General features: G+C 63.8%; 53 protein-coding genes (2 of these 53 cut by a window edge). 35 read left to right on the top strand and 18 right to left on the bottom strand.

The window, feature by feature from the left end; genetic code table 11:
* From purH to rpsU, 3 genes are all read right to left on the bottom strand, one after another.
* A protein-coding gene (purH, locus tag AAFU51_02750) for a bifunctional phosphoribosylaminoimidazolecarboxamide formyltransferase/IMP cyclohydrolase (protein MEO1570169.1) crosses the window boundary here: on the bottom strand, window positions 1–1,453 show its 5' portion. Its footprint begins 173 nt before the window's first position; the window shows 1,453 of its 1,626 coding nt (coding positions 1–1,453); its start codon is at window positions 1,451–1,453; the stop codon falls past the left edge of the window.
* Between the two features lie 91 nt (window positions 1,454–1,544).
* Window positions 1,545–2,186 (bottom strand): phosphoribosylglycinamide formyltransferase, encoded by a 642-nt coding sequence (gene purN, locus AAFU51_02745; GenBank protein ID MEO1570168.1) that lies wholly within the window; start codon window positions 2,184–2,186, stop codon window positions 1,545–1,547.
* 94 nt (window positions 2,187–2,280) lie between these two features.
* Window positions 2,281–2,469 carry a 30S ribosomal protein S21 gene (gene rpsU, locus AAFU51_02740; GenBank protein MEO1570167.1) on the bottom strand — a complete coding sequence of 63 codons (189 nt, stop codon included), beginning with the start codon at window positions 2,467–2,469 and terminating at the stop codon, window positions 2,281–2,283.
* Between the two features lie 278 nt (window positions 2,470–2,747).
* Here rpsU and rdgB point away from each other — a divergent pair, with 278 nt between their 5' ends.
* The 7 genes from rdgB (at window position 2,748) to AAFU51_02705 (ending at window position 10,089) form a co-directional block, all read left to right on the top strand.
* Window positions 2,748–3,338 (top strand): RdgB/HAM1 family non-canonical purine NTP pyrophosphatase, encoded by a 591-nt coding sequence (gene rdgB, locus AAFU51_02735; protein MEO1570166.1) that lies wholly within the window; start codon window positions 2,748–2,750, stop codon window positions 3,336–3,338.
* On the top strand, window positions 3,338–3,814 hold the full coding sequence (gene dtd, locus AAFU51_02730; GenBank protein ID MEO1570165.1) for a D-aminoacyl-tRNA deacylase: 477 nt from the start codon (window positions 3,338–3,340) through the stop codon (window positions 3,812–3,814). Before rdgB ends, dtd begins: the two co-directional genes overlap by 1 nt.
* A gap of 61 nt (window positions 3,815–3,875) precedes the next feature.
* On the top strand, window positions 3,876–5,618 hold the full coding sequence (locus AAFU51_02725; GenBank protein MEO1570164.1) for an amidohydrolase: 1,743 nt from the start codon (window positions 3,876–3,878) through the stop codon (window positions 5,616–5,618).
* A 49-nt stretch (window positions 5,619–5,667) separates the two neighbouring features.
* Window positions 5,668–6,156, top strand: a complete 489-nt coding sequence (moaC, locus tag AAFU51_02720) for a cyclic pyranopterin monophosphate synthase MoaC (GenBank protein ID MEO1570163.1) — start codon at window positions 5,668–5,670, stop codon at window positions 6,154–6,156.
* A 98-nt stretch (window positions 6,157–6,254) separates the two neighbouring features.
* Complete coding sequence (gene floA / locus AAFU51_02715) at window positions 6,255–7,226, top strand: flotillin-like protein FloA (protein ID MEO1570162.1); 972 nt, start codon at window positions 6,255–6,257, stop codon at window positions 7,224–7,226.
* Window positions 7,227–8,683: 1,457 nt separating this feature from the next.
* Window positions 8,684–8,920 (top strand): hypothetical protein, encoded by a 237-nt coding sequence (locus AAFU51_02710; GenBank protein ID MEO1570161.1) that lies wholly within the window; start codon window positions 8,684–8,686, stop codon window positions 8,918–8,920.
* Between the two features lie 20 nt (window positions 8,921–8,940).
* Window positions 8,941–10,089: a DUF3524 domain-containing protein gene (locus tag AAFU51_02705; GenBank protein ID MEO1570160.1), complete on the top strand. Its 1,149-nt coding sequence runs from the start codon at window positions 8,941–8,943 to the stop codon at window positions 10,087–10,089.
* A 606-nt stretch (window positions 10,090–10,695) separates the two neighbouring features.
* Here the strand turns inward: AAFU51_02705 and AAFU51_02700 are convergent.
* From AAFU51_02700 to AAFU51_02685, 4 genes are all read right to left on the bottom strand, one after another.
* Window positions 10,696–11,025, bottom strand: coding sequence for a hypothetical protein (locus tag AAFU51_02700; protein ID MEO1570159.1), 330 nt, complete (start codon window positions 11,023–11,025; stop codon window positions 10,696–10,698).
* A 58-nt stretch (window positions 11,026–11,083) separates the two neighbouring features.
* Window positions 11,084–11,413, bottom strand: a complete 330-nt coding sequence (locus AAFU51_02695) for a DUF2188 domain-containing protein (GenBank protein MEO1570158.1) — start codon at window positions 11,411–11,413, stop codon at window positions 11,084–11,086.
* A gap of 64 nt (window positions 11,414–11,477) precedes the next feature.
* The gene (locus AAFU51_02690; protein ID MEO1570157.1) at window positions 11,478–12,221 is read right to left on the bottom strand and encodes an SDR family oxidoreductase; all 744 of its coding nucleotides are present in this window, start codon (window positions 12,219–12,221) and stop codon (window positions 11,478–11,480) included.
* Between the two features lie 116 nt (window positions 12,222–12,337).
* Complete coding sequence (locus AAFU51_02685; protein MEO1570156.1) at window positions 12,338–12,913, bottom strand: fasciclin domain-containing protein; 576 nt, start codon at window positions 12,911–12,913, stop codon at window positions 12,338–12,340.
* 194 nt (window positions 12,914–13,107) lie between these two features.
* On the opposite strand from AAFU51_02685, the gene AAFU51_02680 reads away from it, so the two are divergent.
* The gene (locus AAFU51_02680; GenBank protein MEO1570155.1) at window positions 13,108–14,025 is read left to right on the top strand and encodes a helix-turn-helix domain-containing protein; all 918 of its coding nucleotides are present in this window, start codon (window positions 13,108–13,110) and stop codon (window positions 14,023–14,025) included.
* On the opposite strand, the gene AAFU51_02675 is transcribed toward AAFU51_02680, so the two are convergent.
* From AAFU51_02675 to hisH, 4 genes are read right to left on the bottom strand one after another with little or no spacing between them, the layout of a single operon-like run.
* A complete protein-coding gene (locus AAFU51_02675) occupies window positions 14,022–14,393 on the bottom strand; it encodes a hypothetical protein (protein ID MEO1570154.1) in 372 nt (123 codons plus the stop codon). The two genes, AAFU51_02680 and AAFU51_02675, sit on opposite strands and share 4 nt — an antisense overlap.
* Window positions 14,390–15,175, bottom strand: coding sequence for an imidazole glycerol phosphate synthase subunit HisF (hisF, locus tag AAFU51_02670; GenBank protein MEO1570153.1), 786 nt, complete (start codon window positions 15,173–15,175; stop codon window positions 14,390–14,392). The genes AAFU51_02675 and hisF overlap by 4 nt, the downstream gene beginning before the upstream one ends.
* Window positions 15,169–15,978: a 1-(5-phosphoribosyl)-5-[(5-phosphoribosylamino)methylideneamino]imidazole-4-carboxamide isomerase gene (gene hisA, locus AAFU51_02665; GenBank protein MEO1570152.1), complete on the bottom strand. Its 810-nt coding sequence runs from the start codon at window positions 15,976–15,978 to the stop codon at window positions 15,169–15,171. Before hisA ends, hisF begins: the two co-directional genes overlap by 7 nt.
* 11 nt (window positions 15,979–15,989) lie before the next feature.
* Complete coding sequence (gene hisH, locus AAFU51_02660) at window positions 15,990–16,649, bottom strand: imidazole glycerol phosphate synthase subunit HisH (protein MEO1570151.1); 660 nt, start codon at window positions 16,647–16,649, stop codon at window positions 15,990–15,992.
* A gap of 122 nt (window positions 16,650–16,771) precedes the next feature.
* Here hisH and AAFU51_02655 point away from each other — a divergent pair, with 122 nt between their 5' ends.
* Together AAFU51_02655 and pyrE are read left to right on the top strand one after the other, a co-directional pair.
* Entirely contained in the window at window positions 16,772–17,398 is a 627-nt protein-coding gene (locus tag AAFU51_02655) for a CDP-alcohol phosphatidyltransferase family protein (protein MEO1570150.1), read from the top strand.
* Window positions 17,399–17,457: 59 nt separating this feature from the next.
* Window positions 17,458–18,120: an orotate phosphoribosyltransferase gene (gene pyrE, locus AAFU51_02650; GenBank protein MEO1570149.1), complete on the top strand. Its 663-nt coding sequence runs from the start codon at window positions 17,458–17,460 to the stop codon at window positions 18,118–18,120.
* Here the strand turns inward: pyrE and AAFU51_02645 are convergent.
* Entirely contained in the window at window positions 18,117–19,532 is a 1,416-nt protein-coding gene (locus AAFU51_02645; protein ID MEO1570148.1) for an amidohydrolase family protein, read from the bottom strand. The two genes, pyrE and AAFU51_02645, sit on opposite strands and share 4 nt — an antisense overlap.
* 62 nt (window positions 19,533–19,594) lie before the next feature.
* Window positions 19,595–21,286, bottom strand: a complete 1,692-nt coding sequence (locus AAFU51_02640; GenBank protein ID MEO1570147.1) for an amidohydrolase family protein — start codon at window positions 21,284–21,286, stop codon at window positions 19,595–19,597.
* A gap of 126 nt (window positions 21,287–21,412) precedes the next feature.
* Here AAFU51_02640 and AAFU51_02635 point away from each other — a divergent pair, with 126 nt between their 5' ends.
* A complete protein-coding gene (locus AAFU51_02635; protein ID MEO1570146.1) occupies window positions 21,413–22,420 on the top strand; it encodes an NAD-dependent epimerase/dehydratase family protein in 1,008 nt (335 codons plus the stop codon).
* A gap of 15 nt (window positions 22,421–22,435) precedes the next feature.
* On the opposite strand, the gene AAFU51_02630 is transcribed toward AAFU51_02635, so the two are convergent.
* Both AAFU51_02630 and AAFU51_02625 read right to left on the bottom strand, forming a co-directional pair.
* A complete protein-coding gene (locus tag AAFU51_02630; protein MEO1570145.1) occupies window positions 22,436–22,924 on the bottom strand; it encodes a histidine phosphatase family protein in 489 nt (162 codons plus the stop codon).
* A gap of 123 nt (window positions 22,925–23,047) precedes the next feature.
* Complete coding sequence (locus AAFU51_02625) at window positions 23,048–23,917, bottom strand: DNRLRE domain-containing protein (GenBank protein MEO1570144.1); 870 nt, start codon at window positions 23,915–23,917, stop codon at window positions 23,048–23,050.
* Window positions 23,918–24,216: 299 nt separating this feature from the next.
* On the opposite strand from AAFU51_02625, the gene AAFU51_02620 reads away from it, so the two are divergent.
* The 12 genes from AAFU51_02620 (at window position 24,217) to AAFU51_02565 (ending at window position 40,725) form a co-directional block, all read left to right on the top strand.
* Window positions 24,217–24,786, top strand: a complete 570-nt coding sequence (locus AAFU51_02620; GenBank protein MEO1570143.1) for a sigma-70 family RNA polymerase sigma factor — start codon at window positions 24,217–24,219, stop codon at window positions 24,784–24,786.
* A 1,952-nt stretch (window positions 24,787–26,738) separates the two neighbouring features.
* Window positions 26,739–28,538 carry a T9SS type A sorting domain-containing protein gene (locus AAFU51_02615; protein ID MEO1570142.1) on the top strand — a complete coding sequence of 600 codons (1,800 nt, stop codon included), beginning with the start codon at window positions 26,739–26,741 and terminating at the stop codon, window positions 28,536–28,538.
* 39 nt (window positions 28,539–28,577) lie between these two features.
* Window positions 28,578–29,924, top strand: a complete 1,347-nt coding sequence (locus AAFU51_02610; GenBank protein MEO1570141.1) for a T9SS type A sorting domain-containing protein — start codon at window positions 28,578–28,580, stop codon at window positions 29,922–29,924.
* Between the two features lie 91 nt (window positions 29,925–30,015).
* Window positions 30,016–32,667 carry a serine/threonine-protein kinase gene (locus tag AAFU51_02605; protein ID MEO1570140.1) on the top strand — a complete coding sequence of 884 codons (2,652 nt, stop codon included), beginning with the start codon at window positions 30,016–30,018 and terminating at the stop codon, window positions 32,665–32,667.
* Complete coding sequence (locus tag AAFU51_02600; GenBank protein ID MEO1570139.1) at window positions 32,664–33,104, top strand: hypothetical protein; 441 nt, start codon at window positions 32,664–32,666, stop codon at window positions 33,102–33,104. Before AAFU51_02605 ends, AAFU51_02600 begins: the two co-directional genes overlap by 4 nt.
* Before the next feature lie 182 nt (window positions 33,105–33,286).
* Window positions 33,287–34,576, top strand: a complete 1,290-nt coding sequence (locus AAFU51_02595; protein MEO1570138.1) for a hemolysin family protein — start codon at window positions 33,287–33,289, stop codon at window positions 34,574–34,576.
* A 79-nt stretch (window positions 34,577–34,655) separates the two neighbouring features.
* Window positions 34,656–36,020: a sodium-dependent transporter gene (locus tag AAFU51_02590; protein ID MEO1570137.1), complete on the top strand. Its 1,365-nt coding sequence runs from the start codon at window positions 34,656–34,658 to the stop codon at window positions 36,018–36,020.
* A complete protein-coding gene (locus AAFU51_02585; GenBank protein ID MEO1570136.1) occupies window positions 36,020–36,433 on the top strand; it encodes a hypothetical protein in 414 nt (137 codons plus the stop codon). The genes AAFU51_02590 and AAFU51_02585 overlap by 1 nt, the downstream gene beginning before the upstream one ends.
* Before the next feature lie 67 nt (window positions 36,434–36,500).
* On the top strand, window positions 36,501–37,355 hold the full coding sequence (gene mazG / locus AAFU51_02580; protein MEO1570135.1) for a nucleoside triphosphate pyrophosphohydrolase: 855 nt from the start codon (window positions 36,501–36,503) through the stop codon (window positions 37,353–37,355).
* Between the two features lie 114 nt (window positions 37,356–37,469).
* The gene (gene lepB / locus AAFU51_02575; protein ID MEO1570134.1) at window positions 37,470–38,642 is read left to right on the top strand and encodes a signal peptidase I; all 1,173 of its coding nucleotides are present in this window, start codon (window positions 37,470–37,472) and stop codon (window positions 38,640–38,642) included.
* Window positions 38,643–38,692: 50 nt separating this feature from the next.
* A complete protein-coding gene (gene lepB / locus AAFU51_02570) occupies window positions 38,693–39,736 on the top strand; it encodes a signal peptidase I (GenBank protein ID MEO1570133.1) in 1,044 nt (347 codons plus the stop codon).
* Window positions 39,737–40,257: 521 nt separating this feature from the next.
* On the top strand, window positions 40,258–40,725 hold the full coding sequence (locus AAFU51_02565) for a hypothetical protein (protein ID MEO1570132.1): 468 nt from the start codon (window positions 40,258–40,260) through the stop codon (window positions 40,723–40,725).
* A gap of 118 nt (window positions 40,726–40,843) precedes the next feature.
* On the opposite strand, the gene AAFU51_02560 is transcribed toward AAFU51_02565, so the two are convergent.
* Window positions 40,844–41,683 carry an RNA polymerase sigma factor RpoD/SigA gene (locus tag AAFU51_02560; GenBank protein ID MEO1570131.1) on the bottom strand — a complete coding sequence of 280 codons (840 nt, stop codon included), beginning with the start codon at window positions 41,681–41,683 and terminating at the stop codon, window positions 40,844–40,846.
* A gap of 642 nt (window positions 41,684–42,325) precedes the next feature.
* Between AAFU51_02560 and AAFU51_02555 the strand changes: the two genes are divergently transcribed.
* From AAFU51_02555 to AAFU51_02545, 3 genes are all read left to right on the top strand, one after another.
* Window positions 42,326–44,371, top strand: coding sequence for a response regulator (locus AAFU51_02555; protein MEO1570130.1), 2,046 nt, complete (start codon window positions 42,326–42,328; stop codon window positions 44,369–44,371).
* Between the two features lie 109 nt (window positions 44,372–44,480).
* On the top strand, window positions 44,481–45,941 hold the full coding sequence (locus tag AAFU51_02550) for an HAD-IG family 5'-nucleotidase (protein MEO1570129.1): 1,461 nt from the start codon (window positions 44,481–44,483) through the stop codon (window positions 45,939–45,941).
* An 86-nt stretch (window positions 45,942–46,027) separates the two neighbouring features.
* Window positions 46,028–47,536: a potassium transporter TrkG gene (locus AAFU51_02545; protein MEO1570128.1), complete on the top strand. Its 1,509-nt coding sequence runs from the start codon at window positions 46,028–46,030 to the stop codon at window positions 47,534–47,536.
* 80 nt (window positions 47,537–47,616) lie between these two features.
* Here the strand turns inward: AAFU51_02545 and AAFU51_02540 are convergent, their stop codons facing one another.
* On the bottom strand, window positions 47,617–48,339 hold the full coding sequence (locus AAFU51_02540) for a DapH/DapD/GlmU-related protein (GenBank protein ID MEO1570127.1): 723 nt from the start codon (window positions 48,337–48,339) through the stop codon (window positions 47,617–47,619).
* A 119-nt stretch (window positions 48,340–48,458) separates the two neighbouring features.
* Here AAFU51_02540 and AAFU51_02535 point away from each other — a divergent pair, with 119 nt between their 5' ends.
* On the top strand, window positions 48,459–49,358 hold the full coding sequence (locus tag AAFU51_02535; GenBank protein ID MEO1570126.1) for a T9SS type A sorting domain-containing protein: 900 nt from the start codon (window positions 48,459–48,461) through the stop codon (window positions 49,356–49,358).
* A 15-nt stretch (window positions 49,359–49,373) separates the two neighbouring features.
* Here AAFU51_02535 and AAFU51_02530 read toward each other — a convergent pair whose 3' ends face one another.
* A complete protein-coding gene (locus AAFU51_02530) occupies window positions 49,374–49,775 on the bottom strand; it encodes a T9SS type A sorting domain-containing protein (protein ID MEO1570125.1) in 402 nt (133 codons plus the stop codon).
* 274 nt (window positions 49,776–50,049) lie between these two features.
* On the opposite strand from AAFU51_02530, the gene AAFU51_02525 reads away from it, so the two are divergent.
* From AAFU51_02525 to AAFU51_02490, 8 genes are all read left to right on the top strand, one after another.
* A complete protein-coding gene (locus AAFU51_02525) occupies window positions 50,050–51,003 on the top strand; it encodes an NAD-dependent epimerase/dehydratase family protein (protein MEO1570124.1) in 954 nt (317 codons plus the stop codon).
* A 155-nt stretch (window positions 51,004–51,158) separates the two neighbouring features.
* Window positions 51,159–52,382 carry a glycine C-acetyltransferase gene (gene kbl / locus AAFU51_02520; GenBank protein ID MEO1570123.1) on the top strand — a complete coding sequence of 408 codons (1,224 nt, stop codon included), beginning with the start codon at window positions 51,159–51,161 and terminating at the stop codon, window positions 52,380–52,382.
* A 114-nt stretch (window positions 52,383–52,496) separates the two neighbouring features.
* A complete protein-coding gene (locus AAFU51_02515; protein MEO1570122.1) occupies window positions 52,497–53,069 on the top strand; it encodes a hypothetical protein in 573 nt (190 codons plus the stop codon).
* A gap of 5 nt (window positions 53,070–53,074) precedes the next feature.
* On the top strand, window positions 53,075–54,178 hold the full coding sequence (locus AAFU51_02510; GenBank protein MEO1570121.1) for a M14 family zinc carboxypeptidase: 1,104 nt from the start codon (window positions 53,075–53,077) through the stop codon (window positions 54,176–54,178).
* A gap of 195 nt (window positions 54,179–54,373) precedes the next feature.
* A complete protein-coding gene (locus AAFU51_02505) occupies window positions 54,374–54,763 on the top strand; it encodes an RNA-binding protein (GenBank protein ID MEO1570120.1) in 390 nt (129 codons plus the stop codon).
* Between the two features lie 327 nt (window positions 54,764–55,090).
* Window positions 55,091–55,810 (top strand): HAD family hydrolase, encoded by a 720-nt coding sequence (locus AAFU51_02500; protein MEO1570119.1) that lies wholly within the window; start codon window positions 55,091–55,093, stop codon window positions 55,808–55,810.
* A 5-nt stretch (window positions 55,811–55,815) separates the two neighbouring features.
* Window positions 55,816–56,403, top strand: a complete 588-nt coding sequence (locus AAFU51_02495; GenBank protein MEO1570118.1) for an arsinothricin resistance N-acetyltransferase ArsN1 family B — start codon at window positions 55,816–55,818, stop codon at window positions 56,401–56,403.
* Window positions 56,404–56,504: 101 nt separating this feature from the next.
* Window positions 56,505–57,023, top strand: partial view of a DegT/DnrJ/EryC1/StrS family aminotransferase gene (locus AAFU51_02490; protein MEO1570117.1) — the 5' end (the start) only. Its footprint extends 660 nt past the window's final position; only the first 519 of its 1,179 coding nucleotides appear in the window; the start codon lies at window positions 56,505–56,507; its stop codon lies off the right edge, out of view.

Here is a 57,023-nt window from a genome sequence, read left to right as displayed (position 1 = left end):
CCACGCAGCCTGCGAAGTTCAGGCTGGACTTCGCACCCTTCGCCACGGCGATTTCACTCGCGTCGATGCGGCTCATCTGCCCCGCGCCGATGCCCAACGTGGCTCCGTTGCGGGCATAGACGATGGCGTTCGACTTGACGTGCTTGCACACCTTCCAGGCGAAGGCGAGGTCGGCCCATTCGCGGTCGCTGGGCACGCGCTCGGTGGCCACGCTCCAATCGCTGCGAGCGCCAACGGCGGCATCGCGGCCCTGGACGAGCAGGCCCCCCACCACGGCGCGAATGTCGGCGACCTCGTCCTCACTGGCACGGGCCCGACGCTCGATGAGGCGGCGATTCTTTTTCTTCTGAAGGAAGCCGAACACGCCCTCCTCGAAGCCCGGTGCGATGATCAGTTCCGTAAACACCGCGTTGATGGCCTCGGCCGTCGCGAGGTCGAGGGGGCGGTTGACCACCACGATGCCCCCGAACGGGCTCTGGCGGTCGGTGGCAAACGCTTTGCGGTACGCCGCGTCCAGGGTATCGGCTTGCCCAACCCCGCACGGGTTGGTGTGCTTCAGAATCGCGACCGTCGGCACGTCGCCCTCGAACTCGTCGATGAGGCGCAGCGCGGCGTCGAGATCGAGCAGGTTGTTGAAAGAGAGGTCCTTGCCGTGGAGCTTCTCGTAAAACGGTGAGGCGTCGCCTACGAGCGCCGCGACTTGGTGCGGGTTCTCGCCGTAGCGGAGCGGCGCAATCGGGGCTTCGAGCAGGAGCGGCACCTCGTCGAGCAGGTCGATCAGCGCGTCGTCGGGTGCGTCCTCCACGTCTCGCTGCGCCGCGCCGAGGCTCGAGTGTTCGAAGTAGGTAGTAATGGCGGCGTCGTAGCCTGCCGTGTGAGCGAACGCGCAGTGGGCAAGGCGGCGGCGCGTCGCCATCGAGAGCGCGCCATCGTGCTCTTCGAGCTCGTCGGCGATGTAGTCGTAGTCGTCAGGGTCGGTGACCACGCCCACGAAAAAGAAGTTCTTGGCCGCAGCGCGCACCATCGTGGGCCCGCCGATGTCGATGTTTTCGACGGCGAAGGCATCCGTGATGTTGGGCTGAGCCACGGCCTCGCCGAAGGGGTAGAGGTTCACCACCACCAGGTCGATAGGAGGAATGCCGTGCTTCTCTAGCTGGGCGAGGTCGTCGGGGTCGGTACGGCGGTGGAGAATGCCGCCGTGCACCACAGGGTGGAGGGTCTTGACCCGCCCGTCGAGCATCTCCGGAGAGCCCGTCAGTTCGGTCACGTCCGTCACGGGCAGCCCTGCCTCCCGTAACACGCGAGCCGTGCCGCCTGTGGACACGAGTTCGACGCCGAGGGCCACGAGGCGTCGTCCGAATTCGGCGAGGCCAGCCTTGTCGCTCACAGAAAGGAGTGCCCGCCGAACGGGATAGTGGTCGGCGGGGGCGGGGAGGTCTTTGGTCTGGATCACGATGGTCGAGGTCAGGCGGCGAGGAGCGATTGGTGGAAGATCCGAAACCCTGGCTATCGCTTCCATCGCGGTGTGCCTCGTAGTTCAAGACTCAGCCCGCTTTCATTTCGACGCGGCGGCCGTCTACGACGAGGCGCCCTGAGGCAAGTAGCCGAAGCGCTTCAGGAAACAGACGATGCTCTGCTCGGAGCACCCGGGCGGCAAGCGACCGGGCCGTGTCACCAGGCTCTACCGGCACAGGCTCTTGCAGGATGATGGGCCCCGTGTCGTAGTCCTCATCGACGAAGTGGACGGTGGCGCCGGTCCACTTTGCTCCGTGGCCGAGTACAGCTTGGTGCACCCGCTGTCCGTACATACCGGGGCCGCCAAACGCGGGCAGCAACGAGGGATGGACGTTGAGCATCCGATGCCGGTACGTGCGGACGACGACGGAGGGGATCTGCTTCAGATAGCCCGCGAGCGCGATGGTATCGACGCGGTAGCCTCGAAGCACCTCCATCAGCGCCGCGCCAAACGTCCCGTTGGGCGCAGAACCGTCGTGAGCAGCGGAGAAGTCACGGGGACGGACGATGGCTGTTGGCAATCCATACCGCTCTGCACGTTCGAGCGCGCCGATTCCAGCCCTGTCCGCGATGACGACGGCAGGGGTAGCATGGAGCGATCCGTTCGCGATGGCGTCGAGGATGGCCTGCATGTTGGAGCCGCCGCCAGAGACGAAGAACGCGAGGCGCATGGTGAGTGGGCAGGCGAAGAGCAACAGCAAAAGGGTGGCACCGATGGTACCACCCTCTCACGGGAATCGCAGCAGGCGTAGCTGGACGGGCAGCCTAGTAGCGGCGGCGGCGCGCGTTTTTCGCTGCGGCCTTGCGTGCAAGGCGGCGCTCCTCGGATGGCTTCGTGAACGCCATCTTGCCGCGGTAGATGCGGAGGACGCGAGCACGGTTGACGGCGCGCTTGAAGCGGCGCAGCGCGCGGTCGATGCTCTCTTTATCTCGAACTTTGATGCCGACGGACAAGGATACCTCGTGTGTTGAAGCGGGGGGACATGGACAGCCACTCAAGCTAAAAAGAAGGCTGAGGGCTACCAAAGGACTGGTTTTAGAGATTGATGAATACCGAACGCGTCGATAAGGGTTCCTCAACGAGCGCATCGCTTCGAGTCTGGCAAGACGCCTTGCTCTTGACCGTTTCGATGGTTTGGTTAGGAGGAGCTCAGCCCGCATGCGCTGATTCGTAGGCCGGTGTACCTTGTGTACTCAATGGCCTTTCTGCTGACAGCTCGCCCACGCCGCCCATGTCGTTCCGCCTCGTGCTCGCCACTCGCAACTCAGGCAAAGTGCAAGAACTCCGTGCCAAGCTCGACGGCCTCGATGTCGAGATCGTGACCGTGGATGAGTTCGAGCACGTGCCAGAGGTCGACGAAGACCAAGACACCTTGGCTGGCAATGCCAAAAAGAAGGCGATGGCCGTGCACCAGGCAACCGGGCATCCCGCCCTTGCGGACGATACTGGCCTGGAAGTCTACATGCTCGACATGAAGCCCGGTGTCCATTCGGCACGGTACGCGGGTGACGCCAGCGATGATGCCGCCAACCGCGCGAAGCTGATCAGTGACCTCGACGGACAGGACGACCGGGCCGCACGCTTTCGCACCGTGCTTGCCTACGCAGACGAAGGGGTCGTTCGGCTCTTCGAGGGGAGCATCGAAGGGGCCATCGCCGAGGCCGAGCGCGGAAACGGGGGCTTCGGCTACGACGCGCTCTTCTTGCCCGAAGGGCACGACCATACGTTCGCGGAGATGGACGCAGCGACCAAAAACTCGATTTCGCATCGGGCGCAGGCCGTCGACAAGTTCGCGGGCTTCCTCCGCGTGCAGCGCAGTTAATGGTCGCCCTCGTCCAGCGTGTGAGTAGCGCGGCTGTCACAGTCGCGCAGGAGCAGGCCGGGGCGATCGATACGGGGCTGCTTGTCCTTCTCGGTGTACATCGCGCGGATACCCTCGCCGAAGCCACATGGCTCGCCAGAAAAGTGGCGTCGTTGCGGGTTTTTCCAGACGAGGGCGGCCAGATGAACCACTCCCTTCTGGATCGCATCGCCGCTGGCGAGTCGGCGGGTGCCCTGGTCGTCAGCCAGTTCACGCTCTACGGCTCCCTTAGGAAGGGGACGCGCCCCTCCTACAGCGAAGCCGCGAGGCCACACGTGGCAGAGCCGCTCTACGAGCAGTTCGTGGCGTTGCTGGAAGAGCAGCTTGGACAACGCGTGCCCACGGGCGTCTTCGGCGCGAAGATGGACGTCTCGTTGGTGAATGACGGGCCCGTCACCCTATGGCTCGAACGCCGTGCGCAGCCCGCGGCGTCCTAGACGCTACGGGCAACGCCGGCCTGTGAGATATTACAACCTCTCCCAACCGACGCTGCGACTCATGTCCCGCTTGCTCGCCTGCCTCCTTCTGCTCCTCAGCACTTCCGCGTGTAGCACGTCTGAGGCCCCGCCTAGCGGAAAGGCACCGCCCACGGACTATGTGCTCCACAATGCATCGATCTACACCGTCGATGCCGCGAAGCCGAACGCCGAGGCCCTCGCGGTCTCGAACGGTGCCATCGTGGGAGTCGGTGCAGCCGACAGCCTGCTTGCCGTCCATCCGGAATGGGCCCGTCTCGATGCGGGCGGGGCAACCGTCGTGCCCGGCCTCATCGATGCGCATGCGCACCTCATGGGTATGCTGTCGGGGGAAGGCCTGGGGCAACTGCTGCTCAACGTAAACTTGGCCGGTACGGCTTCAGTCGAGGAGATTGTTGATCGCCTAGTTAGTCATGCGACGACGTTGTCAGGGGAGGCCTGGCTCGTGGGGCGAGGCTGGGACCAAAACGACTGGGCGCCTGCGGACGATGGCTCGTACCCGTTCCCGACACGCGCAGACTTAGACGCGGCGTTCCCGAATCGCCCGGTGCTCCTCGAACGCATCGACGGGCATGCATACTGGGCGAACACGGCTGCGCTGCGAGAGGCGGGGATCGACCCCAACGCTCCGGCCCCCGCAAATCCGGAAGGGGGCGCCTATATCCGAGACCGAGACGGCTTGCCCACCGGGGTGACCATCGACAAGGCCGGGGAGGCGCTCCAGGCCGCGGTACCGCCGATCAGTGCTGAGATGAAGCGAGAAGCATTACGCCGCGCACTGGCCGAGACAGCGAAATATGGCCTCACGGGCATACACGAAGCGGGTACGTCGCTCGAAGCCTATCGCCTGTACGAGCAGGCTGTCAGAGACGGACAATTCGGTCTGCGGCTTTATGCCATGGCGAGCGGTGCGGGCGACGCGATGGCGTTTGCGTGCGACAACGAAGGGCGCGTGACCCATCCCAGTGGGCGTCTCCAGATGCGCAGCGTCAAACTCTACCTCGATGGCGCACTTGGGAGCCGCGGCGCCGCGCTCATCAAAGACTATTCAGACGACCCTGGCAACCGGGGCCTGCTGTTCCTCCAGCCTGAGGCGTTCGAGCCGATCGTCCGAGAGGCCATGGATTGTGGTCTACAGGTCAATACGCATGCCATCGGCGACCGCGCCAACCGCGTCGTGCTTGACGCCTACGAACAAGCCATGGCGTCTCAGTCCAGACAAGGCCCTGGCAACCAGGGGCGACACCGCATCGAGCACGCGCAGGTCGCGACGCCCGATGACCTCGACCGGCTTGTTGACCTCAGTGTGATCGCCTCGATGCAGCCCACCCATGCCACGAGCGACATGCCGTGGGCCGAAGACCGCGTCGGGCCGGTACGCATCCGTGGGGCTTACGCCTGGCGCACGATCGTGGATGCCGGTGGTCGCCTCGCGCTTGGAAGCGACTTCCCGGTCGAGCGGGTAGACCCGATTCTTGGGTTTTACGCGGCCGTCGCCCGACAGGACGCGGATGGGATGCCCGAAGGCGGATGGTACCCTGACCAGCGGCTCACTCGTGAGGAGGCTCTGCGAGGATTTACCCTCGATGCGGCGTACGCCGCGTTCATGGAGGACGAGGTCGGTAGTCTGGAGGTGGGCAAGCGTGCCGACTTCGTGCTGCTGAGCCAGGACCTCATGACCGTGCCAGTCGAAGACCTGCTGAGCACGCGGGTTCTCGCCACCTACCTCGATGGGGCTCGGATCTACAAAGCGGACGCGCCGTAGATTGAGCGGCGACCTCCCCAGCTGTAGCTCCCACCCGAATTCCCACCCGATGCCTGACTCCGACGCACCTACCCTAGGCCATGTGGATGGTCGTGCCCACATGGCTGATCTCAGCCTCCGTAGCGCCTCGGCGCGCACGGCCGTCGCCTCAGGACGCGTCCTGCTGGGCGAAGCCTCGTTCTCACAGATGCAAGCGGGCACCGTCAAGAAGGGCGATGTGCTCTCCGTAGCGCAGATTGCAGGCATCCTTGGGGCAAAGCGAACCAGTCAACTTATCCCCCTCTGCCACGACGTACTGCTCCAAAACGTCGACCTCGACCTGGACCTTGACGAGGAGCGGCGCAGCGTCGAGATCCGAGCGCTCACGAAGGCGCAGGGGCCAACCGGCGTCGAAATGGAGGCGCTCACCGCGGTCTCGGTGGCAGCCCTGACGGTCTACGACATGTGCAAGTCCATCGACCGCGAGATTCGCATCACCGACATCGGGCTCCTCGCCAAAACCGGCGGCCAAAGCGGCGCCTACCGACGTAGCTACTGACGCGTGATTCAGTCGTCCGGCGGTTCCGTTTTCCAGCGTACGCTGGCCGGTGAACCTAAGGATGCACCGATATACAGCAATACCGAACCACCCATCTCATGGACAACCTCCTCGGCGGCGCCAGCGCGATCCTCATTGTTGGGATCGTCCTCTTTATCCTGCTGCTGTTCTACTTCGTGCCCATCCGGCTTTGGATTGCGGCCATCACCTCAGGCGTGCGCGTCAAACTCTCCGACCTCATCGGGATGCGGCTGCGCAACGTGACACCCTCGGCGATCATCCTGCCGCTGATCTCGGCGCGAAAGGCCGGCATCGATGTGACGACGAGCCAGCTTGAAACGCACTACCTCGCAGGCGGCAACGTCCAACAGGTCGTCAACGCGCTCATCTCGGCGGATAAAGCCAACATCGACCTCTCGTTCCAGCAGGCCACTGCCATCGACCTGGCCGGGCGCGACGTGTTCGACGCCGTGCAGGTGTCGGTGAACCCGAAAGTGATTCAGACGCCGCCGGTATCCGCTATTGCAAAAGATGGCATCCAGCTTCGTGCCATCGCCCGCGTGACAGTGCGCGCCAACATCAACCAACTTGTCGGTGGTGCGGGTGAAGAGACCATCATCGCTCGTGTCGGTGAAGGCATCGTCTCGACGATCGGCTCGTCCGGTACCCACGCCGGTGTGCTCGAGAACCCGGACAACATCTCGAAGACCGTCCTCGCCAAGGGCCTCGACAGCGGGACAGCGTTTGAGATTCTCTCGATCGATATCGCCGACGTTGATGTGGGCGAGAACATCGGTGCCAAGCTCCAGACGGATCAGGCTGAAGCCGACCTCCAGGTTGCCCGCGCCAAGGCGGAAGAGCGCCGCGCGGCTGCCGTTGCGAAGGAGCAGGAGGAGCGCGCGAACCTCGTCGCCGCCGAAGCATCGATCCCGCAGGCCATCGCCGAGGCGTTCCGCTCGGGCAACCTCGGCGTGATGGACTACTACAACCTCCGCAACATCGAAGCCGATACGAAGATGCGCAACGCCATCGGTGGCGACGAGACGCCGAGCGACAGCGGGAAGATTTAAGCGTGGCCACCGACCTCGACCCGACCGCTCGGCTCAGCGTGTTTGCAGCGGCCTCCGCCCTAAGCACGACGCAGGACCTAGTCCGTCTCACGTTGCCGCACCTCACAAGTGCGGCACGGCCAGACCTCGTCGCTGAGGAAACGCTTGCCCTCGTAGCCACGGTGACTGCCCGCGCTGCAGAGGCGGGGCTCCGTGAAGCGCCAGAGGTGTTTACGGCAGTAGGACAGGCTCTCGTCGAGTTGCCTTTCCTCTACCACGACTACCTGCTCGGTGTGCAGCTCGTGGCGAGGGGGGAAGAGGGCGACGTAGATGTTGACCAGGAGGTGTACGCGCGTCTGGAACGAAAGGCAGCATTCTATGCCGTGCACTTTCCCCCAGGGCGTTTTCCTGGGCCACGATCGTTGGACGACAAGCTGCCCCTGTGGATGGGCCGGGTTTCGCCACCGAAGCTCCCTACGACTCCGCAGCAACGGTTGTCAGACTTGGACGCCTCCGGCTTGATGGCGACCCACACACGTCTCGTGCTCGCGTTCGCTCAGCGAATAGCTGCAGGCTAAGGCGTGGTGGTCTTCAATGGAGACACTCCCGCGACGAGCTATCGGACGCGTGGTGCATGATCAAACGTACTCACGCGTGCAAGCTAGTGCGGCAGCAGAAACGGTCGCTCCTGCTGCGACCAGCGGTTCAGCTGCCGCGGCTAGCGTCGCCCCGGTCGTCATCACATCATCGACGAGGAGCACGTGCATTCCGGATACAGATAGGCTCGGTGTGGTCGTAAAAGCGCCGTAGACGTTTGCCCACCGCGCTTGGTGATCCAGGTTGGTCTGCGACCGCGTTGAACGTGAGCGGCCCAGTAGACGCTCGTCTAGACATAGACCCCGAGCAGATGCAACGCCGCGAGCGAGGCAAGCACTCTGGTTATAGCCTCGCGCTAGGAGCCGCTGGCGGTGGAGCGGGACAGGCACGACCAAGTCAAAAGAACAGGCCGGCAGTGCTTCCGCTAGCCACCTGCCAAGGGCTTCGCCAAGCTGTGGACGGTTGCCGTACTTGAGTCTGTGCTGGAGGTGGGCAACGGTACTGTGCTCGTTGTACGTCCATAGTGCGACCACGTGTGCTAGTGGTACGTGAATAGGGAGTTTCTCAAACCGGCGGACGAGCGTTTGGGCGTCAGCAGACGGCACACGGCGGCGACAGGATGGGCACACTGGCGGAGCTGACCCTGCGTGACGCAATCGTTTCGAACACCCGAGGCAGACACGAGGAAAAGCCAAGTCTAGGAGCGCACGGGTCGGTTGGACCACCGTTCGGGAAAGAAGCGGGGGAACATGCATGGGTAAGAGAACAGCGTGGACAGTGCGCATCCTGTGACGGCCTAGCGTCTATCTTGCACGCACCGCCCTTCTAGACACTCGCTCGGTACCGTTCGTAACCGAAGCGCCCAGCCTTTCCCGATCTCTATGGCTACGAAACGCCGTGGCATGCTCATCAAGAACGTGAGCGATGCCCCGCTTACCATCGTCCTAACCTCACGTGCGCTCGAGATGACAGCCGGGGAGGAAATCCTCGTGACGGCTGCCGAGGTGCGCGACCCGATTCTGCGTGATCATATGCAGCGCAGGACCATCGCCATCGTGCGGCCGTCCACCGACGAGGAGAACGAGGGGTTGCTCGCGCGTCTCGCCGACGCAGACTAGCCCCGAAGGCCTTGCATCGCATGCAGATCCTCGCGCTGGAACCGTGGTTTGGCGGGTCGCACAAGCACTTCTTGCGCGACCTGATGCGGCATAGCCGCTTTTCGTGGACGCCGATCACCATGGCGGCGCGCTACTGGAAGTGGCGCATGCAGGGTGGAGCCGTGACACTCGCTCAGAAGGCCAACGACGCCGTCGACGCCGGGCTGCGTCCAGACGTGGTCTTTGCTTCGAGCATGGTCAACCTGCCTGCCTTCCTCGCGCTCACGCGACCTCGCTTCGATGCCATACCCGTGGTGCTCTTCTTCCACGAGAACCAGCTCACCTACCCCATCCGGCCCGCTGAAGATGGGGGTGGCGAGGAGCGCGACCTGACGTACGCGTACATCAACTACCTCTCTGCGCTTGCCGCCGACCGCGTCGTCTTCAACTCGCAGTTCCACCTCGACGAGTTCTTCGGCGCGCTGCCCCTACTGCTCTCGCGATTCCCGGACTTTACGCACCCTGGCACTCTCGCCGACATCCGTGCCAAGTCGATAGTGCTGCACCTTGGCCTCGATCTCGACGGCCATGACGCGCATCGTGTTGACAATGACGCTGCGGAGGTCCTCGCGCCGGGCCCGCCCGTGGTGCTGTGGAATCAGCGGTGGGAGTACGACAAGAACCCCGCTCAATTCTTCCGCACGATGAACCGCCTCGATGACGCGGGTGTGCGGTTCCGGCTCATCCTCGCGGGGAAGCACTACGAAGAGAAGCCGCCCGAATTCGAGCGCGCCTTCCAGCGCTATGCCGAGCGCATCCTGCACTATGGCTACGCCGAGGACTTTGCCGCCTACAGCCGACTCCTGCACCGCTCTGACGTTGTCGTCTCCACGGCGCGGCACGAGTTCTTCGGCATCGCTATGCTGGAGGCGATCCACTGCGGGTGCCATCCGGTGCTTCCCAATCGGCTTACCTATCCAGAGCTAATACCGGAGACGCTGCACCGCCCGCTTCTGCACGCGCCCGTACTCTACGAGGGCGAAGACGATCTCTTCACGTTGCTGAAAGGCATTCTCAGCGGACAGGACAAGCCGCTGCCAAACCCCGTCCTGCGTGGGATCTCGGACCACCTCAACTGGCCCGAGCAGGTCGCCCGCTACGACGACCTGCTCGACGCCTGTTTGAGCTGAGTCCTAGCATTGATACCGCGGGCTTACCCCGCGTGTAGTTCTTCTGGTAGTCTGGTAGAGGCCTCCTTGCTCGTCGAGGAGTACCAACCCCACCCTCCATTTTGTGGCGACAGCGAGGAGGCCTGAGGGTAACCAGCGCGTGCCACGCGCGCGGATGGCTGCCGCGGGTAGGTAGGCTGAGGCCCTGTTGTCGAACGACTCCATCGACGCTGCATCGATGCGCCAGAGCTGTTGCTCGGTCGCCACGAGAAGCGGACGCGCCGCATCCGACGTAGGGACCGAAACGATATAGGCATTGGGGCCCGGCAGCGGCGCTGGCGCTATTGACACCGGGCCGTCCACGCGTACTTCTGGCAGTCCGTGGGTAGGCTCGACGGGACAAAGCGTGTCCCCAACCAGCGCGGTGTGGAGTCCGTCTTCCACGGGCCACGACGGAAAGCGATCATCAATTGTCCCATCGAACCAGGACGGGACCGAGTGCCGTGACACTGACGGTGCCTCGGATGTGAATCAGTTGGTTGCCCAACCGGGCCCGCGCGTCTTCGGGTCGAGAGTCACGTCGCGAGACGTGCGCCAGCGCACCGAGCGAGTCTGCTGTGAAGTGGCCTAATTCGCCATCGGAGGTGACCAGAGGCGGCCTTGAGCATCCCGTGCGACGCTCTGTGTGCCGGACCGCACCCAGTACCGTCGCCGGCGGACGCGGTCGAACGAGAGGAGCCCTCGCAGTGCAGCGGCGTAGACCACGCCGACGTCGTCGCGCGTCAGGCCGCCGATCTGCGTGCCTGCGATGTTGTCGTCCTCGAAGGGGAGGACGAGCGGCATCCTTGCTTCCCCAGGAGGCGGCGTCTGGGGTAGTGTCTGGCTGAGCAGCACCGTTGGAAAGACCGAGGTCCCTACAACGGCGAGAAGGAGCCGAAGCGGGCAGGTCGAGCGCATGCCTGCAAGCTTGAGAGCGACACAATAAGCAACGCGTGTGTGAGGCTTTGCCGTAGAGTCAGTCGCGACGGCTCAGGCCCCAACCAAGCGCCACCAGGAATGCCGTCCCAGCTACCGCAATGGCTGGTTTTGAGAAGACGACGGCGCGCCAACTGGGTGCTGTGTTTGCGGGCATCGACGGGGCTTCATCGTAGGCGTGCACGCGCTCGATGGCCCCATCGGCCCCATGTACGACGATACGCCCTGGCGCCTCAAAACGAAGCAGCCGCTGTGCGGCCTCCACGGCCGCGGCCTGCGTTTCAACGACGCGGTGCGGAAACTCGACACCTTCTCGTTTGACGGCCCAACGGCCTTCGTTCGGGACGACGTGGTAGACGGTCTGAGTCATGGCTGGGTTGGCAGGTCGGGGAGGGAGGCTTGCACAAGAAACCACACCGCGTGGCCGACGCCAACTATCGGGGCTTCACGGTGGCAAAGCCGCCATCGACGGAGATGACTTGGCCTGTGATCCAGCCGCTCTTTTCTGCATCGAGAAGATGATGAATCATGGGCGCGACATCCTCAGGCTCGCCGATGCGCCCCAGTGGGTGCATGCTTGCCGACTGCTTCTCGGCTTGCTCAGACGCGGTGAGACGGGCCGCCATCGGGGTGCGGACGAGGCCCGGCGACACGGCATTGACACGAACGCCGCGGTGGGCATAGCTCGCCGCCGCCGCGCGCACGAGTGACGCCACGCCGCCCTTCGCGGCCGCAATCGCCTCGTGGTTTTGCAAGCCGTAGTGCGCCGCAATCGAGGACACGAGCACGATGGAGCCGCTCTTTTGCTTCTGCATCACCTTGGTGCAGGTCTTCACGACATAGAACGCCGAGTGTAGGTTGAGCTTGAGCGTCTCCTCGAACTCCTCCGCAGAGGTGAGGTGCGCGGGTTTCAGGATGATTGAGCCTACGCAGTTGGCGATCCCATCGAGGCGGCCATACTGGTCGAGTACGCTCTGGACGAAGCTCTCGACGCCCGTGAGTTGAGTCGCGTCGAGGGTGTAGGCAGCGGCGCCTGTTTCGCCAGCAAGATCGCGCAGCTTGTCGACGGAGCGGGCACCGAGCGCGAGACGGGCGCCGGTCGCCGCGAGAGAGCGGGTGAGGGCGGAGCCGATGCCACCGGTGGCACCAAGGATCGCGTAGACAGGGGTGTCAGCCATGAATAGAGAAAGGCAGAGGAGAAGGGAAGGCAAAGAAGGGAGCAAGCAAACGCGCCGCGCCGGAACGAGGTCCAGCGCGGCGCGCAGTCAGCGTGTGCCGAGATGGCACGGGCGAATTATTCGGCCGCGTCGCCGGCGGGCGGCATGAGCACAGCGTCGATGACGTGCACAACGCCGTTGGAGGCATCCACGTCGGCCGTGACGACCGTGGCGGTGTTGCCGCCTGCGTCCGTGACGGTCACCGTACCGTCGTCAGCCTTGGTGACGGTGATCGTGGCGCCGTTTACGGTTTCGAGCTCCAGCGTGCCGGAGATGCCTTCCGACATGGCCTCCATCGGAAGAACGTGATAGGTGAGGATGCCCGCGAGCATCTCACGGTTCTCGTCCATCATGACGCTGTCGAGCGTGCCTTCAGGAAGCGCACCGAAGGCCTCGTCGGTGGGAGCAAAGACGGTGAAGGGGCCGGCGCTGTTGAGCGTTTCAACGAGGCCTGCCTGCCCAACCGCGGCGGCGAGGGTGTTGAGGCCAGCCTCGCCAGCCAGGTCGACGATCGTGGAGCCCGACATCGTGTCGTCGTCGGTCATCTCGGTGTCGTCGGCCATGTCTTCGGCGGCCGGCTCGGGCGGATCACCGCAGGCAGCCAGGGACAGCGTACATGCAAACAGGAGTGCGTAAAAGGGGGTCTTCGACATAGGAAGTGTGAGTAGAGCGGAAGAGAGCGGGAAAGGCGAGAAGAATGCCGCGCTGGAGCGCGGCAATCGTGCTGGAGAATAGTCCACAGCCACCTATGAAAAATAGGCACGCGAGAAGAGAACCCATAAACGTCCAAAACGTTCTTGGAGAGAAAAGCATGATCGCCTGTTTTTTCCACCCTCCTCACGTTACCGTGCGCATCCAGGAACGAACTTTCTCACCTCGCGAAGTGGCCGATGCCCTGGGTCTCGGCGAGTCTACGCTGAAGCGCTGGATCGACAAGGGGCGTCTGCAGTCGTTGAGGACAGCCGGGGGACATCGCCGCGTACAGATTCGTGAGATTGTCCAGTTTGTGCGAAACGAACAACTGGAGGTGCTCAAACCAGAAGCACTGGGGCTCACTGAGGCGCTCGGGGGTAGCCTGCCCGGCCGCGAAGTCCCGCTCAATGCCGACCGTCTGTACAACATGCTCACCTCCGGCGAAGCCCAACAGGCACGCAGTCTGCTTGTCGCCGCCTACCTCCGTGGCGCTTCGTTGGCTGCCCTGTGCGACACTCCTGTTCGCGAAGCCCTGAATCGAATCGGCATGCTATGGAACGATGCATCCGTCGAAGGTCGAGCGCGAAACGAAGCGCGCGGCATTTTCATCGAGCACCAGGCGACAGACCTTGTGGCCCAAGCGTTTGGCCAGATCCGTTCCCTCATGCCAGACGCTCTAGAAGGCGCGCCCGTGGCATTGGGTGGCGCACCAGCAAGTGACCCGTATCTACTGCCCTCCCAGATGGCTGCGGCAGTGTTGTCCGATCTGGGCTATCAGGTTATAAACCTTGGAGCGGATACGCCAGCGCGGTCGCTTGTGGAAGCTGCGCGCATGCATGAGCCGAAGTTGGTGTGGCTCTCGATATCCACGCCGGTACCGTCGGCAGACCTCAAAGCAGAAGTGCGTGCACTCCTATCGGCGCTCCCGGTGGGGACTAGCGTGATCGCGGGCGGGCGTTCTCGCGACGGTCTACACGAGTTGGAGGCCGAGTCGCCTCATTTTTACGTTCGCAACTCGATGACCGACCTCGCCGAAGTAGCGCGCACGCTGCTTGAATCTGAGGAGATTTAGGGGCCCTCTTCACCTGTCTGGAGCGCCCGTTCGCCATGGCGGCGAACCCCCTTGCCGTGCCGTTGCGCATAGAGGTCTTCGCCTGCCCGTAGTCGCTTGATCGCCGTCGCATAGACGAAGAAGACGAGTACGCCGCCTACACCGATGGTGAGCGCGAGGGGGATCCAGAAGGAGACATCGAACCCGACAGCCTCGTCGAGCCAGCCAGGTCGCTCAGTGCGCACGTCTGGATTCCGCGCAGCCTTATCGACCACCCAGACGAGCATGCCCCCGCCGATTACGACGAGCATCGCCACAGATCCAACTAGAAGCCGGATACCCCAGCGTGCGGCGTCGGTGAGGGAGCCAGTGGGTGCAGAGTCGGTCATGGTGCAGCGGAAATGGGCGGGGCGACGGGACGGACGGGGATGCCACGAGCAGCGAGGTGGGATTTCGCCTCGTCGATTGAAAACGTGCGGAAATGGAAGATGGAGGCAGCGAGGACAGCGTCGGCCACGGCGAGACCTTCGGCGAGGTGCTCCAACGTGCCCGCACCGCCCGAGGCAATGACAGGGATGGAGACGCGGGTGCTGATCTCGCGCAGGAGTGCGCGGTCGTAGCCGTCTTTCGTACCGTCGCGGTCCATGCTCGTCACGAGCAACTCGCCTGCGCCACGTCGCTCGACCTCCACGGCCCAGGCGACGGCGTCTTTCCCAATGGGCTTGCGTCCTCCATGCGTGAACACTTCCCAGCCGGAATCGGTGGCGCCTGTGCGCTTCGCGTCGATGGCCACAACGATGCACTGCGCGCCAAACGCCGAGGCGCCGCGGGTGATGAGTTCCGGGTCGCGAAGGGCCGCCGAATTGATCGACACCTTATCCGCACCGGCAGCAAGCATGGCGCGCATGTCGTCCACGGTGCGGATGCCGCCGCCAACGGTCAACGGGATAAATACCTGGTCGGCAGTGCGGCGCACGACGTCATGCATCGTGTCGCGACCCTCGTGAGTCGCGGTGATATCCAGGAAGACGAGTTCGTCGGCGCCGGCGGCGTCGTAGAACCGGGCTTGCTCCACCGGGTCGCCCGCGTCGACGAGATCGACGAACTGGACGCCCTTCACGACACGGCCGTCGTGGACGTCGAGGCACGGGATGATGCGCTTGGTCAGCATTCGTCGGTGGGAATTGCTTTGAGCTTGGCTGTCGAAAACGTGTCGAGGTCGACGCCGTCTTTTTCGTTCCAGCACCAGAAGCGCTGACAGGGGAACGCGTTCTCGTAGAGCGCACGCCCGACGATGACCGAGTCGACGCCGAAGGGTTCGAGGGCTTGCAGGCCCAGCAGGTCGTGGTAGCCACCCACGCCGCCCGAGGCGGTGATCCGGCAGCGCGAGAGCTGTTGTCCCAGCGACCGATAGGCGTCGAGGTTGGGCCCTTTCATCATGCCGTCGCGAGCAATGTCCGTGTAGACGATGCGCCGGACGCCACGCTTCTCCATGTCGAGCGCAAACGCAACGGCGTCGAGGCCGCTGCCCTCCTCCCAACCAGCAATGCGCACCTCGCCGTCCTTCGCGTCGAGGCCGACGACGATCCGCCCACATCCATGCTTGTCGATGGCCTCCGAGACGAGGTCGGGATTCTTGGCGGCGGCCGTACCGAGGATGACCCGATACACCCCGCGTTCGAGCATCGCGTCGATATCGGAAAGCGATCGGATGCCGCCGCCTACCTGGACGGGGATGTCGAGGGCCGCAGCAATGCGCCCGATAGTCGTGACGTTGTCGTCCTCGGCGTCCTCGCCGTGGCGCGCACGCGCTGCATCGAGGTCTACGAGGTGCAGGACACGGGCATTCTGGACGCGCCACAGCTTCGCCATCGCGACGGGGTCGTCGAAGTAGATCGTCTCGTCTTCGTATCGACCTTGGCGGAGGCGCACGCAGCGTCCTCCTCGCAGATCGATGGCCGGGATGATGAGCATGGGTGGAGAGGCTAGGCGACGGGGGCGGGTTCTAGCGTGGCGAAGCGGTCCAGCAGATGCAGCCCGGCCCGCTGGCTCTTTTCGGGGTGGAACTGGACGCCCATGACGTGACCTCGCTGGACGACGGCGGGAAACGCTGCGCCGTAGTGCGTCCAACCGAGCACGTCGGCCGGTTCGGATGGCGCCGCGTGGAAAGAGTGCACGAAGTAGAAGTAGGAGTCGGCGTCGGAGCCGGAAAGGGGGCGTCCGTCCTCGCCCTCAAGCAGGGGGTGGGACCGTGCGGGGCGCAGCGCGTTCCAGCCCATGTGCGGGACCTTCAAGGCCTGGCCGTTCTCGGTAGCATTCGGGAAACGCACCACACGGCCGGGTAGGAAGCCGAAGCCCTGGTGTTCGCCGAGCTCTTCGCTGGCCTCGAAGAGCAATTGCATGCCGACGCAGACGCCGAGCAGGGGCGTCCCAGCAGCAACGGCGGCTCCGATCGGGGTCCAGAGGCTGCGGCGGCGGATCTCGTCGGCGCACGCACCGAACGCGCCCACGCCAGGAAGCACAATCCGCTCAGCACGCGCTACGAGAGCAGGGTCGTCTGACCGCACTGGATTGTGGCCAGCAGCCAGAAACGCCTTTTCTAACGAGCGGACGTTGCCGATGCCGTAGTCGAGGAGGAGAAGCATGAAGCAAAAGGGTCAAGAGGCCTTCGATAAAGCCGCCCGCGCAGGGAGGTTTCGGAAGAGCCGATGGATCAGACCGCAGGGACGGGCTCGGCGCTATCTTTATTGGTTTCCCACCCGCTCGCATGAGACATCTCCCCAACGCGCTTACCATCGGCCGGATCGTCGTCACGCCGATTTGCCTCTGGCTCTTGTGGAAGGGCGGCTTTGCAAACCAGTTTTGGGGCGCGACGCTGTTCATCCTCGCGGCCATCACCGACTACTACGACGGCAAGCTCGCGCGCGATCTCGGCGTGCGTTCTCGGCTCGGCCAATTCCTCGACCCGCTCGCGGACAAGATTCTGGTGCTGGGCGGGTTTTTCGTGTTCCCCTTCATCGAGCCGATCAACACGGGGCTGTTCGCTGCCGGCGCGTGGCTCGCGTGGCTCGCCATCGTCGCGGTCGCCGTGCGAGACTTCGCTGTGACGGCGCTTCGCAGCTACGAAGAGAAGCAGGGGCGCACGCTCAAGACGCTCAAGTCGGCGAAAGCGAAGACGGCGTGGCAGCTCACGTTTTTGATCTCGCTCCAGGTCTTCCTCGTGTTCTCGAAGGTCGAAGAGGTCGCACCTGGGAGCTTCTGGACGGCGTTCTCTAGCTTCTTCCGCGCGCTGCTCGAAAGCCCCTTTTCGCTCGTCTTTCTATGGGTCACGGCCATGATCACCGTCTGGACGGGGGCGCAGTACTTCCTCCACCGCGAACAAGAAGCGATCTGACCTGGTAGCGATGCTGTCCCTTTTGCTCGCTCGTCCCACCCCGCTTTCGCGAACCGCGCATGTCCAACCGCGACCGAGAACTTACTCGTACCCTGGCCGCTGACCTCTTGCGCATTGGGGCCGTGGCACTCCGCCCCAACGAGCCGTTTACCTGGGCGTCGGGACGCAAGGCCCCCGTCTACTGTGACAACCGCCTGACGCTGTCCTACCCCGATGTGCGGTTGATGATTACGGAGGGCTTGCTCGCTCACACCGAGGCCAATTTCTACGAGGCCGTGGACGTAATCGCTGGCACCGCGACTGCCGGGATTCCCCAGGCCGCACTGCTCGCGGAGCGGCTCGATTTGCCAATGGCCTACGTGCGTGGACAGGCAAAAGGACACGGCAAAGAAAACCGCATCGAGGGGCGCATCGAGCCCGGACAACGGGTGATCGTCATCGAAGACTTGATCTCGACCGGCGGGTCGAGCTTGTCCGCCGCCGAGGCGGTCCGCGGCGCTGGGGCCGAGCCCGTTGCCGTGTTCTCGATCTTCACCTACGGCTTCGAGGTGGCCCAGAGGGCGTTCGACGCGGCCGGCATCCGGCTCGTCACGCTCACTGACTTCGACACGCTCATCGGGGTAGCCGTCGAGACGGGGTCGCTCACCGACGAGGAGGTGCTGATCTTGCTGAACTGGCGCGCTGATGCGGCGGCCTGGAGCCGCGTCCACGGCGGAGCCTAGCGCCCGAACACGTTGTTGAAGCGTTGCTCGACCCCCTGCATGCACCCGTGCGTGTGCATCTCGATGCCATTGCTGGTGAAGTGCAGGTGGTGGCTCGTGGCGTAGAGCGTCACCTCGTCCACAGGTACGGCGGGGTCGATGGCTAAGCGCATGTCGTCGGGGTCTGCGTCGCGGTCGAAGCGAACGATACCGTCAACGATAGTGTGCGTCGGGATCGCATAGACGCTGAGTGGGTGGCCGTCGAAAAGCGTCAGGTCGGCGTCCTTGCCGACTTCGATGGAGCCCACGCGGTCGTCGATGCCAAGCTGCCAGGCGGGATTGATCGTGATGAGCGCAAGCGCCTCGTCGTCCGTCAGTCCCCCGTAGCGCTGCGCCTTGGCCGCCTCGTGGTAGAGATGCCGGATGAGCTCGCGCGAGTCGGAGTTGATCGACGTGCGGACGCCGTTGCGGGTGAGCACGGCAGCGTTGTAGGCGGTGGAGTAGTAGACCTCGAACTTGTAGGCATACCAATCCGAAAAAATAGAGGCGCCTGCGCCGAACTCAGCAAGTTCGGGAGCGACCTTGAAGCCCTCGTTGACGTGCTGGAACGTGATCCGGTCCACGCCGAAATCGGCGAGCACATCCATGAGCATCAGGATCTCGTCAGCGCGGTAGCTGTGCGTGTGGATCAGGATGTCGCTCGCAAGGACGCCGGCGAGCGCTTCGAGCCGGTCGTCGAAAGGGACGAGCGTTGTGGGTGTTCCTTCTTCGACGGACGCGAGATACGCGGCGCGCGCCTCGGCGTAGCGCTCCGCCTCGGAGAATGCGCTCCGGAAGACCTGCTCGACGCCCATGCGGCTGAGTGGTCGGATGTCGTTGCCCCGACCGTGCACCCGGATCGGGTTTTCGCCGAGGGCAAACTTGATTGTGGGCGGCGCTCCTTCCATCTTGAGCGCCTCGGGGTCAAAAGTGCCCCAGCGGTGCTTGAGCGTCTCGTTCTGCCCCCCGATCACGTTGGCGGAACCGTGCATCGCGTGGCTGACCGTGACGCCACCTGCAAGGGCCCGGTAGATGCCTAGATCGAGCGGGTTGACGACGTCGCCCACGTCCACTTCTGCCGTGACCGGAGCTGTCCATTCGTTCACTGACGAGATGCCGAGGTGAGAGTGCGCGTCGATGATCCCGGGCATAAGGAACTGTCCTGCCGCGTCGATCACGCGCACGCCGCGTGGTGCGTCGAGGTCCGTCCCGAGCTCAGCGATGACGCCCTCGCGCACCAAGACATCGGCGTCTTCTACCGTGCCATTCGTAACGGTGAGCACCGTCGCGTTGCGGATGAGCACGTCGCCCCGTGCGTCGGGCGGCGGCAGCACAGACTGGCCGAATACAGGGGCGCCGAAGGAACAGAGGAGCAGAGAGAAGAGCAGGCGCATCGGGTCAGGCCGTGTGGTTCAATCAATGGCGAGGGACCAGGAACGAGGGGGCGGACGAGGGGTCACCCGGGCCGCCGTGTCGCTTCGATGGGGATCGTGAAGTCGCCGCCTGCGAGTTCGAGGGTGCCCGTGAAGGTGTCGCCTTCAATGAGGCCGCTGCCGGTGATGCGCCCCATGCCCTCGGCGGAGAACACCATCGTGAGGACGTTGCCCTCCAGCGACACCGTGTCGAGCGTGACGGTACCGAGTTGGTCGGTGGTGATCGAGCCGGTGAGGTTGTCGGCCTCGCCCTCAAGCGTGAAGGTGCCGGAGGAGGTTTGGCCGGAGACGTCGGCGGTGTAGTCCCACGTCCCAATGGCTTCAACGACGGCGTCGGGGTCGGCGCCCTCGGGCGGCGCCTCCGTGGCGAGTTCGAACTTGTGCCCGTCCACGAACACCATCTGCACCGTACTCTCCGCGTCGAAATAGGAGCCGTCGGTGACGACGAGGTTGGCCATCTTGCCTGCCTCCACGGTTCCCATCGTCGCGCCGAGATCTAGCAGTGCAGCCGCGTCCGTGGTAAGGGCAGCGAGCGCGGCGTCTTCAGGTAGCCCTGCATCGATCAGGCGCCGGAGGTTGCCGTGTATCTCGCCAGGCTTCATGTCGAAGAGGGCAAACGCAAAAGCGACGCCGAGACTGTCAAGAACGCGGGCACCGCTCTCAACGCGCTCCAGCGCTGCGCGACGTTTGGACTGGAGCGTTGCGGTTTCGGCGTCGAGACTCTCGTACGAAAACGTCCGGGTGGCGTCGTGGGGCGGCTCGCTTGCTGTTGAGTCGGCGTCCTCGTCCTCCAGGGCGTCAGGCAGGTCGAGCGACAACAGAAGTGGGCGGCCCTCTTCAGCCATCCGGTCTGCGAGCGCCGTCGGGTTGGCGAGCCCAGCAAGAAGCACGCTGGCGCCGGTGTCTTGCGACAGCTTGAGCGCCCGGAAAGCTTCGTTGGAGTCGTCCACGACGAAGAGGACCGGCTGGTCGCCGCGCACCGTCGTGGCGAGCGCATCGAGGACGGGGTCGTAGCCGACGCGGCCTCGTCCTGCCGGCTCTTCCGCGTACGAAGCGGCCGCTTCGCCCAGGTCGCTGGCCTGCTGCATCACCTCACGAATGCGAGCGATGATCGCCATCGGTGTGGCAGGGTAGGCGCCGGGTGCCGTGTCGAACTGCGCCAGCTGGGCCACGTCGCCGCGCAGCACCATGGCTTCCGGGGTGTCACCTGCGAGCAAGACCAGCGCCGTCCTGCCCGCTAGGAACCCATCGCGGGGGGCAACGTGCGCCGCCGTGAATCCGAGCTCTCGCAGTTGGGTGATCCGGCCGTCGTTGACCTTCAGGAGTGCCCGTACGTCCCGGTCTGGCGTGAGCCCGGCGACTGCCCGTGGCGGCTCGTCCGGGTTGTCGATGTCAGGCCGCTCGGCCTCGGGTTTCGCCACACCCGCGTAGCCCAGCGCATCAATGAAGCCTGCGTAGACCGTGAGGGAGTCGGCTTCGATGACCTCCGCGTCGAAGGGGATGGTGACGTTGCTGCCGACGGCTTCGATGAGCCCATCGCGGATCACGACCGTGGCGTTGTCCAACACCTGTCCGGGTGCCTGCACAACACGGGCATTGAACAGCGCAAACGTCCGCGTGACGGGGCGGAGCGGGGTCTCCTCGGTGACGGCACGCTGGGCGGTCGCAGGGACCGAGGTGCAGAGCACGAGGAGCAGGAGAGACAGGCGACGCATTGAAGAGCGGGCGGTCACACAGAAAAGTCGTCCAAGATAGCGATCAGTCTTACCCCCGGCCTTTCGTGTGCGCACGCCCCGGACCGATCTTGCCCCACACCGCTTCACCAATCACCTCGTCTGGGTATGGGCCGCACCGTTTTCGTTACCGGAGGCACGGGCTTCGTCGGCAGTCACCTTGTTGAAGAACTGCTCGGACGAGGGGCAGACGAAGTGCGTTGTCTCGTCCGCTCGCGCGCCAAGTGGCTGGACGGACTCCCCGTACGACACATCCGTGGGGGCTTGCACGACCTCGGCGCCTTGCTTGACGGCGTACAGAGCGCCGAGGAGGTCTACCACGTCGCCGGGCTCACGCGTGCGCCCAACCAGGAAGCCCTCGACAAGGCCAACGTGGCGGGCACGCTGAACGTCCTCGAAGCCGTGCGACAGGCTGCGCCGCGCGTGAAGCGTGTCGTGATCGTGAGCAGCCTCGCGGCGGTCGGCCCGAGCGCGGTGCATGAGGGAATGGCCCAGCCCCTCGATGAAGCCGCACCGCTCTCGCCAATCTCGATGTACGGCCGCAGCAAGGCGACGATGGAGTGGGCCGTCGAGAACTGGCGCGCGAAGCACCCAGACGCCCCAGCGATCACGGTCGTGCGCCCGCCAGCGGTGTACGGACCTCGGGAGGCTGACATCTTCACCATGATCCAGACGGCAAACCGCGGCGTGTTTCCCATCGTCGGGGATGGCGAGGCGCCCGCGTTGTCCCTCGTGCAGGTCCGCGACCTCGTCCGAGGCATCGCAGACTTGGCGGAGTCGCCCCTCGCGCAAGGGGAGACGTACTTCGTTGGGAGCGAGGTCGCCTACTCGTGGAGCGAGATTCGCGACGCGGTCGTCGGTGCCCTCGGAAAGCGGGCCGTGACGCTCAACGTGCCGACCAAGTTGGTAGCGGGCGTGGGTGCGGTCGTCGAGAAGGTGGCAGGGGTGTTCGGGCACTATCCGCCGCTCAACCGAGAGAAGGCCGAGGAGGCGCGTCACGCCTGGATCTGCTCCGTCGACAAAGCCAAGCGGCACGTGGGCTATGCCCAGCAGGTCGGGCTCGATGCAGGCATGCGAGAAACCGTCGCCTGGTATCGGTCGGAAGGCTGGTTGTAGGCGCGCGGTCGGTGCTCAGCCACCGGCTGTGGAGAAGGCGGCCAGCGCTTCGGGTGGGTAGAGGGCGACGAGATAGCCGGTCTTTAGGCGCACAGCGGGGGCCTCGATCACCGCGATCGTACCCGGGCGCATGGCGACGTGGCTGTGAGTGAGGAGGCGCACGAGTTCGCCGAAGGCAGGTTGGTGCCCAATCACCATCCACGCGTCCGGCCGGTTGTAGATGTCCCACACCATCTCCAAGTCCGAGATGCCGCAATGCGGGTGGATGAGCGTGGTCACCTCAGGCGTGAGGCTCAGCGCATCGCCCATAATCGCTCCCGTCTGTTTCGCGCGGGTGTAGTTACTGGTGAGCAACGCAGACGGTGGGGCGTCCGCGACCGTGCTCGCAAACGCGGGCGCGAGACGCCCGACGAGGGCCGCACCGTGGTCGGACAGCGGGCGGGCGGGATCTCCGTCGGGGTGCATCGCTACGGCCGGACCGTGGCGCATGAGGTAGAGGCGCATGGGAACGAGAGGCTCAATGGGATGCCCAGAAACTACGGGTCCCACGAACACGCCCCGCCATCCCAGACGAACCGGAACGGCGGGGCAGCGCGCGGAGGGGGTGCGCTGGGGTGCTCCTGAGCACTAGCGACGCACGCCGCGGGTGACGTTCCAGGCATCGGGCCAGTCGCTCGTTCCAGAGGCGAAGCGGACCATCAGGATCGGGCCGGAGCCGCGCGGATTGAGGTCGCTGTCGGCGTTGAGCGTCGGCGCGAGGTCGATGTCGGCGGTCGTGAAGCCGGGTGGCAGCGTCACCTTGACGAGCATGCGTGGGCTCAGGCCGAGGTCCGTGCGCGTGCGGCGGTAGTCGTTGATCGAGTAGAAGCCCTTCTCGATGCCGTTGCCTGCGTTCGAGCCCCAGTAGACGACGTAGCCGTAGTTCGTGGCTGGGCTGTCGAAGTGCGACTGGACGAGGTTGGCGATGTCGGCGGTGCCCGACCAGTCCATGCTGTTGAGCGTGAGGCCGAAGCCGCTGCTGCCCGAGGTCGAACGGTTGGGCTGGCTGTTGTAGGTGATCTCCAGCGGCTTCCACGGGGCACCGGCGAGCGTCACGGGGATCGTGATGTCGTCCGACTGGCCGTCTTCGTTCTGGCCGCCGTGGTACATCTCGAAGTAGGCCTCGTCCACTGTTGAGCCTTCCGGGAGCGCGGGCAGTCCGAAGTGGACGTACGAGCGTTTGATGCCGACGCCGTTGAACGAGACGGAGAGGCCGCCCTGGGTGCCGTAGTTGTTATCGGCTTCGGGGCAGCCTGGCACCGTGAGGGGTCCGCAGGAGACCGTCGCGTCCATGTCGGCGCCGATCCACATGTAGACGGTGCCCGTGGCGAGCGGCACCTCAATCTCGTCGATTTCCTCTTCGAGCTGTTCGATGAGGTCGCAGCCGGTGAGGGCGGGTAGGAGGACGAGGCCGAGAGCGAGGGCGAAGCGGAGCGAGAAGCTGAAGGAGGTACGCATGGGTCCGAACGGGTGGAAGGAGGGGACTCCCCGGGCCGGTCGGTCCGGCGTTGCTGCGAGCAGCGGTGGGAGGCGCGTCTATCCATCCCCGTGCACCCAGCGCGCGATAGTGATCACGCCCGCCGGAAAAAAGTGAGAGTTCACCCGTCTTGCGTCGACCTCATCCTATGGCTATTGTCATCCTGAGCGGAGCCGGAACGGCGTAGTCGAAGGATCTATGGATCAGCATTCAAGCTCTGCTCATGGCTAGGAGATTGACAGAGATCCTTCGACTCGCGCTGCTCGCTCAGGATGACAGCATGAAGGACCCGCACCGCGCCGACCTCACCGCGCTGCTCCACGACGTGGTCGGCGGGAGCAAGACGGCCGTGAACCACCTCCTGCCGCTCGTCTACGGCGAACTGCGCCAACTCGCGCACGGCAAGCTGCGCTTCGAGCGGCGCGACCACACGCTGCAGACGACGGCGCTTGTGCACGAGGCCTACCTCAAGCTCATCGACCAGCGCAACGTGGCCTGGGAGAGCCGCGCCCACTTCTTCGCGATTGCCGCGACGGCCATGCGGCGCGTGCTCGCCGAGTATGCCCGCGCCCGCAACGCCGAGAAGCGCGGCGGCGGCAACCGCCCGCTCCCGCTCGACGAACTCCGCGATGGCGTGGGCCTCTCCGACGACCAGGCTGCCGAGATCCTCGGCCTCGACGAGGCGCTTACACTGCTGGCCGCGTTCAACCCGCGAGGCGCGCAGGTGGTGGAGATGCGCTACTTCGTGGGGCTGACGCACGAAGAAATCGCGTCCGTCCTCGACGTGTCCGTGCCGACCGTCCGCCGCGCCTGGTCCGCTGCTCGCGCCTGGCTTCGGGACGAGGTGTGAATGGCCTTCAGTTGATAGAAGAGCCTCTAATGTACGTTAGAATATATGCCTGGGGAATGTTGGAGTACTTGCTAACGTAGGAAGGAACCCTATGGGTACTTGAGGGTTTGTACTACGTTAGGGGACGCCTGTGATGCGTAGCAACTGTACCACTCACCTCACTGTTTCACTCCACCTGGGATATGATGTACTACACTAGCAGCATTCTGATCAGCATCTTAACATCGCACAAGATCTCCGTGAAATCAATTAATGTAATATTATTTGGTTGCTTTTTATTCGCATCAGTTCAATTTAAAACGGCAGGCGCTCAGCAATTATCATTAGTGGTGCTGCAGGATGGTTCTGAGTCAGAGGTTCCATTTTATGAAGACGGTGGGGGCAACTTATATGCTGAAATGGTAAGAGTAAATTTCAATGCATATGTGTTCGGCTCACAACCTGGTCAGAAGTCTCTAAATGGGCAGAGTATACAGCCAGGATTTCCAGCGGTTTCATCGCTACTAAATCAGCTTGATTCTTCATATGGTATAGTCGCTATGGAAAAAACTTCTCCGAGCGCTCAGTGGGGAAGTAACTTCCGAACGCACTTGAAGACGGGTAATCAAGTTTTGGTTACCGAGAGGTCGCAGCTTATCGAATTCTATTTTGCTTCACCCGTACCACTCTCTCAAACTGTTCAGGATTTTGAAGCTCTTCCCGAAGTTGATTATGCAGAGTATCCATCTGCTCTAAGGTATGCTAGTTCACCTAGTGATGGGCAATATGGTGACCAGTGGAACCTCCAGGCGATAGATGCAGAAAAAGCGTGGGAAATTACACGTGGTGGGTTTTTGGGTAATAAGGTAGGAATTGCTGTACTAGATAGCTTTAATTGCAATCCTTTGAATAGCCCTCTATTTACTGATATCCACGATGATCTTAGGGATGTGCTAACTCTGGTAAGCTGTAGAAGTGGTATTAGGGGATTTAGTCATGGTGGTAGAGTGTCTGGAATAGCAGGCGGAAAAACTGATAATGGGCTTTATCATGCTAGCCTAGGGTGGGACGTAGAGTTATATGGATTTGAAAATAACTTCACTGGTTTTGAAGAGCTGTTAACATCTCTGTATGATCCTAGTAGTCCTGCTTACTCAAACGTCGATGTGGTAAACATCAGTTGGCTTCTTACAGATACTGATAACGATCCGGATGAAGAGTATGAGGGAGGGAGAACGGCTCGCTCATATGTACGTGATTTTATATCAATAGGATTGCATGTTATTGCTGCTGCTGGAAATAGAAATGATGGAATTTTTTCGTATACGCCACCAGCGTACCCAGCGGCTTTGTACTACGACGATATTGATGATGGGAGTGGTAATATATACGAGGCTCAAGTGATAGCAGTATCTGCGGTAGATGTCAATGATGAGTTCTTGGATGGGTATGTTTTTAGTCCAGGAATTAATCCTTTTAGTGACTCCGAGCAATCATATATAGATGTAACTGCACCGGGTGGCAATGTCCCAGTTCTGGCATCGACAAGAATTTCAAATGGGCCTATAGTCTATTGGGATCATTCGACACGTTCTTCGACTGGGACGTCTTTTGCGACGCCAATGGTATCTAGTTTGGCATCTCTAATACTTTCAATTAATCCAGATATTAGGACGGATCAGCTGTATGAAGCCATTACAAGAGGTGCAGAGAAAGTTGACGAGATAGATCATCCGTTTTCGGTAATTGTAAATCCTACAACGAATGAGAGCATAGAGTGGAATCAGTATGTCGGATATGGCAGAATAAACGCATATAAATCTCTAGAATATACAATTGAGCAGTATGGTGGTACGTTCTCACAGAATGTGACGGTTCCCCAGGGGGAAACATGGGACCTTGGTGCTGTCACGCTGGCGTTCGCGCCTGGTACGCGCCTCGTCGTAAACGGAACACTCAACGCGGACGGCGCCGTGTTTACTGCTACAGACCCCGCACAGGGCTGGGAGGGGATCCGCTTCCAGCCGGGCAGCGGCGGACTTCTGGAAGACGCCACGATCGAGCTTGTCAACTTTCCGGGCGTCAACAACCCCGGTCCATCCGTGTACGTCTACAACGCGAGTCCGGTGTTCGAGGGCGTCGTCATTCAGGACAGCTTTGGCGGAGGGCTCTTAGCTACAGGGCCGCAGGCTGTGGTCCATGTGCGCCCAAGTAGTGACAACTTTTCGACCATTCGAGACAACGTCCACCGCCACATCGTCGCCAACAACAGCGCTGAGATCTATCTCGACGAGGTAATACTTGACGACACAGAGAGTGTGGCCGTCTACGCCAACGACGCCAACATTTACGTACGGCTCTCCGAGATCAATGACAGCGCTACGTGGGGCGTTCGTGCCTACAATCATGGCCAAGTAGGCTTCGGCTTCTATGATCCGACTGCTCCCTCGGGCCAAAACAACGTTGTGCAGGTGAGCACCGTAGGCACCCTTTTCGGGCTTCAGGACGCTATGATCTACGCTGGCGGTGCTGGGCAGATATTCGGTGACAGCTTTCGCAACAACTGGTTCCGTCGCAACAGTGGCAACCCGAACGAGCGCCACATCAAGGCGGACGACTCGGACATCATCGCCGAGTGCAACTACTGGGACCGCGCACTCGGCCCCGACCCCGCCTACATCGACGTGAGCAACGGCGGTGCCTTTGACTCCGACCCCTATCTCTCGAGTCCGCCCGGGCCCTCCGTCTCCTGCTCGTCCCTCGGCATCACCACCGAGGAGGACCCTCCCTCCAACATGAGGGCTTCACCCCACATGAGGGCACTACGGACGGAGACGGCCTACGCGAAGACTGGAGCGACGGAAGCGATTCGTGGCGAGGACGTACCCGGTCTGGCTCCGGGCGGCCCTCCAGAGGGCATGATGCTTGAGCGCTGGCTCGCTATCGCCGAGGGCTTTGAGAACGCCGACCGCAGCGTCGCCATCGACCATGCCGTGCGTGCCATTGAGCGAGCAGCGACCCCGCACGAGGCGAGCCGCGCCTTCGCGGTGGCTGCCCAGCTGGGGCGCAGAGACCTCTACCCAGGCCTCGAGAGCTTCCTCGTTGGGGAGAGCCGGAGGCCGGCAAACCGCGGCTGGGCGCTCGAAGCGCTCGCCTCGATCTACTACGGCACAGGGCGCACAGACGCGGCCTCCGAGACGGCCCGGACGCTCACGACGGAGTTTGCGGGCACCGAACACGAACGGCGGGGCTGGCTGACGCGCTTCTCCCTGGCGGTCGATGCGGGTGACCTGAACGCCGCCGATGAGGCGTTGCAGGCGTTCGAGGTGCGGTGGCCCGAGGACGAGGGGCTGGCGGACCTGAAGACGGCGCGGGCGCTTCGGGGTGAGCGCGAGGCGTCGGAGGAACCGCGCGCGGTGCCCTTCGAGCGGATTGACCTGGACGGAGCAACGGCTCCGGTGCAGGCCACGTCCGAAGCGGAGGACGCATCGGTGCCCATGGTGACCGCGTTGCAGCCGGTGTACCCGAACCCGACGGCAGGCGGGGTGACGGTACCGCTGGCGCTGGCCGAGGCGGCCGAGGTGCGCCTGGCGCTCGTCAACACGCTCGGGCAGCGGGTGCGCACCGGCACGGCGCGGCGCGAGACGGCAGGGGAGCACGCCTACCGGCTCTCCACGGCGGGGCTGGCCCCGGGAGTGTACGTGGTGCAGGTGACGGTGACGACAGGAGCAGGGGCGCGGCAGTATCACCGGACGCTGACGGTGGCGGAGTAGGTCATGATCTCGCAACGCCCTTGTCGTACATGCCGGAACGTGGTCGCAAGCCTCGTGCTCGCGTGCTTCGCGTTCGCGGGGGTATCCCCGGCCTCCGCTCAGGAGGACGCGGGCGATGAGATCCTGTGGGAGGTGGTCAACGGCGAGTTTGAGGTCAACGACCTTGCTGTGTCAGGCGACTCCACGATCTACCTCGTCGGAGACGATGGGACATACGTCTGGCGTCGAGACGGTCCGGACGCTTTTCTCGCGACCCACGATCAGCGCGGAGGCCACGACACGGTCTTCATGGCCTCCAACGGCCGCCTCTTCTTCGCCGCCCGCAGCCTCCGCATGTCCACCGACTACGGGCGCACTACCCCTGTCGCCGTTGCGCGCGGCGAGGCCATCATCGAGACCCACTCCGGTGCCCTCGTCGCCGCCACCGACAACCTCGGCGTCGAGCGCTCCACCGACTCAGGCGACACCTGGACCGTGATCGGCCGCACCGACCCCGTCTTCCAGGCCGTCTTCGGCCGCTTCTTCGCCCAGAGCCCCCCCACGCCCGAACTGCCCCACGGCCGCCTCGTGCTCGTGGGCCTCGGCGGCGCAGCCGTCTCCGAAGACGACGGGCTCTCGTGGCAGCCGTCAAACCTGGTGACGTTCTTCGGCTTCGATGCCGAGCACGTGGTGTACTCGGAGGCGCTGGGGGCGTTCTTCACGCTGATGAACGGGCCGGTGGACGACGGGGGCTCGCCCAACGGGGTGGTGCGGCGCAGCGAGGACGGGCAGACGTGGGAGACGGTGGGGCGGCTGCCAGCGGGGGAGTTCCAGTTTGTGGGGCGGCTGGCGGCGGGCGCGGACGGGAGCCTGTGGGGGGTGCTCACGGCGGGCGTGGACACGAGCGCGTTCGGGGGGGTGCATCGCTCGCTGGACGGCGGCGTGACGTGGGAGGAGGTGGGGCGCTTCGATGGCACCGAGTTGGTGGGCAACCCGCTGCGCGTGGAGGACGTGGTGGTGGACAAGGAGGGCCGGGTGTGGGTGGGCTTCAGTCAAGGGGAGGGCGGTCCGCTGCGTCGGGGTGCGGTGCTGCGGACGGTGGAGGCGGTGGCGGCGTCGAGCGAGGCTGGGGAGCCGGGAAAGCGCGGTGAGACGGTGCTGGGTGCCGTGTACCCGAACCCAGCGACCAATGCCCTGCGCATCGACGTGGCTGTCGAGACTTCAACGGACCTTCGTATCGCAGTGTATGACCTTTTGGGGTGGCTCGTTGCCGAGGTCTACCGTGGGCCGCTCACGGGTGCCCGTACGTTCGAGATCGACACCGCCGGTTGGGCGCCGGGCACGTATGTCGTCGAACTCCAGAGCACGGACGGACGGGAGGCCACGCGGGTGACGGTCGTGCGCTGACCGGGCGGAGTCTTGCGATGCAGGGGGTCGAGTTGGAGGTCGGGTGGCACGTGCATACGTTTCCACAAAGAACCGTCCACACCGTACCGCGATGACGCCCGAACGCTGGCAGCAGGTGGAAGCCCTCTTCGACGCCGTACTCGGCGCGGCGGAGAGCGAGCGGGCCGCGCTGCTGGATGCCGCTGAGCCTACCGTACGCGCAGAGGTCGAGCGGCTGCTCGCGGCGCACGACGCCGAGGACGACGGCTTTCTCGCGCCGGTCGCGCGGCTGGGCGAACTGGGCCTCCAAGACTTAGCGGACGCCGCCTTCGCGCAGGACGAAGACCGCGATGATCTCCTCGGCACGACCGTGGGGGCGTATCGCCTCGTACAGCGCCTCGGGCGCGGCGGCATGGGCACCGTCTACGCCGCCGAGCGGGCCGACGGGGCGTTCCGGCAGCGCGTCGCCCTCAAGCTCATCCGGCGCGGCCTCGACACGGACGACCTCGTGCAGCGCTTCCGTGCTGAGCGCCAGATCCTCGCTAGCATGTCGCACAAGAACATCGCGCGCCTGCTGGACGGTGGGAGCACGGGGGAAGGCGGCGGCGACAATAGGGCAGCGCGGCCGTTTCTGGCGATGGAATACGTAGAGGGCGAGCCGATCACGGCCTTCTGCGACCGCCAGCGCCTCAGCGTCGAGGCGCGGCTGCGGCTGTTCCTCGACGTGTGCGCAGCGGTACAGCATGCCCACCAGCACCTGGTCGTCCACCGCGACCTCAAGCCGTCGAACATCCTCGTCGCCTCCGACGCGGGCAACGCGCCGACCGTGAAGCTGCTCGACTTCGGCGTGGCGAAGCTGCTCAACCCGGGGCTGTCGGAATACGCGGGCCTCGTCACGCACCACGCCGCGCGGCTGCTCACGCCCGCCTACGCTAGCCCCGAGCAACTTCGCGGCCAGCCGATCACGACAGCGAGCGACCTGTACAGCCTCGGCGTGCTCCTCGCCGAACTGCTGACCGGCGCCCGGCCGTACGACCTCACGCACGCCGCCCCCGCCGAAGTCGAACGCATCGTCTGCGAGACGACGCCCGCGCCTCCGTCGCAGCAAGTCACCTCGGGCGAGGCCCCCGGACTGCCCGGCATCGAGGCGAGCGCGCTTGCCAAGCGCCTCCGGGGTGATCTCGACACCATCGTCGCTATGGCGATGCGCAAGGAGCCGAGCCGCCGCTACGCTTCCGTCGAGCAGTTCGCCGACGATCTGCGTCGGCACCTTGATGGCCTGCCCGTCCGAGCGCTGCCCGACGAGGTCGGCTACCGCGTCCGCAAGTTCGTCGGCCGCCACCGAGTAGGTGTTGCGGCAGCCTCGCTCGTCGCAGCCCTGCTCGTCGTGTTTAGCATCGTCACAGCGATCCAGTCGCAGCGGGTGGCCGAGCAGGCGCGCATCGCCGAGCGGGAGCGCGACAAGGCCGCCGAGGTCAGCGCGTTCCTCCTCGACCTCTTCGCACAGGCCAACCCGGCACTCGCCCGCGGCGACACGCTCACGGCACAGGCACTCCTCGACCGCGGCGCGGCCCGCCTCACGCGCACCCTGGCCGACCAACCGCTCGTCCAGGCCGACCTCCTCGACGTGATGGGCACGGCCTACGAACGGATGGGGCAGTACGCCGCCGCCGAAACGCAGGCGCGCACGGCCCTCGCGCTGCGTGTTCGTCACCTCGGCTTGGCCGACACGAGCGTGGCCCGGAGTCGCCGCCGCGTGGCCGAGGCGGTGCACTGGCAGGGGCGCTACGAGGAGGCCGACACCCTCTACCGCGCGGCACTCGATGCGCTCAGGAGCAGCGGGGGGCGACAGCTCGCCGAGGCACGCACGTCGTACGGAGCGCTGCGCGCAGACCTCGGCGACGAGGAGCAGGCCGAGCACCTCTACCGGCAGGCGCTTATCGCACTGCCCCCGGTCGAGGGCGCCCGCGCGGCTCGGGGTAGGACGCTCAACAACCTCAGTATTTTGCTCCGCCGTCAGGGCCGCACCGACGAAGCGTTCGCTGCGCAGTCGGAAGCGCTCCGTCTTCGAAAAGCTGCGCTCGGCAACGACCACCCCGACGTGGCGCAGTCGCTCACCGGGCTCGCGATCCTCCACTACGGACGCGGCGAACCAGACGAGTCGACGCGGCTCTTCCACGAGGCGCTCGACGTGAGCCGTGCTGCCTACGGCCCCGACCATCCGCAGGTCGCCGCGATGCTCATCAACCTGGGTGGGCTCTACCTCCGCCTAGGCACACCGGAGCGCGCCGAGGCCCCGTATCGCGAGGCGCTCGCCATCCGTGAGGCCACGCTCGGGCCTCGCCATGCCGACGTGGCGCAGCCGCTCGAAGGGCTCGCCGACAGCTTCGAGGAGCGTGACTTGCTCGACGAGGCGGAACGGCATCAGCGCCGTGCGCTCGCTATCCGTCGCGAGGCCTTGGGCATGCGCCATCCGCGTGTGGCCCTCTCGTTGCTCTTGCTCGCCGACATCGCCAAGGGACAGGAGCAGGACGATACTGCTGCTGCGCTGCAACGTGAAGCGCTCTCGATTCGCGCCGATGCCTTTGGTGAGACGGACGGGCGCACCGCCTACGCGCAGCTTCTCCTTGCCGAGACGCTCGCCGAGACCGGCAAGGCCGCCCAAGCGCGCACCCTGGCCACGGCCTCGCTCCGTGTCTTCCAGGCTACCGCCGATGCCGACTCGACCCGCGCCGCCGACCTCCTAGCTACTCTGGTCCCGTGAGCGACTACATTGACGACGCCATCGACGCGGGCGCGCTACGGATGCGTGTGCAGCCGCTTGGCGGCCAGCGCTACCAGGTGACGGTCACGAGCGCCGAGCGCACGTCGCCATGGGGCACCTGGACCGAGCCGATCACCATGCAGCCGGGCTACCCCGCGCCCACGCTCGGACAGGTACTCTTCTTCACCGCAGGCCGCCTGCAAGCGGTCGAAGACACGGACGACTTCCTCGACTGGTGCGACGAGACCGGCCGCAACCCAGGCGAAGCCGAGGCACTTGCTCGCTACCGTGACCTTGTAGACCTTCGCGACCACGTGCGCGGAACGATGGGCGTGGACGTCTACGAGAGCCTGCTGGCGGGCTACGCCATCGACCAAGCAATCACCCGGGCGAGCGCTTCGTTTAGACGAGGGCGCGACGGACATGCCGGGAATTAACGGCGAACCCGAACTTGCCGATGCTAGGGATGTAAGTTGCCCTCGCTACCCACGCGGGCGTCCTGAACAGGTCCTACCCTGACGCCCGCGCTTTTGCTGACCAGCCGGAGCGACGACGCTCCCCCCTCGTGGACCCTGCCTCTAGTTGGCCCGCACTCGGGCCGCTCCTCACCCTTCCCGCCTTGCTTCCGCCCCTGGCGGAGATCGCCGCGCGCGGGCTTTTCCTTGTGGTAGGCTTTGCCCTGATGGTGGTAGCCTCGGGCGCGGAGAAGGCACTCCTGCCCATGAACGATCGTCACCGAAGCCTCTTGGACGAGGTCGGCGGGGCCCGGGCTAAGAGACTGCTATGGTTGCTTGACCGTCGCCTACAGGTCAGGCTCACCCTACGGTTTGCCTACCTGCTTCCACTGTTGGGCGTCGCGATCACGAGTGTAGGATTCGCAGGCAGACTCCCTGGCATCACAGCGGCGTGGATTGTCAGTCTATTGGCGGTGTTCGTCGTCTTCCTTGTTTGGGCGGAGCGCCTCATGCGCCGCCGAGCAAAGGCCGACCCCGTGGATTTAGGCATCGCGCTGACGCCGTTTGTGACGGCGGCCTACGTGCTCTTCTGGCCCGCTACCAAGCCGCTCGCCGAACTCCTTCGAAACAGGCCAGACTCGGAGAAATCCGACAGTGCAACCCTGGACGACGACGACGCCCCGGAGGACGGTCTCGACGACAACGAGCGAGCCATTCTGACGTCCCTCATCGAGTTTGGCGACACCACCGTGCGCGAGGTCATGATCTCGCGCCTCGACGTGCAAGCGCTCGACGCTTCCGCGTCGCTTGACGAGGCCGTGGCGCTGGTGCGGGAGTCCGGCCACTCTCGCTTTCCGCTCTACGACGAGCACCTCGACCGCATCCTGGGCGTGGTGTTCGCGAAAGACCTCCTCAGCTACCTCGGGCCCGATGCCCCAGCGCCGACACGCTGGGGCCGCATCGCCCGCCGTCCGCTCTTCGTTCCTGAAGACAAGCGGCTTGACGAGATGCTCCGCCTGTTCCGCTCGACAGGCACGCACATCGCCATAGTGGTGGACGAATACGGGGGGACGGCTGGCCTCGTCACGCTCGAAGACATTCTGGAAGAGATCGTCGGCGACATCCGCGACGAGCACGACGCGCCAGAGCCACAGCCCTGCCAACAGATTGCCGACGACCTCTTCCGAGTCGATGCCCGCATCCACCTCGAAGAGCTTGCCGAATGCTTAGAGACGGATCTCGACGCGGAGACGTTCGACTTTGAGTCGCTGGGCGGGCTCGTCTTCCACCTCGCCGGGGAGGTGCCGGAGGAGGGCGACACGGTGCGCTTCGAGGAGTTGGAGATCGAAGTAGAGGCCGTCGAACAGCACCGGATCCGTCAGGTGCTCGTGCGGCGAGGTGTTCCTATAGCTGAGAACGCGAACGTAGCAGAAGCGGAGCGTGGTGGACGCTAAGAGAATGGGTTGAGGAGCAGGCGGTGCGGTCCGTAGCTTCGCCGCTTGTCCACCGAACTCCCACCAGTCACCTATCAACGTGGCAGCACCGACCACCTCCTCGCGCGGATTCTGGGGATCCCGCCTAGGCTTTATCCTCGCCGCTTCCGGCTCGGCCATCGGGCTCGGCAACATCTGGCGCTTCCCCTACTCAGCGGGCGAGGGCGGTGGCGGCGTCTTTGTGGTGATCTACCTCGTCTTTGTGGCAGCCATCGGGCTTCCGGTGTTGCTCGCTGAGCTAGCGGTCGGCCGTGAGACGCGGCGCAACCCCGTTGGCGCCTTCAAGGCACTCGTGCCGGGCTCGGCTTGGCCGATCGTCGGCGGGCTCGGTGTCCTGACGGGCTTCGGCATCCTCTCCTTCTACAGCGTGATCGCCGGCTGGACCGTCGGCTACCTTTGGAAAGCGATGTCCGGGGCGTTTGCAGTCACGATGACGGCGGAGGAGAGCGGTGCACTTTTCCTGGAGCTGATCGGCGATCCACTTCAAGCCATTGCCCTCGCGGGTGGCTTCCTATTCCTCACCGTGCTCGTCGTGCGCGGCGGGGTCTCCGGCGGGATCGAGCGCGTGACGACGATTCTGATGCCGCTCTTGCTGGTGCTGCTGGTCTTGCTCGCCATCCGCTCGGTGACGTTGCCCGGAGCAGGGGAAGGGCTGGCTTATCTCTTTCAGCCTGATTTCTCTGAAGTCAACGCCAGCGTCATCATGGGCGCACTGGGCCAAGCGCTGTTCAGCCTGAGCCTCGGGATGGGCGCGATGATCACCTACGGGTCGTACTTCCCCAACGAGGAGAATCTGTCGTCGTCGGCGGCGACGGTGGCGCTCTTCGACACGGGCATTGCGATGCTCGCGGGCATCATCATCTTCCCGGCGCTGTTCGCGGCGGGCGTGGCGCCGGATGCCGGCCCCGGGCTTGTCTTCGTAGTGCTGCCGACCATCTTCGAGGCGATGCCCTTCGGTACGGCCTTCGCCATCGCGTTCTATTTCCTGCTCGCCATCGCGGCGCTGACCTCGACGATCAGCCTCCTCGAAGTCGTCGTCTCCTACTGCGTGGACGAGAAGGGCTGGACGCGTAACAAGGCGGCGTGGCTGCTCGGCGGCGTCTGCTTCGTTCTTGCGGTGCCGTCGGCGCTCTCGCAGGGGGCCTTCGAGAGCCTCAGCGGCGACCGCGTCTTCGGCATGGACTGGCTCTCCCTGCAAGACACCATCTTCGGCAACTGGTCGCTCGCAATCGGCGCGCTCTTGCTCTGTCTCTTCGTCGGATGGACATGGGGCGCAGATCGCGCCCAGACTTCGCTCGAAGCGAGTGGGCACAAGCTGCCTGCGTCAGGCGCTTGGCGCTTTCTCGTGCGCTACATCTGCCCAATCGCGATTCTGATTGTCTTCCTCCAGATGATCCTCGGCTGATGCGCGCCGGTCTTGCCTTATTCCTGCTGATGTCTGCCTCGGTGCAGGCGCAAGACTCGGCGGCCGTGGCGCCCCGCTACGAAGCCTGGGGGCTGCCAGAGTCCCCGGCGTTGACGGCTATCGATGACTCGGTGGTCGTCGTCCGCCAAGTGGATCCGTGGCTCGGTCGCGACAAGGCGCTGCACGCAGGCGCTAGCTTCCTGCTCACGCTCTCCGGACAGTACGTCCTCGTGAACAAGCTTGAGGCTACCGAAGGCCAAGCATGGCCATTGGCGGCGTCGGGAGCGCTTGCCGTGGGGCTGCTCAAGGAAGTCGCCGACAGCCGCCGCGCACGCAATCCGCTTTTCTCCTGGCGCGACCTCGCAGCCGACGCCGTTGGCGTAGCGCTGGGGCTGGGGGTGATCTGGTTGTGATTCGAGGGAACAGGGGGCAGGGGATGGGGGATAGGGAGGGCGCACTCTACTACTTTCCTGCGCTCACGTGGATACCCTAAACCTCGGCCTCACCGACGACGACCGTGCGGCGGCTCACGCACGCACCTTCGAAGACTTCGTCGCCATCGTACGGCGGCTTCGGCGTGACTGCCCCTGGGACCGCGTCCAGACGAACGACTCCGTCAAGCATCTCACGATCGAGGAGACGTACGAGCTCGTCGACGCCATCGACGAAGGCGACACGGACGAGATCAAAAAGGAGCTTGGCGACCTCTTCCTACACGTGCTCTTCCACACGCACATTGCCGAGACAGAGGGGCACTTCACGCTTCAAGACGTGATGCAAGCCGAGATGGAGAAGCTCGTGCGGCGCCATCCGCACGTGTTCGGCCAGACGGTGGTCAACTCAACCGGCGAGGTGGTGAAGACGTGGGAGGCGATCAAGCAGGCTGAGCGTGCCGCTGATGCGAAGCACACAGGGGGTAAACCGGCACGGCAAAGCGTGCTCGATGGGGTCCCCGAGGCCCTCCCCGCGTTGTTGCGCGCGGAGCGGGTTCAAGAAAAAGTGGCAGCCGTCGGCTTCGACTTTCCGGAGGCGTCCGGGGCCTGGGCGAAGGTCGAGGAGGAGATCGGCGAACTGAGAGCACTGGACGCAAAGGACCCGGGTGCTCTCGAAGACGAGTTCGGCGACGTGCTCTTTGCGCTCGTCAACTACGGCCGGTTCATCGGAGTCGCCCCAGAAAATGCCCTGCGTGCGACCGTCCGAAAGTTTTCCCGTCGCTTCCGCCATATCGAGGCGCGTCTATTGGAGGTCGGGCAGACTCTTCAGGATGCGTCGCTCGAAGAGATGGATCGGCATTGGGAGGAAGCGAAGGCACTCGAAGCCCAGCGCGGTCAGTAAGCAGCCCGTGAGGCTTCTGCAAGAAGCGACAACTCGGCGGAATACGATGGGCGCTGCTTAGACGTTACCCGTACTTTCATCGCCACTGCGCCCCCTCGCCCTACTGCTCCCGTTTTGGCTACGAAGACCCGCTCCTCCAGATCGAAGCGTGCCCGCCGTGGCAAGAAGGCCGACGCTTCGTCGCCCGCAGCAAAGAAGAAGCAAGAGGGCTGGCGCGAAACCGTTCGCTTCTATGTGATCGCCATCGCGGTCATCCTCTTCATCCGGACGTTCTTTTTCACGCCGTTCCGCATCCCGACGCCCTCGATGGAGGACTCGCTGCTCGTCGGCGACTTTCTTATCGTCTCGAAGATTGGGTACGGCGCACGTACGCCCAATACTATCGGGATCCCGTTCACGAACATCTATCTGCCGGGGATCGAGTTTCCGCAGACCCGCCTGCCCGGGTTGGGCGCCGTCGAGCGCGGCGACATCGTCGTGTTCAACTACCCGCCCAGCTCCACGGACGATCCGCGTTTCGGTACGCCTGCCGGCACGCCCATCGAGCGTCGCCACCCGTACGTGAAGCGCGTCCTCGGACTGCCCGGCGACACCATCGCCGTGGTCGACAAGCAGGTCTATGTCAACGGGGAGGCCTATGCGCTGGAAGGGGGGCAGCAGCAGAACTGGCTCGTCGAACTCGCCCCAGGGGCGCGTGTTGGGGCGGCCACGCTGGACGACTTCGACCTTGAACTGGTGGAGCCGTTTGTGTTGGAACAACTCTATGGCCAGGCGCGCACCGATTCCACGTTCGGCGTGAACGGATCGCGCGACGAAGTTGATGCGCTAGAAGCGCTGCCTGCCGTCGAAGCCGTCGTACCACTCGTGGCTCCAGACGACCGAAGCGAGTCTATTTTCCCACTGACCCGGGCGCAGCGAGGGGCTGCGGGCGTCAACCGCGACAACATGCCGCCGCTGGGCATCCCGAAGGCTGGCGCTACCGTCCCGCTGAATCGCGAGACGTGGCCCTACTACCGAGCTGTCATCAACCGCTTCGAAGGCCACACCGCGCGCCTCCTTGCCGATGGCACCGTGGAAGTAGACGGTACCGTCCAGCGGACGTATACCTTTGAGCAAGACTACTTCTTCGGGATCGGAGACAACCGAGACAACTCGGAGGACAGCCGCTTCTGGGGCTTTGTCCCTCACGACCACGTGATCGGCGAAGTAAAGCTCGTGTTCCTCTCGTTTGACACCGAGCGCTATTTCCTCCCGCGCTTGACCCGCATCTTTCGACCCGTCCGGTGAGCAGCGCCGAGACGGATGACGCGGCTTCCAAAGGGCCAGCCGACGCTTCCATGGACATACCACGGGGCCAGTCAGAACGGGGCCAGTTAGAGCTCAAGCGAGAATCGCGAGGACGTAGTGGATGGGTTCGCCTTATCCTATTGGCGTTGCTCGTGGCGGTGCTGTTGCGCGTGTTCGTGCTGGAGCCCTATCGCATCCCGACTCCGTCGATGGCGGGCACCTTGCTGCCGGGCGACCATGTGCTGGTGTCCAAAGTGCACTACGGCCCGCGCCTCCCGATAACCCTCCGTATTCCCTTCTCGGACTGGATTCTAGAAGGCGTCGAATTGCCTGGCTGGCGTCTACCCGGGTTTCGCGCCGTGCATCGCGGCGATGTCGTCGTGTTCAACCAGCCACGACAGCCCGGACCGATCGACCAGCGCATGCCGTTCGTGAAGCGCGCCGTCGGCTTACCCGGTGACACGATTCGCATCGTGGACAAGCAAGTCCTCGTCGACGGTACGCTTGCTGTGGAACCGAGCGCTTTGCAGTATGACTGGATCGTCGAACTGGAAGACGAGCGGGCACGCACCTTTGAAGCGCCGTCCCTATCGAGCGCGCCCGAAGCGCTCGGGCGCGGCCGCTTCCGCATCGCCGCAACCGTGGGACAGGTCGAGGCGCTCCGTGCAGCCGAGGCAGTCGCTGCCGTGACACTGCTGCGACAGCCGCAGGGCGCCCGTGGTGGTGTTTATCCGTTCGGCAGCGGCTTCACGCTCGACTCCTATGGGCCGCTCGTGGTGCCGAAAGCTGGAGCCACCGTCCTGCTCAACGACGAGACTTGGGCTCATCTAGCGCCCATCATTGAAGACTACGAGGCGCATGTAGTCGAACGGCAGCCCGACGGTTCGTTCTCAGTAGACGGCGAAGTACAGCTCACCTACACTTTTGAGCAGGACTACTTCTTTGTGCTAGGTGACAATCGAGACCAGTCGAGCGACAGCCGTGTCTGGGGCTTCGTGCCGAGCAATCACCTCATTGGTAAGGCGGTGTTTGTCCACGTGTCCACGGGTCCGGAGGGGATCCGGTGGGGACGCGTCGGGCGCTGGGTGCGCTAGGAGAGCTGCCGTAAAGAGCTGCGCTGGCCTGCCGATAACATCGATCAACCGTCGCTTCCAGGCCTGCTATCCCGTAGGTATGCCCCGCTCCCGATCATCGCGTGCGTCCCGCAAAGGTTCGCTACTCCAGTCTATGGGCGCGTTCTTGGTCGCACTTTTGGCGACGGTGCTGCTGCTTTGGACGCTCATGCCTGAGCTAGCTCCGTAGGCGCAGTGGGACGTGGCTGAGGACACGTGTTCTACCAGTTCTTTGGGACGGTGCGTCACCCGAACCCGAGTGTCATCCCTGCGAAGGCGGGGATCTATACGGCACCTCGTATAGATCCCGGATCCAGTCCGGGATGACAAAGGTGGGGGTGGGCGACTATCCTGGCGACTTGGTATTACACCTGAACGGGCATCGAGACATCTGGTGACACCTGCGGACGCGCGCTTGACGTAGCGCGACGCAACATGGACAACTCGCCAGAATAGTCGCCGTAGCGTGAGAGGAATCCACAACCACACAACCTCTCGTTCTCATGACCGCCCAATCATTCCGCCCCGTCGCTCTGATCGCTGCTCTCCTGTTTGCCCCCGCCACCCTGGCCCAAACCAGCGCCCTCTCCTCCATCTCGTTCGACGGGAGCCAGGCACTTCCGACCTCGGTCACGGCAGCCTCGACGCTAGCCTTGCTCGACCAGACCGACGTTGTGCTTGCCATGCTCTGGACGAATCCGGTTGCGGTGGCAGAGCAGGCCTACTCACCGGACCGTGCCGTGGGTGACTTTTCTCGCTTCGCACTCGCCACCACGTCTGAGACGGGACGTTACCAGTCTCACGAAACGGTAGGCGCAGCTCCAGCGAGCCTCGATCGCACGTACACCTACGCACATGTTCACTTTGCCAAGGCGTCTGTAACGCTCCGCCTCACCTGGAAGCACGGCCAACTGGTGACGGTGACCCGCAGCCCGATCCCGGAGGCCTCGCAGATGCTCGCCCGACGCTAGGCGAAAGTCATTCTGAACGGGTGCCTGGCGTACGGAGGAAGGACGCCTATGGCCCCAAGCGAGCGGCCCGCTCCGAGCAATCGGGGCGGGCCGCTTTCAGTTGGTGTAGCTGCGAGACCTAGCCGACGTACATCTCGAGTTCCTCGCGGCAGCGCTTCTGGCGAAGCTTGCGCAACGCCTTCTCCTTGATCTGACGCACGCGCTCACGGGTGAGGCCGAACCGCTCGCCGAGGGCCTGAAGCGTCTGCGGGCGCTCGGCGCCGAGGCCGAAGTAGAGCCGAGTGATCTCCGCCTCGCGAGGAGAGAGCATCGAGAGCACGCGCTCCACATCGATCTTGACCGACTCCGCGGTCAGCTCTTCGTCGGGAGCCTCCTGCTCGGCGTCGGGCAGCACGTCAAGGAGCGAGTTGCCGTTGTCGTCCGAGAACGGAGCATCGACGGAGAGCGAGCGGCGGGCGTGCTGCATGCCCTCGAGCACCTTGGTCTCCTTGATCTCCAACTCGTCGGCGAGTTCCTCGATGTTGGGACGGCGTCCGTGCTTCTGGGCGAGCCGGTCGCTGGCCTTGCGCATCTTGGAGAGCGTGCCAATGCGGTTCTGGGGAAGGCGCACCGTACGAGCGTGGTCGCTAAGTGCCTTCAGGATAGACTGGCGAACCCACCACACCGCGTAGGAGATGAATTTGAAGCCGCGTGTCTCGTCGAAGCGGCGGGCTGCCTTTACGAGGCCGTAGTTGCCTTCTGAAATTAGATCAGCCAGGCTCAGCCCTTGCCCTTGGTACTTCTTCGCCACCGAGACCACGAAGCGGAGGTTGGCGCGCACGAGCTTGTGCAGCGCGATCTCATCGCCTTGCTTGATCCGGCGGGCTAGATCGACCTCCTCGTCAGGTGTAAGCAGCGAAACTTGACTGATCTCGTGGAGGTATTGGTCCAGCATTCGCTGGGAGCGAGGCACGTACATCGGCGTGGTTATAGGTGGGCAAACGGTGGAGAGAGGAGCGTCAAAACGCGCGGTGGGGCGTCATAGACCTGCAGCGTTGCATGTAGCGGCGAATGCGTGCGTGCAAGCCGAGACCGTGTCAGCGCCCGAACCAGAAAGCTCACGCGCATGGTCGGTATAAAAGCAGCGGAGCAGGTGGCAACGTGGGGTGGCTGGCGGAAACCGTCGGTGCGGAAGCAGAGCGTAAACGCACGGTTTGGAAGCTCTGCGAAGGCCTTGCTTGGTGTGCATTGCCTGATATGCATTGCCTAATGTGATGGGGCACTGCCACATCCCGCTGTGCGCGACAGAATCAGGGCTGCAATGGCTCGACAGGGATTTGTGTTCCGAATTCAGCTGAGGATTCGAAGGGGTGCTAGTTGCTAGGTTACAACGGCGACCCAAAGCCACACCAAATTCAAAAACGGCCCGCGGGGATCCCGAACGGCTAGCAACTCTACCCGGACGAGCGCGGTAGCTTCTTGGCGCAATGCTTGCCTGTCTTGCCATTACGTTGGCATCTACCACGATTCGCTGCGCGTTCGGGTCATACACCCGCTAATCCTCGGCGGCTGTGCCAGAACTACCCTGCTCCCATCTTCTCGACGACTCCAGCCCGCCACGATGCCCACCCCATCGACTGACGTGCTCATCCGCGTGTTGCCCTACCCCGCGGTGCTAGAACGTGCCGAGGGCGAGGTGTGCGCCCTGAGTGCCTCGTTCTGCGAGACGTTTCTCTGTGACGAGGCAGAACGTGAGGCTAGGCGGCGGACGCTGGCCGATGTGTTCGAATGGATCGCTCCCCAGTTTGCACAGCCGACTCTGCTACTCGAAGCCATCCAACCTGTCACCGCAGCACAAGCACCGTGCACGAATGGAGTGCTCCTGAGTCTTGCCGACGGGCGCACGTTCCGGCTGAGGCACGAGGAGCTAATCGAGCGCGATGGGACTAGTAGCGGACGCCTGTGGCACTTCCACGATGCGACGGAAAGTGCGCGTGCTGCAGAGGCAACACTGCAGGCGGAGCAGCTCGCCGAGCACGCGGAGCAGGTCCGGCTCAATTTCGTCTCGGCGATGAGCCACGAGATCAAGACCCCGATGAACGCGGTCGTCGGGATGGCGCACCTTCTTGCCGAGACGGATCTCGATTCTGGGCAAGAAGAGCTAGTTCACGCGCTACGACGCTCCGTCGATCACCTGCTTGATTTGCTCACCGATGTCCTCGACTTTTCCCGACTCGAGACCGGCGCGACGACGTTCGCTACCGACCAGTTCGACCTTTATGCACTCGTAGAGTCGGTCCGCGCACGGTACGCCTCCGAGGCGGAGGCTCGCGATCTGGCGTTCACGGCGGAGGTTGAGGACATGCCTCGCATCCTCCTCGGAGACCCTACGAGGCTCGAGCAAGTCCTCGATAACTTGCTCGACAACGCCTTCATGTTCACGCATGAGGGAGCGATCACCTTACGTGTCCGACAGGAGCGGATCCAGGGCGGGCGGGTGTTCTGCTGCTTCGATGTGAAAGACACAGGCATCGGAATCGACCCCCTTCAGCAAGCTCGCCTCTTTGACCCCATGGCTCATGTGAGAGCAGCGGCGAGTGCCGGGCGAACTGGTCTAGGCCTTGCCATCGTCAGGCAGATCGTTGAACAACAAGGGGGGACTGTGACGCTTGTGAGTGCGCTTGGCATGGGGTCGACCTTTACGGTCAGGCTCTCTTTCCCGACCGACGAGGCGGCCGATTACAAGCAAGCCCCGGTACGCGCGACGCCAGCCGCTGTCGTCGAGAAAGCATCGCCCGATGCACTGGCCGGCTACAGGATTATGGTCGTGGACGACCACCCGCTCAACCGCATGCTTGTGGAGCGGCTCCTGCATAGCTGGGGCGCGTCTGTGGAGATGGCCGAGGATGGCGCGGAGGCGGTTGCTCGCGCGGAGGATACCAGTCGGCCCGCGCTTGACCTGGTCATCATGGATATTCAGATGCCAGTTTTGGACGGGCTAGAGGCGACCCGCGCTATCCGTTCGTTGGCGCCCCCCACGGGCACCCTGCCGATTCTGGCGCTCACGGCGGCCACGGGGACCGAAGAGCGCGATGCCGTCTTCGCGGCTGGCATGGACGACTACATCGGCAAGCCGTTCGTCCCCGAGCACTTGCTAGCCCGCCTTCGTGCGCACCTGATGGGCACCGCTCCCCCCGTTACGCCGGGTCGCTCCGGTGTCAGCACTTCCGAGAATCGAACCGCCATTCATCATCCAACGGTGACGACGGACGCCGCCCCCAAGGCGCTGCCAACGCCATCGCAGACGCTGGCTGCGCTCGATTTGGACCTTCTTCAGGTTCATACCATGGGAGACGAGGCCTTTGCCCAGCACCTCTTAGAGACGTTCATCGTCCAAACGGACCGAGTTGTCGCAGCCGTTGGCGCGGCACACGAGGCTACCGACTGGGAAACAGTGCGCCTGCTCACCCATAAAGTCCGGCCTTCGCTGCGGATGGTTGGGCTCGATCGTCTGGAGGCGGTTGCTCACGGCCTTGACGAGGAAGCCGACGCCCTAATGCGTGGGGCGCAAGCACACCCGTCTCCGGACTTTGGCACCCGCCTCGACGCGCTCGTTGAGTGTAGCCGGGCGGTGTGCACGCATCTGCGCGAGGCGGAGGCCGCCTAGGCCTAGTCAGGTTGGGGGTGGCAACCTGGCGAACCGGTTGCTCGTGCATCCATGCCGGTCCGGCGTGTTAGCTTGGATCGTCCTGACTATGCTCAACTCTGTCTCGCCCATGCCGACTGCCACCCGCCGGGGCCTCTACTGCAACCGTACGCTCAACCTGCGCCGCATCCGCGCGGTCGGGTACGACATGGACTACACGCTCATCCACTACCATGTCGCGGCATGGGAAGGCCGAGCCTATCACCACGTCCAGCAGCGTCTTCTAGAACGTGGCTGGCCGGTTGCACACCTCGAATTCGATCCGGCCCTCGTCACTCCGGGGCTTATCGTGGACACCGAACTCGGCAACGTGGTTAAGGCCAACCGTTTCGGTTACGTCAAGAAGGCGTTTCACGGAACCCGCGCACTCGCCTACGATGAACAACGCCGCGCCTATGCCCGGACGCTCATCGACCTGGACAATTCCCGGTGGCGCTTCCTGAACACCCTCTTTTCGATTTCAGAAGCAGGGCTGTACCTGCAACTCGTCGACTTGCTCGACAACGGCGACCTGGACAGCGTCGAGGGCGGCTCACTGGGCTATGGCGCCCTCTACCGGTTCGTCCGACGCGCCATCGACGAAGCCCACCTAGAAGGCGTCCTGAAGGCAGAGATCATTGCCAATCCCGATCAGTTTGTTGACCGAGATCCAGACGTCGCACTGACGCTTCTCGACCAAAAGAACGCCGGGAAGAAGCTGCTCCTCATCACCAACTCGGAGGTCAGCTACGCCGTGCCGATGCTGCGGTATGCGATTGATCCGCACCTGCCGGGCGATATGACGTGGCGCGACCTGTTCGATGTGGCCATCATGGCTGCCCGCAAGCCCGACTTTTTCGCGTCCTCGACGCCCGCGTATGAAGTCGTCGATGTAGAGCGTGGGCTCTTGCAAGAGAACGTCGGGCTGCTGGCCGAGGGCAAGCTCTACGTTGGAGGAAACGCTGGCCTCGTCGAACGCTCCCTCGGTCTCTCTGGTGAGGAGATCTTGTACGTGGGCGACCATATCTTCGCCGATGTACGCGTGTCTAAGAGTCGGCTCCGTTGGCGTACCGCTCTCGTTCTGCGCAGCCTCGCCGACGAAATCGAGGCGCTCAACGAGTTCGACACGCGGCAAGCGGCGCTCGCCGACATGATGGCGAACAAGGAGCAGCTGGAAGCCGACTTCTCGGCGCTGCGTCTGGAGCACCAGCGCAACCGGAACGGCTACGGGCCCCAGACTCGCCGTGCGCTGGAAGACCTGCAAGCTGACATGGCGAACCTACGCGGCCGACTCGTGGCCCTCGACAGCGAGATCGCCCCCCTCGCCCATTCCTCCTCGACGCTCGTCAATCCGAACTGGGGGCCGTTGATGCGCGCAGGCAAAGAAAAGAGCCACCTAGCCCGCCAGGTCGAGCGCGATGCCGACATCTACATGACTCGGGTGTCAGACTTCCTGGCCTATACGCCGTTTGTATACCTGCGAGCCCATCGTGGAAGCCTCCCGCACGACTCTGATGCCGCTGCCAAAGCCGAAGTTGACGAACTGCGCTGAGGGGCTGAGCCGTGTCCACTGACGTTGCCTATCGTCTCCCGGGGTCCGATGTACCATACAGCTGACCTCCCGACTCGTACTGCTCTATGCGCCTGAACGTCTCTGCCGTCGTCGGCGTGTTGGGCGCATTGCTGGGCGCGGTCGGCGTCGCGCTGCTGGCCCCGATGGCTGTAGCGCTCTTCTACGGAGAAGCCGAGTGGTGGGCATTCGGAGTGACAGCACTCGCTGCGGGCGGGGGAGGAGCAGCGCTCTGGTTCACCAACCGCCCCAAGCGAGAGATTCAGATCCGTGACGGGTTTGCCATCGTCGCGCTGGCTTGGATCGTCGTATCGCTGGTTGGTGCGCTGCCTTTCGTCCTTACGGGCACGCTTGGCTACACCGATGCGTTTTTCGAGACGATCTCGGGCTTCACCACGACCGGCGCCACCATTCTGGGCGGGGACGATACGCCTGCGATCGAGGCGCTGCCAAACGCGTTTCTATTCTGGCGCAGCTTAGCCCATTGGATCGGAGGCATGGGCATTATTGTCTTGACCCTGGCGGTGTTGCCGCTGCTCGGGATCGGAGGCATGCAGTTGTTCAAGGCCGAGGTACCCGGACCCACGGCAGACAAGCTCACGCCGCGTGTGCGTGACACCGCCACACGGCTCTGGGGCATCTACGCGGGATTCACCGTCCTCAACGCGCTACTCTTGCTCCCGGAGATGAGCTTGTTCGACGCCGTGAATCACGCGTTTTCGTCCATGGCGACGGGCGGATTCTCCACCGAGAACGGGTCGGTCGGGCAATATGGATCGGCGTACGTGGAGTGGGTGACCGTTTTTTTCATGTTCATCGGTGGCGTCAACTTCACGCTGCACTACTATGCCCTGAAGGGTAAGCCTGGCGTGTTTTGGCAGAGCGACGAGTTTCGGGTCTATCTAGCCATCTGCCTCATCGCAACCGGACTGGCGACCGTGGCGCTCTGGGCTCCTACGAGTGCGGTGCTTCCGGCCAACACAGGCGATCTCACGGAGCCAGGCATCACCTTCGCCGGACTGCTCGACGCGCTCCGTGTGGCGGCGTTTCAGGTGGTCGCGATCATCACCACGACGGGCTTTGGGACGAGCGACTATGAAGCGTGGCCAGCGCTCGGCGTAGGCGTGCTGTTCCTGCTCTTCTTCGTGGGCGGGATGGCCGGGTCCACGAGCGGAGGCTTCAAGGTGCTGCGCCACATTTTGCTTTTCAAGAACGCTCAGCGCGAGGTGCACCGGCTCCTGCACCCCCAGGCGATTTTTCCGATCCGCCTCGACCATCGTGTGGTGTCGCCGGAGATTATGCGCAACGTGCTCTCCTTCGTGGTGCTCTATCTGCTGCTTCTGCTCGTTGGCACCGTCGTGCTAGCAGGGATGGGCCTCGACCTCTTCAGCGCATTCGTTGCCACGGCATCGGCCGTTGGCAATGTGGGCCCAGCATTTGGCGCCGTAGGCCCCACCGAGACCTACGCGATCGTCCCGGCTGCGGGGAAATGGGTCCTGGGTCTACTCATGGTGGCCGGGCGTTTAGAGATTTTCACCCTAATCGTCCTGCTCATCCCCGACTTCTGGCAGCGGTAGGCGCGTGACGACGTTCTTGGCATGAGGTGGCATGAAGAGCAGCGTGCGTGTCGCACGTAGCTCATCACAGCTGGAGGTCATCACAATTTACGGACGACCTTGCAGGGGTTGCCTGCCGCGAGTACGCCCGTAGGTAGGTTCGACGTGACCACACTGCCCGCAGCCACGGTCGTACCGTCGCCGATGCGGACGCCTGGGTAGATAGTCACCCGGTCTCCAATCCAGCAGTCTTCACCAATCTCGACCGGCGCGGCCTTCGCCATACGTTCGGCTCGCTGCGCTGGGTTCATCGGGAGCATCTGCGTCTGAATGAGCACCTCGCACCCGAGCACGGTCTGGTCGCCGATCACGATGGGGGCAAAGTCCAATAGCCTGCAACCCGGTCCAATCTGTACACGCTCGCCCGTGGTGATGTGCCGCCCAAACGCAACGGCTAGGGGAGGCTCGACGCGAATGTCTTCCCCCGACACGTCAAACAGCGTATAGATCAACGCGAGGCGCTCCGGACCGTCAGCTGGGGCATTGGTCAGCGCGCGGCAGTGATCGGCGGCATGGCGATGGTAGAGGTCGATCTCGGGGTCGTCGAGCGGGTACGCTTGTCCCGCGACCATGAGGTCGTAGGCGGTTGCCCCTTCATCATCGCTATCTACGCTTTCCGGATAGCCTGAGACGACAAACTTGCTTGCGTCAGGTGGGGCAATGGGGGAGAAATCCATGTCGCCGCCTTCGTCGTCACGTACCGCGCGGGGCGGGGTTGGCTGGGCAGAGGGCGGAGGCGAGGCGTCGGAGGTGAAAAACGGCATCAGGCGCGGAGGTTGGTGCTGGATCAATGAACTTCCGCAAGTGATGTGCCGGGCTGGATTTTGAATGTGGCGGCTCGGCCAGTATCGTGTAGGACCCTGACCGTAACCCGTCGACGCGTATGCGCTATTTGTACTGTGTGATTGCTTTGCTGTGTACCGTGCCGGCCTCGTCGCAGGGAAATGGTGAAGCTCCCGACCCGTTCAGCTTCTATCCGCTTGCCGTGGGCAATGCCTGGGAATACAACGCGGCGAACGCCTTCCTAGCACCTATGCGTCGCGACATCGCCAGAGACACCGTCATTGGTGGACGGCGGTATTTCGTGATGGAACAACGCGTAGTCGAAGGCTACAGCTCGCCCGTGCCGCGCACCTACTTGCTGCGATATGATTTACGTCATGCACAAGTAATGGAGCGACTACCAGACGGCACAGAACGAGCCCTATTCGAGGCGCCTTGTACGCTCAGACGTGACGTTGGCGAAGGCCAGTGCCTGTACGAGAACGAGCTCATCCTGAACTACCAAGTCATCCTGACCGAAACGACGCCTATCGAGGGTGGGGGAATTTCACCCGCTCTCATGTACTTCGATTCCCTTGCTGGGAGCCTCTTGCTCGCGTCTGGATTCGGCCTCGTGCGTGAAGTAGGCGATGGGTCAAGTTTCGGCAACCAGTTGTACTATGCGCGGATCGATGGCATTGAGCACGGCGAAGCGCAGTTGGAATACCTGACAGAAGTTTCCGCTGTCGATGAAACGCCACCGGCTCACTTTAGCATTGCGTCGTTTCCCAATCCGACCCACGCCTCAACAACGCTGCGCATCGAAATGTCAGAGCAGCAAGATGTCCGTATCGCCGTGTTCGATGTGCTTGGGCGATCAGTCTGGCAAGACGAGCGCTATTTGAATGCCGGCACATCGGCCGTTGCAATTGACAGCGGCTCCTGGCCAGCTGGTGTCTACTTCGTCCAAGTACAGACGAGCAACGGGGGCACAGACACGGTGCAGATAACCAAGCGCTAGCGGGGGAAAACCTGACTAGCGGACCACGGTGAGGCGACGGACGGCGCGGAAGTCGTCGCCGGTGACGCGGACCACGTAGAGCCCCACTGGCATGGCCTCCACGTCAATCTCCACGGTGCGTGTGACATCGGCATCAAGCGTGCCTGAGTAGAGGTCCGCCACCTTGCGACCGAGAACATCGTACAGCACAACCTGAACGTCTTGCGAGCGCTCGACCGAGAACGTGAGCTCCGAGCGATCGGCCGTCGGGTTCGGGTAAAGCGTGTAGATGGTCACGCTACCGGGCGTCGCGTCGCCAGCCTCCGTAGATGCAGCGAGCACGAGAGGCAAATCGCCGTCGGCGCTGGCGAGCAGCATGGGCTGCGCGGTCAACGCAGGAGCGGCGAGAAGAGCGAGCAGCAGGGCAGCGAGACGCATCGGAGGAGGGCTGGGAAGATGATATGGTTAAGATAGGAAGTTCCAGCGACTTTCTGACGCAGTCCTACGGTTAAAACCGCGCGGAGGTTCGGGAGCCATCATCAGCTATGGAAGCGCTTCGGGCTGGGCGCAACACGGCCACCGGTTTCGCTAGATTAAGCGTTGCAAGACCGGAGCGGCAGCGCGCATCCCCGACGTGCCAAGCCACGCAAAGCACGTGCCCTGCAGCCATCGCGTCCTGTTCCGTGATCGTCTCGCATGCTCCTCCCCCCGCGTGCCTCGCATCCTCGTCACCGGGGCCGGCGGCCAAATCGGCTCCGATCTCGTACGCCTCCTCCGCGCCCAGCACGGTCGCGACGCCGTTCTCGCTACCGACCTGCGCCCCTTGTTACACACCGGCGGCCCGTCCGACGTCCTGGACGTACGCAATGCCGACCGCCTACGCCTCCTCTCCGATCGCCACGGCATCGATACGGTGTACCACCTCGCAAGCCTGCTCTCTGCAACGGGGGAGCAGCAGCCGCACCTTGCGTGGGACGTGAATATGAACGGGCTTCGGCACGTCCTCGAAGTCGCTCGGGAGAGGTCGCAGCGCGTCTTTTGGCCCTCGTCCATCGCTGCGTTCGGCCCGACCACGCCGCGCGATGACACGCCCCAGACGACCGTGCTGGAGCCAACAACCATGTACGGCCTTACGAAAGTGAGCGGCGAGTTGCTGTGCCAGTACTACGCCCTCAAGTTCAGCGTCGACGTGCGCAGCGTTCGCTATCCGGGGTTGATCTCGTCCGGCGCTCCGCCAGGTGGGGGGACCACCGATTACGCCGTGGACATGTTCAGGGCAGCCGTGCGCGGCGACCGTTACACCTGCTTCGTGAGTCCCGAAACGGTGCTGCCGATGATGTACATGCCCGACGCACTACGCGGTACCGTCGCGCTGATGGCGGCACCAGCGGACGCGATCACCGTGCGGACGAGCTACAACTTTACCGCGCTCAGCTTCTCAGCCTCCGAACTCGCCGACGCGATCCGAGACCGCGTCCCAGATTTCGAACTCACCTATCAGCCTGACTTCCGCCAGGGCATCGCGGACACCTGGCCCCGCTCCGTCGACGACTCCCAGGCTCGCCGTGACTGGGGGTGGTCGCCCGAATATGACCTCCCAGGCATGGTCGGAGACATGCTCGCCCGTCTCTCGCCACGCCTGCACGCTGCTAGAACTTCGAGGTAAGATGCTGGGAGTCTACGAACCACGTCTGCACGACTCTGCTTCTGGGCTAGGCGATGCTGGGCCAAGCAAAGCGGGGCTGTGCAACGCTGGGCCATGCAACGCTGGGCCATGCAACGCGACCTCACGTCATCGTATCACGCCAAACGCTCAACCTCATGCCTTCCACGACCGCCCCTGCGCTCTTCAAGCAGACCCTCACCGAGATCCGAGACGCCGGCTTGTACAAGTCTGAGCGCGTCATCACGTCCCAACAAGACGCGGGGATCGAAGTGCTTGGGCCTGGCCAGGGTGACGGGGCCGCTCCAGAGCGAGCGGTGCTGAACTTTTGCGCCAACAACTATCTCGGCCTCGCCAACGACCCCGACCTCATCGCGGCGGCTCAAGAGGGCGTGGCGAAGTACGGCTTCGGGATGGCTTCCGTGCGTTTCATCTGCGGCACGCAGGACGTGCACAAGGAGTTGGAGCACCGGCTGGCAGCCTACCACCGCAAAGAGGACTGCATCCTCTACGCCGCGTGCTTCGACGCCAACGCAGGCCTCTTCGAAGTGCTGCTCGACAAGGAGTGCGCGATCATCTCAGACGCCCTCAACCACGCTTCGATCATCGACGGGGTGCGGCTCTGCAAGGCTAGGCGCTACCGCTTCGCCCACGGCGACATGGCCGACCTCGAACGGGCGCTCCAGGATAGCCAGGACGCCAAGATTCGCATGGTCACCACCGACGGCGTCTTCTCCATGGACGGCGACGTCGCCAAACTCGACGAAATCTGCGCCCTTGCGAAGCAGTACGATGCCCTGGTGCATGTCGACGAGTGCCACTCGACGGGCTTCTTCGGGCCGACCGGGCGCGGTGCTGCCGAACACCACGGCGCACTCGACGACGTGGACATCATAACCTCGACGCTTGGCAAGGCGCTTGGTGGAGCGTCGGGCGGCTTCACCGTAGCCAGCGCCGAGATCGTAGACCTTTTGCGTCAGCGCTCGCGGCCCTACCTCTTCTCGAATACGCTCGCGCCCGTCATCGCCTACACCAGCCTTGCTGTCCTCGACCGGTTGGAGGAGACGGCCGAACTGCGCGAAACGCTCGCAGCCAACACCGCGCACTTCCGAGAGGGCATGACCGCGCGCGGCTTCGATATCCGGCCGGGCAGTCACCCCATCGTCCCGATCATGCTCTATGACGCCGTCCTGGCGCAGCGCATCGCGGACGCCCTCCTTGACGAGGGCATCTATGTGATCGGCTTCTCCTACCCTGTCGTGCCGAAAGGCGAGGCGCGGATCCGGGTGCAGATCTCTGCCGCACACACGAGGGCGCACCTGGATCAGGCGATGGATGCCTTCGAGCGCGTCGGGAAAGATTTGGGCGTACTGGACGCATGAGCCCCAAGCGCTTCGTAAGTCTCAGGTGAGCCGTCGATAGGTTGCACGTGGCGCGGATTCGCCACCTAACGGATATCAACCTCTACTTTTTCGACCACTGACCAACGCCGATTCATGGCCACTTCCCTCGACGACATCGCTAGCTTCCTCGATGCACGCGGAATGAAGTACACTCGCCACAGCGACACGTCAATCATGACGGGCTACAACGGGCTGGAGCGGTACCGCAACCCGGGCGGCGAGGATCTGCTGCGGCTCCTCATCCAGATTGCCGAGGAGGGACGGTATTTCTTCGTCGCGGCTCCCAAAGCGTACATCGTTCCGGTGGAAGACGCTGGGCCGTTCCTGCAAGCGTGCGCGATGATTCAGTGGCGCACCAAGCTGATCCAGTTTGAGTACGACGCTTCTGACGGCGAAGTGCGCCCCGTGATCGAGTTTCCGTTGGAGGATGCGCGGCTCACCGAAGGCCAGCTCATTCGCTGCGTCACGGGCTTGACCCGGTTGCTCGAAGACTATCATCCGGTGCTGGTCAGGGCGCGAGACGAAGGCATCGTCCGGTTCGAGCAGGACGAGGAGCGCACCGTTGAGATGTTGAGCCAATTGCTGAGCGGCTATCCCCCCGAGTTGCTCGCCGAAGCGCTGCGGCGAGCCAACGGGCGACAGGGAGGTCCGGACGCCGAAGCCTAGATCCTATGCGCCTTGCCGACCTCGATCTCAGCGACGTGTGCTTCCGCACCAGCGAGGACGTATTCGCCACGCTCGAACACGCCTGCACCTCGAACCCGGACCTTGCCACGTTCGAGGTGATCGGCACGAGCGAGAAGGGGCGCCCAATTGCCGGAGTGACCATGGGCCACGGGCCACGCACAGTCACGCTTGTGGCCGGGGCTCATGCCGACGAGCCCGTCGGGCCAGAGACGCTACGCACGTTTGTCATCGAATCGCTGGCGGCGCGTGATTGGGGAGCATCAGATGGCGGCTTCGCCGAGCTGTTCGAGCAGTTCACGTTCAAGATTGTCCCACACGTCAACCCCGATGCAGAGACGGCCAACCAACCTTGGGTCCAGGCGTGGCCCGACCTCCGAGCCTTTCTGCGGCATCGGCTTCGCGAACAACCTGGTCGCGATATCGAGTTTGGCTACCCAGTCATGCGCGCGGAGAACCGTGCCGTCAGTCGTTTCCTTTTCGGCTACGCGCCTATCGCCCTCCACGCGAGCCTGCACGGTATGGCCTTCTCGGAGGGGGCCCTCCTCCTGATCGAACGGCACTGGGCCGAGGCGTTCCCCGACCGTCTTGCAGTCCTTCAGCGTAGCCATCTGGAAGCGGCGAAGACCCTTGCCGGCCTAGAGCCGCATGACCAAGACCGTTCGGGAGACAAGGGTTTTCGTTATCTCGGTCCAGGCTTCTGGTCGACGCCAGAGGGCACGGCGATGCAGGCCTATTTCCTGCGTGAGGGCGAGGGTGAGACTGCATCAAAGTTCTTTCTGTCGTCTATGGAGCTCGCCCGGATCGCTGGGTATGATGCCGTGCGTAAGGCTGCGCCGCTCTGCCTAGTGACCGAGCTTCCATTGTGGCTCGTGCGTTGCGACCCGGGGAACCCGCCGGGTGTCCCGCTAAACTTCCAGGCCTTCCGAGAAGTGCTGCCCAGCCTGACGGCGGCCGCCCAGCGGGACGTGCTCACTGAAGAAGAACTCGACGGGGCACGTGCACGGTTTGGATTAAAGCCTGTCGACCTGCGCACGGCTGTACGCCTGCAACTCCATGCTCTTGCTCTCGGGCTTGCTGCCGTTTCTTGACCTGGGCATTCGCTGTGTCAGTGTCTTCTGGCATGCGAAAACGAAACGAAACGGAACTATTCGATCAAGGTTTGGAACAAGCATAGTCTCTGGCACAACCAGCCGCTCCCGCAGCGCGCTTCCAAGCGCACCGCATAGCCCCTCGGGGTAGTTCAGTTTCTCTTGGCGGCCAGGGTGCCCGTTTACTCTACTGGTATGAACCTCTACGTGGGCAACTTGCCCTTCTCCAGCACGGACGACTCGCTACGCGAGGCGTTCGAAGCACACGGCACCGTCACTTCTGCGGTCGTCATCAAGGACCGCGAAACGGGCCGCTCGCGCGGCTTCGGCTTCGTTGAAATGGAAACCAAAGAACAGGGTACTGCTGCCATCGAGGCGATGCATGGTACCGACATGGGTGGCCGCACGCTCACCGTCAATGAAGCTCGTCCCCGTCAGGGTGGCGGCGGCGGTGGCGGTGGTGGCAACCGAGGCGGCGGCGGTGGCTACGGCGGCGGCAATCGCGGCGGCGGCGGCTACGGCGGCGGCAACCGTGGCGGAGGTGGTGGCTACGGCGGTGGACGCCGTCGCGACTGGGACAACTAGTCCAACACCACGACGCTCTATCTTCGAGGCTCGACCTTCATGGTCGGGCCTCGTTTTTTTCCGCTATCCGGCCCGTCTACCTTCTTTGCTCCGGATGGCGACTTCGATCATCACTGAACAATGGTTGCATGTTGAACGTGGATGCGCTTGTCAGCAACGAGCGCTAGCCGAGCGTCCTAGCACGCGTTCGGACAGCTGCTTATCGCTGCGGTCTTCACTACCTACAGTAACGAAGGCCATCCGAAATCATTAAGGGACAAGGTAATCTCGGCATATCGTCAGATAGCGTCCTTCTCTGATCACCACCCCCGTCGTAATTCATCGCCCATGGTAGTCACACTCGATTTTTGGAACACGATGGTCGTAGCAAAGACGGGCGGCGAGGCGCGGCGGCGAGCACGCACCGACCACCTGCTCGCGCTCGTGCAGCGCTACCGCCGCGACGCCACTGAGGATCTGGTCGCGGACGCTCGGCGCTCGGCCCACGCCCGCTTCGATGCGGTGTGGAAAGCGGAGCATCGTACGCTGGGCGCGGACGATCTCTTGCGCTTCCTTTGGGATGAACTCGCGCTGCCCGTCTCCGATGCCGAGCACGCAGAGACGGTCCGTGTCTACGAGGAGGGCCTACTCATCGGCCCGCCCGACCTTACGCCGGGACTCGTTGACTTCGTGCAGGATATGGCCGGGCGCGTCCGTCTGGGCATCATCTCCGACACGATGTTTTCGCCTGGCCGCGTGATCCGGCGCCTTCTGGATCGCCACGGGCTGCTAGAAGCCTTCGGTATGTTCGCCTTTTCCGACGAGACCGGCTGCGCGAAGCCCGACCCGCGCGCCTTCGCCACGATCCTCGATGAGACTGAAGCTGCGCCTTCGCAGGCCTCGCACGTCGGCGATCTTCGGAGAACCGATGTAGCTGGGGCAATCAAAGCTGGGTGGACGGCGATCCAGTATACGGGGGTGCACGTGGACGACGCCGCCAACGGCCCGGCCCCGCATGCCGTCGCGCCGGACTGGGACGCCGTTGCCGCGGCGCTCGACGTTCCGTGACGGCGATGACCCTCCGGTTGGCGACCGTTGCCGATGCGCCAGGCGTGCAGGCAATCTATGCGCCCATCGTCCGCGACACGGCGATCTCGTTTCAGGAGGAGCCGCCCACCGTCGACGAGATTGCCGAGCGCATCCGCGCGACGCTCGCACAGTTTCCCTGGCTTGTTGTAGAGGACGACGAGGGCGTCGCGGGGTATGCCTATGCCTCGCGGCACCGGGGCCGCGCAGCCTACCGCTGGAGCGTGGAGGTTTCCATCTACGTCCACGCACGGTGCCGACGGCGCGGGCTCGGTCGCATTCTCTATCACACACTTCTACCGATGCTCGCCGCGCAGGGCTTCGTGGCGGCATGGGCCGGTGTGACGCTTCCCAACGACGCCAGCGAAGCCCTGCACCAAGCGGTCGGCTTCGCGAAGGTCGGCACCTACGAAAATGTCGGCTACAAACACGGCGTTTGGCGCGATACGCGCTGGTATCGCTACACCCTGCGCCCGCTGCCTGACCTACCCAGCGATCCAGTGCCACTGCCCACGTTTGTCGTGGCTGGCTCCTTTTCGCGTCTGCTCGAAGCGGGGCGGCTCCTTCTCCGCTGATCCACCGCGCTCCCGCGGTGCAAAGGCTACCTTCGGCCACAGAACCGATGCTTCGCCCCGCGATGCCAAACCACGACCCACTGATTCACCGAAGCACTTCCATGCCCCTCCAGATGGTCGACCTCCGCCGTCAGGTCGCGGAGATCCGCAACGAACTCGACGCCGCCATCGGCGCGGTGCTCGACAGCGGCGCGTTCGTGCGCGGGCCGTTCGTGCGCGAATTCCAGGAGAGACTCGGGGCTTACCTCGCCGATGACCGTGGGACGCCGCACACGCTCGGCGTGGCGAACGGGACCGACGCGCTTCAGATCGCCTACCAGGCCCTCGGCCTCGGCCCGGGCGACGAGGTGATCATGCCCGCGTTCACGTTTTGCGCTACCGCCGAGGCTGCCGCGCTCCTCGGCGCGATGCCCGTGTTCGCGGACATCGACCCGTCGACATTCAACCTCGACCCCGCGCAGGTCGAGGCCGCGATCACGCCCCGCACGAAGGCCATCGTGCCCGTGCACCTCTTCGGGCAGTGCGCCGACCTCGCCGCGTTCGAGCGCATCGCCGGGCAACACGGCCTTGCCCTCATTGAGGACACCGCGCAAGCCGTTGGGACGCAGCACATCGGGCCG

This window comes from Bacteroidota bacterium (assembly GCA_039821555.1).
Taxonomy (GTDB): Bacteria; Bacteroidota; Rhodothermia; order Rhodothermales; family Rubricoccaceae; genus JBCBEX01.
This window is presented reverse-complemented; position numbering and strand designations above follow the sequence as displayed.

Excerpts from the sequence above, each read along its gene's own strand:
- AAFU51_02605 (MEO1570140.1), top strand. The coding sequence starts at position 30,016 with ATGACGCCCGAACGCTGGCAGCAGGTGGAAGCCCTCTTCGACGCCGTA.
- AAFU51_02530 (MEO1570125.1), bottom strand. The coding sequence starts at position 49,775 with ATGCGTCTCGCTGCCCTGCTGCTCGCTCTTCTCGCCGCTCCTGCGTTG.
- AAFU51_02710 (MEO1570161.1), top strand. The coding sequence starts at position 8,684 with ATGGCTACGAAACGCCGTGGCATGCTCATCAAGAACGTGAGCGATGCC.
- AAFU51_02725 (MEO1570164.1), top strand. The coding sequence starts at position 3,876 with ATGTCCCGCTTGCTCGCCTGCCTCCTTCTGCTCCTCAGCACTTCCGCG.
- dtd (MEO1570165.1), top strand. The coding sequence starts at position 3,338 with ATGGTCGCCCTCGTCCAGCGTGTGAGTAGCGCGGCTGTCACAGTCGCG.
- AAFU51_02515 (MEO1570122.1), top strand. The coding sequence starts at position 52,497 with ATGGCCACTTCCCTCGACGACATCGCTAGCTTCCTCGATGCACGCGGA.
- AAFU51_02635 (MEO1570146.1), top strand. The coding sequence starts at position 21,413 with ATGGGCCGCACCGTTTTCGTTACCGGAGGCACGGGCTTCGTCGGCAGT.
- hisF (MEO1570153.1), bottom strand. The coding sequence starts at position 15,175 with ATGCTGACCAAGCGCATCATCCCGTGCCTCGACGTCCACGACGGCCGT.
- kbl (MEO1570123.1), top strand. The coding sequence starts at position 51,159 with ATGCCTTCCACGACCGCCCCTGCGCTCTTCAAGCAGACCCTCACCGAG.
- AAFU51_02585 (MEO1570136.1), top strand. The coding sequence starts at position 36,020 with ATGCGCGCCGGTCTTGCCTTATTCCTGCTGATGTCTGCCTCGGTGCAG.
- AAFU51_02645 (MEO1570148.1), bottom strand. The coding sequence starts at position 19,532 with ATGCGCCTGCTCTTCTCTCTGCTCCTCTGTTCCTTCGGCGCCCCTGTA.
- AAFU51_02620 (MEO1570143.1), top strand. The coding sequence starts at position 24,217 with ATGAAGGACCCGCACCGCGCCGACCTCACCGCGCTGCTCCACGACGTG.
- hisA (MEO1570152.1), bottom strand. The coding sequence starts at position 15,978 with ATGCTCATCATCCCGGCCATCGATCTGCGAGGAGGACGCTGCGTGCGC.
- AAFU51_02550 (MEO1570129.1), top strand. The coding sequence starts at position 44,481 with ATGCCGACTGCCACCCGCCGGGGCCTCTACTGCAACCGTACGCTCAAC.
- AAFU51_02700 (MEO1570159.1), bottom strand. The coding sequence starts at position 11,025 with ATGCGCTCGACCTGCCCGCTTCGGCTCCTTCTCGCCGTTGTAGGGACC.
- AAFU51_02565 (MEO1570132.1), top strand. The coding sequence starts at position 40,258 with ATGACCGCCCAATCATTCCGCCCCGTCGCTCTGATCGCTGCTCTCCTG.
- AAFU51_02545 (MEO1570128.1), top strand. The coding sequence starts at position 46,028 with ATGCGCCTGAACGTCTCTGCCGTCGTCGGCGTGTTGGGCGCATTGCTG.
- AAFU51_02690 (MEO1570157.1), bottom strand. The coding sequence starts at position 12,221 with ATGGCTGACACCCCTGTCTACGCGATCCTTGGTGCCACCGGTGGCATC.
- AAFU51_02555 (MEO1570130.1), top strand. The coding sequence starts at position 42,326 with ATGCCCACCCCATCGACTGACGTGCTCATCCGCGTGTTGCCCTACCCC.
- AAFU51_02540 (MEO1570127.1), bottom strand. The coding sequence starts at position 48,339 with ATGCCGTTTTTCACCTCCGACGCCTCGCCTCCGCCCTCTGCCCAGCCA.
- AAFU51_02705 (MEO1570160.1), top strand. The coding sequence starts at position 8,941 with ATGCAGATCCTCGCGCTGGAACCGTGGTTTGGCGGGTCGCACAAGCAC.
- AAFU51_02495 (MEO1570118.1), top strand. The coding sequence starts at position 55,816 with ATGACCCTCCGGTTGGCGACCGTTGCCGATGCGCCAGGCGTGCAGGCA.
- AAFU51_02500 (MEO1570119.1), top strand. The coding sequence starts at position 55,091 with ATGGTAGTCACACTCGATTTTTGGAACACGATGGTCGTAGCAAAGACG.
- AAFU51_02625 (MEO1570144.1), bottom strand. The coding sequence starts at position 23,917 with ATGCGTACCTCCTTCAGCTTCTCGCTCCGCTTCGCCCTCGCTCTCGGC.
- moaC (MEO1570163.1), top strand. The coding sequence starts at position 5,668 with ATGCCTGACTCCGACGCACCTACCCTAGGCCATGTGGATGGTCGTGCC.
- AAFU51_02655 (MEO1570150.1), top strand. The coding sequence starts at position 16,772 with ATGAGACATCTCCCCAACGCGCTTACCATCGGCCGGATCGTCGTCACG.
- AAFU51_02685 (MEO1570156.1), bottom strand. The coding sequence starts at position 12,913 with ATGTCGAAGACCCCCTTTTACGCACTCCTGTTTGCATGTACGCTGTCC.
- pyrE (MEO1570149.1), top strand. The coding sequence starts at position 17,458 with ATGTCCAACCGCGACCGAGAACTTACTCGTACCCTGGCCGCTGACCTC.
- AAFU51_02640 (MEO1570147.1), bottom strand. The coding sequence starts at position 21,286 with ATGCGTCGCCTGTCTCTCCTGCTCCTCGTGCTCTGCACCTCGGTCCCT.
- lepB (MEO1570133.1), top strand. The coding sequence starts at position 38,693 with ATGGACATACCACGGGGCCAGTCAGAACGGGGCCAGTTAGAGCTCAAG.
- AAFU51_02695 (MEO1570158.1), bottom strand. The coding sequence starts at position 11,413 with ATGACTCAGACCGTCTACCACGTCGTCCCGAACGAAGGCCGTTGGGCC.
- AAFU51_02505 (MEO1570120.1), top strand. The coding sequence starts at position 54,374 with ATGAACCTCTACGTGGGCAACTTGCCCTTCTCCAGCACGGACGACTCG.
- AAFU51_02630 (MEO1570145.1), bottom strand. The coding sequence starts at position 22,924 with ATGCGCCTCTACCTCATGCGCCACGGTCCGGCCGTAGCGATGCACCCC.
- rdgB (MEO1570166.1), top strand. The coding sequence starts at position 2,748 with ATGTCGTTCCGCCTCGTGCTCGCCACTCGCAACTCAGGCAAAGTGCAA.
- floA (MEO1570162.1), top strand. The coding sequence starts at position 6,255 with ATGGACAACCTCCTCGGCGGCGCCAGCGCGATCCTCATTGTTGGGATC.
- purN (MEO1570168.1), bottom strand. The coding sequence starts at position 2,186 with ATGCGCCTCGCGTTCTTCGTCTCTGGCGGCGGCTCCAACATGCAGGCC.
- AAFU51_02560 (MEO1570131.1), bottom strand. The coding sequence starts at position 41,683 with ATGTACGTGCCTCGCTCCCAGCGAATGCTGGACCAATACCTCCACGAG.
- AAFU51_02675 (MEO1570154.1), bottom strand. The coding sequence starts at position 14,393 with ATGACCGACTCTGCACCCACTGGCTCCCTCACCGACGCCGCACGCTGG.
- hisH (MEO1570151.1), bottom strand. The coding sequence starts at position 16,649 with ATGCTTCTCCTCCTCGACTACGGCATCGGCAACGTCCGCTCGTTAGAA.
- AAFU51_02535 (MEO1570126.1), top strand. The coding sequence starts at position 48,459 with ATGCGCTATTTGTACTGTGTGATTGCTTTGCTGTGTACCGTGCCGGCC.
- AAFU51_02510 (MEO1570121.1), top strand. The coding sequence starts at position 53,075 with ATGCGCCTTGCCGACCTCGATCTCAGCGACGTGTGCTTCCGCACCAGC.